Source organism: Leptospira gomenensis (assembly GCF_004770155.1).
Taxonomy (GTDB): domain Bacteria; phylum Spirochaetota; class Leptospiria; order Leptospirales; family Leptospiraceae; genus Leptospira; species Leptospira gomenensis.
In genome coordinates this window covers 12,501-70,171 of sequence record NZ_RQFA01000072.1, presented here as the reverse complement: position 1 = coordinate 70,171, position 57,671 = coordinate 12,501, and the positions used below count along the sequence as shown (strand labels likewise).

Below are 57,671 nucleotides of genomic sequence, written 5' to 3'. Positions count from 1 at the left end.
CGTTTCCGACTACGCTCCGATTTTCCCGCGGAATCGGATCCTGCCTTTCGGGGCGACCTTCCGCCTTTCCTTTTTGCGGAGATCCCCGCTTTTTTCGGTACGGCTTTTCCTATCGCCTTTTTCGGAACCGATCCCTTCGTTTTTCCGGAAACTCCCTTTTTTTCGGAGAAGGAATCGATTCCCGTTTTCATCAGCGTCTTTTCGTCGAACATCAATTTGGCGACCTCCTCGAACCGGCTGACCGGAAAGAAGGACATCCCTTTTTTTACGTATTCTGGGATCTCCTCCAAATGTTGAAGGTTGTCCTTGGGATATACGATCTTATGGATTCCCACACGTTTTGCGGCCACGATTTTTTCACGAAGTCCGCCTATGGCAAGAACTTCTCCCGTTAAGGTCAATTCTCCCGTCATTCCGAAACCGGGTTTCACCTTCGTATCGAGGGCGAGGGAAAGGATCGCCGTCGCCATAGTGATTCCAGCGGAAGGGCCGTCTTTGGGCGTAGCTCCGTCTGGAACGTGAAGATGAACCGTACGATCCGCGAAAAGAGTCTCATTATTTAATAAATTTCTAATATAACTCAGCGCGATGCTCGAGGATTCCTCCATCGTCTTACCGATCATTCCGGTGAGGAGAATTCCTCCCTTACCTTTTACGAACACCGCTTCGATCAGAAGAGTCGCTCCTCCTACGGAAGTCCACGCCAGACCAAGAGCGGTTCCGGGCACGGTGGCGCGCACCATACGTTCGTCCGTAAATTTAGGAACTCCCAAAAACTGTTCCAGATCCTTGTCCCGGATGATTTTTGGGAAGGGATTTTTTTTCACGATGCGAAGCGCGATCTTTCGGACGAGTTTATCCGTCATCTTCTCCAGACCTCGCACCCCGGATTCGCGGGAATAGGAATCGATGAGTGCTACCAATGCTTTTTTGTCGAATTCGATTCCGTACGACGCGACTCCGTTTTTTTGAAGTACCTTCTTCCAAAGATATTTCTGAAAGATCTGCACTTTTTCGTCCGTGATATATCCGGAAAGATTGATCACTTCCATTCGATCCATAAGGATCCTCGAAATGGAATCCAACGTGTTCGCGGTGGCGATGAAAAACACATTCGAAATATCGAATGGAAGATCGAGATAGTGATCTCGAAAATTCCTGTTCTGTTCCGGATCGAGAACCTCCAAAAGTGCGGAAGACGGATCGCCTTGGATTCCCACGGCGAGTTTGTCGATTTCATCCAAAAGGATGACCGGATCCCGTTCCTTCGTGATTCGAAGCGCGGTTACGATTTTTCCCGGCATGGATCCGATGTACGTCCTTCGGTGACCTTTGATTTCCGCCTCGTCTCGCATTCCTCCCAAGGAAAACCGGAAGAACTTTCTTCCCATCGCTTCCGCGATCGATTTCGCGATCGAGGTTTTACCCACGCCCGGAGGACCGACTAACAGCAGTATGGTGCCTTTTTCGTCCGACTTCAGTTTTTTTACGGCGAGAAATTCCAGGATTCTATCCTTTACGTCGTCGAGTTTGTAGTGATCTCGATCCAAGGTACGTTTGGCCTTGTCCAGATCGATGTCCCGATGAGGTGCAGGTTCCCAGGGAAGCGATTCGAGAATATCGAGATAATTCCGGATGACGTTGTAGTCTCCGGTGTTCGGATCCGCATACGAGAACTTATCCAACTCCCTCGCCACTTCTTCGATCACTTCCGGATCCGCGTTCAGCGATTTGAGACGTTCCAAAAACTTCTCGTATTTTTTTTCGAACTTATCGTCCTTGATTCCCAGTTCGTTTTGAATGGCCTTGAGTTGTTCGCGAAGAAAAAACTGTCTTTGTTGTTTGTCGATTTTGTCCTGGATCTGATCGGAGATTTCTCGTTGGATGGAAACGAGTTCGATCTCCTTTTTCAGAAACAAAAGCACCTTTTCGATGCGCTCCTTGAGAACGGTTGACTCTATTACGGATTGATAATCTTCTTTTTCTAGGTTGAGAATGGAACACACGAAATCGGCCATCTTCCCGGGCTCGTTCACGTTGAGCATCGTCAACTTCATTTCTTCGGTAAAAAGCGGATTATTCTGTGCGAGTTCGCGCGTCATCACGAGAAGGGTCCGCATCATCGCCTTAATCGTGTTCTTCGGAGCGCCGCCTTCCTCTTCCGGATAATTCACGCGGGCGATCAACGGATCCACGCTGGAGTAGGAATTGATCTTAAAACGTCGAACGGTGTTGATGAGTATGTTCACCGCTCCGTCGGGAAGATTGACTTTTTTTAATATTTTAGCGACTACGCCGTACTGATAGATGTTTTCGGACGTTTCTTTTTCGTTCTCTTCGTCCTTCAAAAGAACGAGTCCTAAAAAGGAATTTCCCTTGAGCGATTCTTCGACCGCCTTGGCGAATTTACCGCTCGGAACGATGAGCGGTGTGATGATTCCTGGAAAAACGGGTCTGGATTTGATGGGAATTAAAAATAACTCGGGCGGTAGAATCGAGTCCAGCGGGATAATCGGATTCTCGTCGATTCCGGAAAGATCCTCTATAGGTTCCAAACTCCCTCCTCTCTCAAAACGGTTTTTGGGAATACGAATTTTGTCCAGGTTCCCACGGAGGAAGGGATTCTCAAATACAATCCGATCGCTTTCTTCGCGAAAATCGTTCGAAAAGGAAGAAAATGAGTCGGAGGATACACAACGAAGACGCTCCTTTTTTGAGGTATCGGTTGACTTTCCGATGTATCAAACGTATAATTGCCCCGTTTTATACAAAGATTCGAACAGAGCAGAGAGGGCTTGTCATGAAACGATGGTTTTTCTGGTGTATTACGGTTTGTTTTCTTTTTTCCTTCTTGGATTGTAAAAAGAAGGAAGACGATCTCGACCAAACGATCTTAGGTTTGGTCGTCGCGGATTTTTTATCCAGTCCGTATGAGAAGATCACTCCGGAAGCGGGAACGATTACCGTCGCCGGCGCCGCTTACAACAATCGCGCGTATTCTCCGTCTTGTACGGGAATCGAAGGAAATACTACCTTCTCCTTGTATCGAAAGAGAGTGGCCGCTTCCAATAAAAAACTTTTGATCAACTTCATGGGAGGCGGCGCTTGTTGGAGCGGTTACAATTGTTTCGGCGACAATACGACCACTTATTTCGACATGCTCAATGCTGTTCCGGATCAGTTCGTAAAGATCGCATTTCAGGGTGTGATGAACGCCGGAAACGCCTCCAATCCGTTCAAAGACTACGACGTGGTTTTTATTCCGTATTGCACAGGAGATCTCCATATCGGTTCGAAGGATACGACCTACGTAAATCCGAATACCGGCTCGAACGTCGTCATCAAACATCATGGATACGATAACGTATTGGCGACGATGAAATTCATTCAGTCGGAATATCCCGGTGTCGAAACGGTTTTTGTCACCGGACAAAGCGCGGGCGGTTACGGTGCACTTTTGAATTATCCGATCGTTCGGGAAACCGTAACCGGTTTAAACGGCGGCGTTCGGGTAAATATGCTTTCGGACGCTTCCAACGGAATCGTGACGAACGGATTTTTTGCGAATTTGGATACACAATGGGGTGCGGATCCGAATATCCCCGCCTGGGTCGGAACTCTGGGACCTGGATATCTTGCGGGAACTCCATCGATCACGGACTACTTCACCCAAGTTGCGAACGAATACGCCGGCGCCGGTGATAAATTGGGACAATATACGGCTTTGTTCGACGGAAATCAGAGATTCTTTTACAAGGTGATGAATATCATCGACGCTGCTCCGACATACACGGACACGAAAACGCCGGATCCGTATGATTCTTCCAAATCCTATTCGACCTTGTTTGGAGATTCGGACGGAAGTGCGATTCCCGACGGAACTCCCGCTTCGATCGACGGCTCTTCCTGCGGTTGGTCGGAACAAGCCGTTACTTCTATGGTTACGATCGAGGCCGCTGCCCCGAATTACGCGTATTATATCGCTCCCGGTGACGTTCATACGATTACTACGTCGGAAAAGATGTATGACGTGAACTCCGGCGGAACAAACTTCGTTACCTGGTTGACGACCCTCGCTTCGGGCACACTTCCGGCGAACACAAAGTGTAACGCGAACGGTGGAAACTGTGCGAATTCCAACTTGATTCAGAGTAAAATCAATACGGCTCTGGGAGCGGCGACTTCCGACCAATCCTTTCCGTTGAATCGCAATTTGGTCACCGCCTGCGGAGCGTTCACGGATCTGTAGAGGATCCCGGAAAACGGGGAGTTCCTACGATTTTTTTGTTGTACGACAAAGTGTAGGATCTCCCTCATGGATTCTTCTTCCGAACGGGAAATATCTCGTTTTCCGAAACCGCCTTTTTCGACAAACCGGTATCAAATCCCAAATACCTCGCATCGACGCGGTAGTTCCCGCAGTTCCCCCCGAAAACGACGAAATCGCCGTTTCCTCCGGGAATTTTTTCCACCGGGGTGTTCCTACATTCTCGGAAAAACTAAATTTCTTTGAGAATCAAATCCACCGCACGGATAAAAACATTTCGAATATCCTCCCGCGCCTCCTCGGAAGGCAAAACCTTGTGATTCCAAATCTTCAGGCCGAATCGAATCAAAAAATTATCCAGAAATTCCGACTCCAAGTGGGTTCTTAGGAACGTCTTTCCGAGTTCCCGATTCCAAGAAAGAACGACCTTGGTTCCCTTATCCCCGTTTGCGCGGACGAGCGTATCGGTAAACTCACGAATGATGGATTCCAAATTCCCCGGAATCACGAAATCGATCGCCCAAGTCGGAATTACGTAAGAAAAACCGCCCGAGACGTCGAACGGATTCACCTTAAGAATCTTCAACGACAGAAAACCGTTGTCGGAAAAATTCACGAAAACACCCGACAAAAGTATTTCAGAATTTTCTAATAGAAGACCGTAAAGGTTCGCCTCCAGAGCGATTCGAATCTGAAAAGGAAACCGATTGAGAGAGGAAATCGCAAACGATTCTTCCGGAAATAAAGTCCCTTTGGAATCGTAAGGAAAAATTTTACCCTGTTTCGTGATAAATTTAAACGAAACGTCCGGTCTTTTGGAATCGAGTCGGAACTCCGCAAGAGTTCTGCCCTTCGGATTTTCGATCGTAACGTTTATCCAGCCTAGATATTTGATCGAATCGATATAATCGCCTAACTCCGCGTAGTCGTCCGAGAGGTTTTTAGAGAGAAAACCCTTGAAGTGGAACTTAGTAACCGCAACCTCTCCTCCGACTTTGCCCGTTTCCGAAAAAGTTAAAAGAGAATCCAAACCGAAGTAATAATTCAAAAATTTACCCAGATCCGGAAAGGATTTCGAAAAATCGTTTAGAACCTTTCTCGATTCGGGAGGGTTCACTTTTCTAAAGATCGCGGTAGCCGGCGCGTCTATCTTTTTCACGTTTTCAGAATCCAGATATTTAAGAAGGATCTCCAAAGCAGCTAACGCATGTTTGTTGGTAAAAGGACCGAGGTTGGTCGTCAGATCCAAATTGCCCGAATACGAATTTCCCCCGTAAAACGGTTTCGGATTGTGTTTGAGAAGAAAATCGGCGCTAAAATCCCCGAACGCCGGCGGAAAAGAATTCGATCGTTTCTCCTCCAACTTGACCGTATAACCTTCCCGGGAAAACGTTCCCCGATAAGCGATCCGATGAGTTCCGTCTTCCGACCTTTGAAGGAATTCCGACTGATACAATTTTTTCAGTTCGAACTTTTCCAGAGAGGTTTCGATGTATTTATGAAATTCGGACGCCCTTCCGTCGTACTGAATTTTTTTAGCGGCACCGCGCAAAAATCCGAAAAACTGCTTCGATATTTCCCGACCATCGTGCCCGATCGAGGCTGGGATGTCCTTGAGCGACAACGCTCCCGCTAAAGGAAACACGAGAAGAAGGGAGAATAAAATCGTTCCGAAAATTGCGGACCTGCACGTTCGATCTTTCACGAAAACCACCTTTGCGTAACAAACGATTGATAAGGAAGAAGAAACGTTTCCTAACTCATCGGAGTTCAGGCAAAAGGCAAGAGTTTTATAACGACCGCTACAACTTTGTCTCCCATTCTCCCCGAAAGAATCAACGATTGTACTGAAATTTAGGAGATCCTACAAATCTCCCGAAAGATCCGCGTAACAGTTCCTACACAACCTATACAAGAATACAATTCCTGTTACAAACTTCCAAAAACCAAGCCAAAATTCGCTACAATAACAGCGTCAAATTCAATTTAAAATTGATTAAATCCAATAAAACATAATAAATTCTATTATATTAAAACATGGAGACGACGCCTATGTCCACTTTGATCCGCGAAGTCGAATCTGCAAATGAGCAGTATTCAAACAGTTTTGGCAAGAAAGGAAATCTCGCCCTACCTCCCGCAAGAAGATTCGCAATCTTAACCTGTATGGATGCGCGATTGGATCCCGCAAAGTATGCAGGGCTTGCGGAAGGCGATGCACACGTCATCCGAAATGCGGGCGGTCGTGCTTCCGACGACGCGATCCGATCTTTAGTAATTTCTTATAAACTTCTCGGAACGAAGGAATGGTTCGTGATCCACCATACGGATTGTGGAATGGCCCTTTTTACCGACGCGATCCTCCGTCGTCTTTTGGCCAACAGTTTGGAAACGGCTCAACTCACGGAAGCTGGCTGGAAAGACGTCGGCAAAGGCCCCGGCTCCAAAGAAGCGGAGTTCATCGATTGGTTAACGTTTCCCGACGAGGTTTCCAGCGTAGTAGACGACGTAAAAAGAATCCGCAACCATCCGCTCGTTCCTAAAAACATACCGATCTACGGATACGTCTACGACGTCAAAACCGGAAAACTGATATCGGTTCCGGAAGCGACCGAAATCGGAAAAGCATTTGTGGAGGAATTCGCCTAACAGTAATTAGTTGCTATGCGCGGCGTATTTGCGCCGCGCGTCTTCGGTTCGACCAAAAACAAGAACCGATCTTTTATTCATTAAGGTTCTATAATAAACCGGATCGGATTTCCCTTTCTTTGGTCGAGGGCTTCCAGACAATCGTTCAACTCTTCCAGGGAGTGGTGGGATGTGATCGAGTGATTGAGATTGATCTTACCCTTAATATATAAATCCATCAACTCCGGAATCGCCCTACGATCCGAACCGTAGGAACCGTTCACCGAGATCATCTTTTCGATCAGAATGAAAGGGATCTGAAATTTTAAAGGTTGCCTACCGATTCCCACGAGCACGATCCTTCCACCCGGATTCATCGCACGCACCGATTCTTCGACGTTGGACATATAACCCGAAAAATCGGCGAGCAGGTCCACGCCCTTACTGATCTCCTTCAACGTTTTGCCCGGATTGCGGATATCCTTAAGATTGATCGTTTCGTCGGCTCCGTATTTGACGGCGTTTTCCAAAGGACCTTTGTCAACGTCTAAGGCGATCACCTTTCCGTTTGTCAAAGCCCTTGCGACCGCGACCGCGTGGATTCCCAAACCACCGCAACCGAAAATTGCGACCGTATCTCCGTCGCGGATATTTCCCCGATAACGAATCGCGTGATACGGAGTGGAAACCGCATCCGCCAAAATCGCACCTTGATCAAACGGAATCGCGTCCGGCAGAGCATACAAATAACGTTCTTCCACGACGTTGTATTCCGCGAAACTACCGTCCCGATCGAAACCGAAAACTCCCAACTCCTTGCATAAGTTTTCGTGTCCCGCCTTACAGTAGTTACACGCTCCGCAGGAAGTTCCGGCTGCGATAACCACTCTGTCCCCTTTTTTGAATTTGGCTACGTTATCGCCGACCTCTTCCACGATTCCGGACGATTCATGTCCCGGAATCCTCGGAAAATGTTTACACTTCAAGGTTCCATGAACGACGAGATGAACGTCCGACCCACAAATTCCGCAGGCTTTAATCCGTACCCGAACCTGATCCGGACGCAACGAAACGACTGCGACGTCTCTGATTTCCAACCTTCTTTTTCCCGATTCTAAAACTGCGGCCTTCATATTCGATTCTCCCTTTAGGAACGCGACGTACAGTAAGGAACCGATTCCGAGCGTCAAGGTGAATTGGTTCCCATAAGAATCGCACAAACGTATTCCCGAAAAAAAAACCGGACGTATCTCCGCGGAAGGATGTCGGTTTAGCACTTGAATCCCATCGATCGATTTTTTTCATGGAATAGAACGGAGAAAACGATGGAACCTGAAACGATCTTTCGAGAAATCAAAGCCAGCCAAAACGGACAGGACTGGCATCATAAAAATTGTTTCGGCTGCGGACCGGAAAATCCCAAAGGGATCCACGCAAGTTTTCCGTTTCACGAGGAAAGCGGCGAAGTACGTTTTCCGTTTAAAATCGAAAAGGCTTTCGAAGGCGCTCCTGGTTACGCCCACGGCGGAGTTCTTGCGACTCTTCTCGACGAAGCCCAGGGAGTTCTTTGTTTTCATCTCGGACATTTCGTGATGACGGATCAGCTTTATATGAGATATCACAAAGCGGTTCCTCTAGAGGAGGAGGTGGAAGTGAGATGTTGGGTCACGATGGTTCGACGTCGAAGACTGTACACCAAAGCTACCATACATCACAAAAAAACCGGCGAACTCCTCGTTTCTTCCAAAGCCCGCTGGTACGACATGTCCGAAAGGACGATGAGAAGAATGTTTCAGGGAACCGCTTTTCCTCTCGATACGCTCCTTCGCGTTTTAGAAGTGAATCAAAAACGTGGAAAGGAAATTAGAAAACGAATCAAATTAGAAAAATTGCAACTAGATTAAACGCGAACCTCTCCTTCTCCGCGTAAAGCGCGAAAAATTCGGCGGATCCATAACTCCAATCCGTCCAAACCGGGTTTTTTATGTTTGAGGAGCATTCTGAAATAAAGACCTCCGTACAATAAATCTATCAATCCCTCGATCTCCGAGTCGGTCGAATCGGGGAATTCTCCGTTGATCATCGCCCGTTTGATATAGTCGGCGGCGATTTTTCTTCTCGGCTTAAGATATTCGTCGCGAACCGCCTTCGCCAACTCCGGATCGTCCTGAGCAGCTCCGATGACCGATGATATTACGTTTCCGTAATCTCCCTGAAAAACACCGGCCAGCCCCTTCATCTGTTTCACAATCCCGTCTTCCAACGGAACCTCATCCGGAAAATCAAGATACGGACTAATCAGAGTCAGGATCGTATTCATCGCGAGGTTTGCCTTACTGGGCCACCGCCTATAGATCGTCGTCCTCGCGACGCCGGTTTTTTCGACTATGTCTTCGATGGAAAATCCGTAAAAACCTTTCGTCGCAAGAAGATCGAACGTCGCTTTCAAAATCGAATCCTCGTAATCGGAAGACCTAGGCCTCCCCCGAAGAACGGTCTTCGCCTTCGTTTTTTTAGAACCTTTCTTTTTAATCATAAACCACATTGAACGAAAAAAACTTGACGGTCAAGCCAATTACGATACTACTGGTTTCGATATACGAAACTATAAGTATCGTAATTTATCAAGGAGAATCGAAATGCGTATCGCACTTTCAACGCTGATACTTTCCGTGTTGTTCCCGTTCGTGTTGAATGGAGAAACGAAACACAACAATCCCATAGCGGTGGTAAACGGATTTTTTGCCGCTTTCGGAAAAGGTGATTTGGCCGCAGTAGTCGCGAGTTTTCACGAGAACGCCTCCATCATCGCGGTAAGAGACGTCGCCAGAAAAACGGGAGAACTCTACGGTTCCTATTCCGGCAAAAAAGGGGCTGAGGAATTCGTAACCAATCTCGGCAAAACGTTTGATACCAAGGAATTCGTCGTGGAAACCGTGATCGGAAACAAGAACGTCGTGTTCGCAAACGGACGTTTTAAACACGAACTCAAGTCAACGGGTAAAATCTATGAAAGCGACTGGGCTTTAAAATGTGTCATCAAAAACGACAAGATCATCGAATATCGTTTTTACGAGGACACATCCCGATTCGAAGCCGCAAATCGCTGATTGAGAAAAAACCGTCGTTTCCTTTCGGAGAGATCGACCTCCGGACGGGAACGATCGATCTCGATCTTCGGTTTACTCCGTAACGAGAAACTTAAGACCGAAAACGGAAAGGATCAGCGTGGACAGAAAAAATCCTCTCCAAAAATCGATCGGTTCTCCGTGTAATAAAATCCCGATGATTACCGTTCCGACCGCACCCAAACCGGTCCAAATCGCGTAAGCGGTTCCCATCGGAATCGTCTGAACGGCCTTGTTCAAAAAAACGAGACTCAAAACCGCGGAAACCGCAAACCCGGAAGTCCACATCGGTTTCGTAAAATTATCGGACAATTTTAAACAGGTGGTAAATCCGATCTCGAACAAGGAGGCAATCGCCAAATAAATCCAAGCCATAATTACATATTTCTAAACGCGAATTCGGTTTAAAGAATTATTCTTCTGATTAGGCTCCGTATTCGATAAAATTCTTAAATATAAGAATATAATAATATAATCAATAATAATGAACGAGCAACCACGTTTCAGGAAACGTGTTGTGTTTCCTCGCGGTCTCCGGCGGGTAAAGTGACGAAAAACGTGGTCCCTTGCTCCGAAGTCTGAAACGTGATCCTTCCGCTGTGATCCTCCACGATTCTTCTGCAAATGTCCAAACCCAAACCCGTTCCGGCCCCGGAAGGTTTGGTCGTAAAAAACGGTTCGAAAATTCTATCTCGGATCGAATCTTCGATTCCCGTTCCGCTGTCCTGGACGGCGATCTCCCACGAACGATCTTTTTGTTTGCAGGAGATTTTTATTCTGCCTTTATAGTTCATCGCGTAAAGTGCGTTCCCAATAAGATTGGTCCATACCTGAGTCAACGCCTCCGCGTTTCCCCAAACGAACGAAGAGTCAGGCATATCCCGAACGATCTCGACGTCCGTTTTATACTTGGAGTAATAAAGGGTTAAGACGGTCTCTAATTGTTTACGAACGTCCACCGGTGCCATCGCGGTTCCGCTCCGATCCTTGTAGGCGTATTCCTTCAACGCCTGAATTACGAGCGAAGCCCTTTCGGCTGCTTTCTCGATCGTAAGACTCGCACGTGCAAGACCGGAAAGTGAAAGCGCGTTTTGGGCTATCGGAAGCAGCTTCCGTTTGTCCTCAGCGGAAAGTGCGATTTCGGAAACCTCGTCCGATTCGAAACCCAGATCGGTCAATATATCGGCCAAACGCATCGACTCCGGCACGCCGACTTCGTTTAACAAAATAGAGATCCTTTTACGTTTGGCGCGTTCCTCTTTCGTATCGAAAAATTCTCGGGGAGAAATTCCTTTTTTAAAAAAACGCTCCCAAATCCTCTTTTCCTTTTCGCTAAAGCCGGAATAATCCCGCAAAAGATTTTCCCAGGAGTTGGACAATACCGAACGAATTCCTTCGTTGGAGGACACGATGGCGCCTAACGGAGTATTGAGTTCGTGCGCGATGCCCGCCACTAGTTGACCCAGTACCGCCATTTTTTCGGATCGTATGAGTTGTTTCTGTGCGCTTCTTAACTCGTCGATTGCCGTAAGAACCTGCTCGTTTTTAGTTACGAGATATCGGTTAACGGTTTGTAGTTCTCCGGTTCGTTTCGCGACGATTCCTTCCAGATCCTCGTTGATCAGTCGGATACGATGTTCCGTCTCCCTCATCTCGCTGACCAGAAACGTCTGACGGAAACTCGCGATCACGATCACGATCGCCGTTCCGGTCCAAGTGACGATCCGAACTCCTTCGGGGATTCCGGGTAACGTGGCGGCAAGAACGACCGTGACGGAACTCGCCACGACTTCGAACAACGGCAACAAACGAAGTATCGCCTCGAAACGATTTTCCCACAACGGATTCGTATTAAATTCGGGAAACCAGGTTAAGGTTCCGTATCCCAGGATCAGAGCGGCGACCGAAAAACCGGCGTTTAAGATCGTGCCGTCCGGAGGAATTTCGACGATAAAATGTGCGTTCCATAAAAGCCAACAAAGTCCGGTTCCTCCCATTCCCAATAGGAACACGAACCAGGAAAAGTCGGGTCGTAACTTCAACAAAGGAATCAACAAAATTCCCAACGCGGCGGCGGTCAAAAACGCGACCGGATGGTTGATCAACGGAAGCAACTGAAAAACGCCCACACCTTCCCTCTGCGGAAGATAAAAAGCCAGGGAAAAGGCGAGAATAGCCGTGACCAAACCGGCCGCATCCAACAAAGCAAAACGAATTCGCACTTTATTATATTCTATAACTATAATATAAAATCCGACCACGAAACAGGGAGGCACGAGAGGAAAAAGAAAATCGCTGGGAGTAGGAATGACGTAATAATCGAGATAAACCTGGATCGCCCAGGAAAGCTGACCGAGAGCGTTGAGAGTCAAACCGAGCGCAAACCAACGCCTAAAACGGCGGATCCCACCTTCCGCCGAAAAAAAACCGATCCAAGCGAGTGCGGCCGCGCAGACGTAAGAGATCGTCCAATGGATGTTGTCCAAAAGTCGATCCGTAATTTTATCCTCGAAACGATAGTTTCCGAAAAATGCGAGCGCCGTGAGGATCGAACCGATTCCAAGGATCCAAAGGCCGGACTTCGATAAGACTGGTTGCGATTGAGTTATCTGCTTTGACATCCGAAACTCTTAAACGACGAACAGTATAGACGTTAGACGAGGATCGCGTCGATCCATTTTCTCTACGGAAAAAAAGATAAAGGAAAATTCCTATTCTTTAAAAGAGAATGGAACGAGGAAACAAGTTAGGAAGCCCTTTCAAAAAAGGGTTCTGTCTTTTTTTTCGGGAAGATGCGGCACGGAGTTGATCGTAACGGGAACGTATTTTCCCCTCACGCGTCTAAAAACGCTCGTGGACGTGTTCCAAATCCAGGGCATCCAGGCGAAACCGTCCCCGCTCTGATTCAAAAGCGAATTCAAGACCACGGATATCGGCGTGCCCGAAGTGAATACGAACGTACGATCCTGTTCCACGGAGGAGAATAATACATTAGAAGAGTTGAATACTCTTTCCTCGAAACCGAGATACGTTTCTACCCCGTCCGGAGTTTCTTCTCCGGACTTCCAAAAACGGAGGATTTCCTCGGTAAGTTTATAAAACAAAGCCGCGGAACGGATTCCTCCTTTGGAGCGGATCGTACCGAATTGACGCAGACTTTTTTCGAACTCTGGTTTTTTCCCCGCGAGAAGTTTGGAATAGGAACTCCACAATTCCGGAGAGAATTCGTTCCATCCCGCATCGCGGATCGTCTTCGGTTCCGAAAGAATTTCCGAACCTTCCGAAGCAGAACGGATCCCGTCCCAAAAGGATTCCGCGGTTTCCCGATGCCTTCTCATCGTCCCGGTGACGATACGATCGGGAATTTCCGCGTTAGACGCCATGTATCTTCCCAACTCGAACGCTTGTCGTTTTCCGTGCGGAGTCAAACGGTCGTAATCGGTTCCCTGCGAATCCGCCTGCCCGTGACGTACGATGTAAACCGCGGACATGGTTCAGTTTTCCGTCGTAAATCGGGGATTAGTGACCTCCACTTTTTCGCGGACGGTTTCCTTTACGTGATTCCAGTAATCCCGATTCTCGAAGGAAAGTTTTTCCTTGCGGATACGATCCCTCAATTCTAAATTCCACCGGGAAACCAGCGTTTTTTTTCCGTTTAACGTCGAAGGGATGTCGTCTTCCTTTTTTAAAAGAGAAGACAAACGTCCCAACTCTCCTTCCAGAAGTCCCTCTTCGGAGCGGATTTCCCTCGATACGACTCCGAGCATATTCCAACTTACTAATGTTTTATAGGCTAAGAGATCTTTATCCTTGAATTGAGGAAGAACTTCCTTAATTAGAAAATCCTGAATCGCTTCCAATAGATCGTTAGACGTCGGTTTATCCTGCATTTTCAATGATCCTCATCGCTTCGTATTCCATCTCGCAAGCCCTTCTTCCGATCGCAGCGAGTTCGATCCCTTTGTCCTTGCCGGACAAATGACGTTCCGCTTGACCGATACAACCGATCGCCCAACGCAGATTTCCCATCACTTCCCAATACGTGATCATAGCCGGATCAAGAACGGCGCCCGATGCTTTTTCATACGCCTCATAGAAATCGGAACGTTCCGCAAAACCGCCCGCTTCCTTATTCAACTTGCCGAATCTCCAATCCCTCATACACAACCAAGTGAGGTCTTCGTGACGATCTCCCCAGTGCGCGAATTCCCAATCTACGATCCCTTGAAGACCTTCCGGAGTTACCATAAAATTTCCCGTTCTAAAATCCCCGTGAACGAGAACCGCTTCGTCGGAAGGTTTCGCTTTTTTTTCCAGCCAATTGAGTATCATCTCCATAGCGGGATAAGGTTCGCTCATACGTTCCAACTCGAGACGAAGCGAACGGATCGATCCGGTCGCGACGGTTTTGTCGAACGGATCCTGACCCATCCAAAGAGTTTGCCTGAGAGCCTCGTCCTCACAATCCTCCGGTTTAACCGAATGGATCCTGGCGAGATTCTCGGCGAGCTCCGAAGTAAGAGTTTTCCTGATTTTGTTAAGCGAAGGATCTTTGACGATGAATCTTCCCGTCGCCTTACCGGAAATTTTCTGCATGAAATAGAACGGACTTCCCGTAACGGACCGGTCTGTCTCGAGCCAAAACGGACGCGGTGTTTTAACACCCGCACGATACGCGAGATCGCATACTCCGAATTCGTCCTCGCGACGCAAGGACGCCAAAAGAGCCGCACCCTTATCCGTGCGGAAAACGGTGTCGTACGAACCAGTTTCCGGTCCTTCCAGAACCTGGATCTGCGCGGAGAAATTCTCCTGACACGCGCCTCCGCTCAACGAAACCATAGAATGGATTTCGGTTCTACCCTTCAATCTTACGGAAAGATAACCTTCCAAAACGTTCTTTAATTCTGCGTCGTTCATAGTTTTGTAAATTCTAATATTCTAAAATTCGCTCTTGCCGCTGACCAGATTTCTTCCGATGACCATCTTGTGAACCTCGCTCGGACCGTCCGCAATCCTGGCCGCCCGGGCGTCCCGGTAAAAAAGTTCCAGTTTCATGTCTCGGCCGTAACCGTGGGAACCGCAGATCTGGATCGCTCGGTCGATGACCCTGCACAAAGTTTCGGACACGCTCCACTTCGCCATCGATATGATCTGTCTCGCGTCTTCGCCGGCCCGAAGAGTATGTGCCGCCTTTAACGTGAGCATATAACCGGATTCGATTTCGAGCGCGGACTCGGCGAACATCCATTGGATTCCCTGATGATCCGCGACCCTTTGACCGAAAACCTCGCGTTTTAGGGCGTATTCCCTCGCCAGCTCCATGGACCTTCGAGCGAGTCCGATCCATCGCATACAGTGTGTTAGGCGGGCTGGACCGAGGCGTTCCTGGGACCATTTAAACCCTTCTCCTACTCTCCCCAAAATCGCGGACTCCGGAACGCGGACGTTTTCGAACTTCAATTCGCAATGACCGCCCGGCCCGTGCGAACCCATCACTCCGATTTCGCGGACCATTTTGTAACCCGGGGAATCCGTCGGCACGAGGAACATCGTCGTTCTGCGGAAGGAATCGGCGACCTTGGACATGACGATCAAAAACGCGGCGCCGTTCGCACCCGTACAATACCACTTCTCTCCGTTGATGACGTAATCGTTACCGTCCTTGACCGCGTTGGTGGCGAGAGATTGCGGGTCAGCCCCGGCTCCGGGAGGAGGTTCCGTCATCGCAAACGCGGAACGAATTTTACCTTGTATTAGAGGATAATAATATTTCTTTTTTTGATCGTCGTTGGCCGCGATGTGAAGAAGGTGCATGTTTCCTTCGTCAGGAGCGTCGCAGTTACAGAGATACGGCGCAATCGGAGAACGTCCCAACTCGGAGAATACGATCGCCGTTCCGACCATATCGAGACCGAGACCTCCTTCCGATTTGGGAAGATGCGGAGTCCAAAGACCGAGCTCCTTCGATTTATTTCTAAGTTCATCGGTCACCGCTTCCGGCATTCTTCCGTGATCGTAGTCGTAGTGCGTCTCGGCGGGAATCGCGTATTTTTCCACGAAATCCCTCGCCTTTTCCCTGACGTCCTCCACTTCCTTCGGTATCGTAAAATCCATATAACCCCTCCGGACTTTCTTACGACTCGCGTTTAATTCCTAATCGAAACGCAAGCTCTAATATATTTATATGTTCACACGCATCGACGTATCGCGAATGTTTCAGGATTCCAAAAATTTTACAACCTCTTTTAAGGTTTCAACGATTAATCCCTTGTCCACGGAGTAATAGATTTCCTTGCCATCCTTTCTGGAACTTACGAGATTCAACATTCTCATCCTGTTCAAATGATGCGAAATGGTCGTTCTGGAAACGTCGAATTCCTTGGCGATATCCCCCGCTTTAACTTCGCGATGACAGGAGAGGATTTTCGCGATCTTGAGTTTGACCGGATCCGATATCGCGGAAAGAAGCTCCAACGTCTTCTGTGTTTCGAACGGAAATTTCTTTTTTTTCTTCATTCTTGTGCGAACCTAAAACCGGCCTTTCACGGATTCAACCCGAATTTCCCGATGCGGTCTCATCGAGGTTTCCGGGATAAAAACCCTATCTCGAATTTCTCTGAGTTTTACGATCGGATTTTTTGTTGATTCCCCTTCCTTGCGGGTTGAAGCTGGTGTTGTTCTTTTCTTCGAGCGACGAACCGTTCGAAAGGATCCGAGGAAAACGATTCTCTTTTCGAAAACGTAGACTTCGATCGATGGAATGCGAAATAGTTCGCGGTCAGAAAGATGAAAATATCCGAATCCATGGTCCACAAACTCGGCGTCGAATACAAGGAATCCGACGTGATCTTCGAAGAGAATCAGGACGCGGACGTAATGTATCTCATCGTCAAAGGAAAAGTAGGAATTCATAAAAAAATAAAAGAAGCGTATAAACTTTTAGTGGAACTCAAAGAGGGGGATATGTTCGGCGAGATGGCGCTGATCGACAAAACTCCTCGAAGCGCGAGAGCCGTCGCCAGAACGGACGTATCCTTAATCGCGATCAACGAAGGCGCATTTTTCAATCTGATCCGCACCAATGCCGGCTTTTCCATGAAGGTCGTGAAAATACTCTCCTCTCGGTTGAGGGAGACCAACAAAACGATCGCTTCGCTTCTCAAAGCCGATAAGAAAAATCTTGTGACCTCCGCGTTGATCAACTTCTCCCAAACCAACGGAGAAAAGGACGGAAGCGTATATCGAATCCAACTCGGTCATTTCATAAAGTGGGCCATCCTTCGAGTCGGTCTGGAACATCAGGATCTCGTGAGTTCCATCAGTTTATTAATAAAAGATAAAATGGTGGAACAACCGAAAGAGGATCCTTCCCTTCTGATCATCCGCGACTCACTATTCAAATATACGGTGGATGCTTGAGCGCAAGGCGAATTTCAGAAAAACAACAAAGCGGCAAAAAGAGACTTTTCTACCTCGATAATCTGCGTTCGTTCGCACTTCTGCTTGGACTCGTGTTCCACGTCGCGATCGTTTACGCCGCGGAGATCAAATATCCTCTTCGCAACGAGGAACGTTCCGAGGTATTCGACGTTTTCGGAGAATGGGTCCACGTGTTCCGTATGCCCTTGTTCTTCTTTTTATCGGGATATTTTACGGAAGCGGTATTCCGATCCAAAACGTTGATCGATTTTCTCAGGATGCGTCTTTTTAGGATATTCATTCCTACGGTCGCGGGAATCCTGTTATTCGCGCCGATGCAGTCCTACGTTTCCCTCCTGCAATCTGGCGAAAGTCCTTCCTACTTCGATTTTTATATTAGAATATTCTTAAATGGGAATATTCGACCCTCGCACATTTGGTTTCTTTATTTTTTGATCCTGTTCACCGTGTTACACCTTTTCATACGGAAGCTCACTCTCGGATTCGGAATTCCTCTACGAAACGAATCGCCGCGCGCCGGATTCGCTGCCGAATTCGGAACCGTCCTGTATTTCACTCTGATCAGTTTCGCAGGAACGTGTGCGATCAATCTCTTTTATATGAAGGACGATTCCTGGTATGCGATCGAACCGGTGAACTTCGTCTACAACTACACTTTTTTTCTTTGCGGAAGTTTATTGATCTCCAAAGAAACTCTGCTTTTAGAACCCTTGTCCGATAAGATCGCCGTTTGGGCGGCGCTCGCATTCGCCGCGTTCTGGGGATTTTATGAAATCAGCAGAATCGATCCTTTTTGGTCCTACTTCGGATATACCGGAGCCTGGAGAAGAATCCTTCACATCTTCCTGAAATGCTCCGCCGGTTGGTTGATGATACGTCTTTTGATCGGGGTGTTCCGGAGATATTACAATTTTCAGGACGGCAAAACGGAATACGTGAGAACAGGGAGCCTTCCGATCTACCTCGTCCATCATCCGGTTTCCCTTTTGGTGGGATATTTAACGGTGCACACCCCTCTCGGGTTATGGGAAAAATTCCCGCTGCACCTGACTCTCGTGTTCGCAATTACATTAGCAATTTATCATTTACTAATACGCCCTTTCCGATGGGTCAATTTGATCCTGGGGAATCAGGTCGCTCCGAAAAACAATTTCGGAAAGGAGAATCCAAAATGAATAGAAGAAAAAACCGACTTCCTTCGAAGGTATCGTTACTCGTCCCGATCTTTCTGTTTTTGGTATGTTGTGAAAGCGGAAATTCCTCCCTGATTTCCGAATCGAAACGGGAAAAAACGGGAACGACTTCCGTAAAGTTCAGCCTTCATCCGTATAAGGGAACCGTAATAAAGACCGGCTCGGAAAGTATACCGTATAAGGTATTGGAAACCGACAAAAACGTTGCGCTCGTTCAGATGGAAATACCTGTTTACTCCGATTCCAAGGGTATCCGACTCGAACTTTCCTCTCCCGGTTTTCAAAATTCAGTCATCGATGTAAAGAGCGCCTCCGAACTATCGGAAAGACTACTTGCTCTCGACAAGGAAGGGGTAACCCATCGATTTACGGCGCGTTACAAAACGGGAATCCAACCGAAGAGCGTACGTTTTATCGACAACACGAGACTTGCCATTCCTCTTTTGGAGGACGAAGGGATGGACATTCTCGACATACGCAACGGGGAAACCGTACGAATCTCTCCTCCCGAAAAGTACAGAAAAAAACTTGGCTTCGTAGAAACGATCTCGATTCCCGAACACAACGAACTCTGGGTCAGCCAAATGCAGGCCAACGCGGTCCACGTATTCGATTTAAAAACTTTATCGTATAAAGCGACAGTGGACCTCACCGGAAAATGGTCCAAGATTCTGCTCTACGATTCCATTAGGGATCTCGTATATTGTTCCAATTGGATCAGCGAGGACATCTCCGTCATCGATCGGAGTACCAAAAAGGAAATCCGCAAAACGGAAAAAATCGGCCTACCCCGCGGACTCCTTTTGTCCAAGGACGGAAAGGAATTGTATATCGCGCAATTCTCCGCGAGCAACCAGGAAACCGGAGGAGGAAGACTCGGAATTTATTCCATGGACAAGGAAAAACTCACGGATACGATCGGACCACCCGGCAACAAACGTCATATCGTTCCCGGTCCGATCGAAAACAAAATCTACGTTTCCGACATGTGTTGCAGCAAAGTGGAAGTGTACGATCTCAAGGAAAAGAAGGTTCAAAAGACGATCCCCGTATTCGACAAACCGAACACGATCGCACTTTCTCCGGACGGAAAATATCTCTACGTATCTTGCAGAGGACCGAACAACCCTAGCGAAGGATATCTCAAAAAAGGATTGGTGCTCGGAAGAGTCTATGTCATCGACACGACGACGGACACGGTAAAGGAATTTTGGGAAGCGGGCAATCAACCCACGGGATTGGACGTTTCACCGGACAACCGTTATCTCGTGATTTCGGACTTTCTGGACGATCAAATTCGTGTGTATCGCCGAGACGGTTTTTGAAAAAGAGTCGAACGTTTTTGCTAAAAAAACTGTTGCATTTGGAGATTCTCTCAAAATCATGTCTTTACCGGGCCTGTAGCTCAGCTGGTTAGAGCACACGCTTGATAAGCGTGGGGTCATGTGTTCAAATCACATCAGGCCCAGCCGGTATTCGACAATGGGGCTTTAGCTCAGCTGGGAGAGCATCTGATTTGCATTCAGAAGGTCGTCGGTTCGATCCCGACAAGCTCCAAACCGAATTTCCCCGATTCGGAACTTGATCTCCTTTTTTAAACTACTACAAAAAATCTCCCGAACCGACCAAGGTCCGTTTCGTATCCTATATTAAAATTTCTTCATATACTTAGATTCGCGAAACATCGGAATGCGGAACATACAACGTTCCGTTTGACCGGAACGAAGACGGAAACCCTGCCCGCAAACGTGCCGGCTGAGACACCCGCGGGGCGTTTCGCCGATCCGCCAAAATATCATAAAAATAGAATATTCAAAAAACAAGTTCAACCTAAAAACGTGGCAAACTCGACCTGATTCGAGAATTCTACGACTGCGCGAATTCCCTGTTTTTCGGATTCGATCCGGAAATTTCCCTTTAACTGTTTCGTCATCACGCAGACCAGAGTAAAACCGGTCGTTTTCGGATCGGACCAAACGGAATCCGTTTCGATGGCCGGGCCAGGACCGCTGACCGAAAATACGTATTTTCCTTCCGTAAACTTCAACTCGACCAGGATCGGAATGTCGTCGGATTCGAACGAACCGTGCAGAATTGCGTTATTCAACAGTTCGTAGGCGATCATCGCGAACGGAACCGAGATTTCGATGTTCAAAGGAGAAGTTGTTTCGCCCGTTATCAGGCGGATCCGCTCTTTCGATCCGACTCGGGAACTCAAGTTTACGATCTCACGGAGAATCGCGTTGAGATCGACTTCGTAGTCGGTTTCCATTTTGTAGATCGCGTCGTGAACCCGTGACAACATCAAAATTCTATCGCTGAAATCGTTGATTCGTCCTGTTTCCCGCAATCCGCCCGAATCTCGCTGAAGAATCGCAAATCCGCTTAATATCTGCAGATTGTTTTTGACGCGATGATGAATTTCGCGTATGAAAATTTCCTTTTCTTTATTATGGGAATTTAATACTCTTACGGTGATGATTGCGATCGTACAAAAAAGGATGAATTTAAAAATCGTGTCGAAAACGAAAGCGGAGGATATTTCACCGTTTTCCGAATAAAGATACAAACGATACGACATTAAGATTCCCGTATATGCAGAAACCAGAATAGTCCGTTTAATATCGGAAAAATGCAGAAACAACACCAGGATCGTCGCCATCGAAAAATAAATATTCCCGTTCTGCATTCCGAAAAAAAGTCCGAACGTAAGGGCGACGAGACTGAGATAAAGGATCGTCTTTACGGCGGTCTCGAGTTTGTTGAAGAACATCAACGCGATGGAAATCAAGGCGGAAATACCGAAGATCAAAAATCCGACTCTAAGACCTTGGCGGATATAAACGAGGCAAGCCGCAATCGAAACGAAAAAAATGACCAGGTTCATCGCGTAGAGATGCCTCGCCCGGTTCCGCGTCAGATAATCCCTTCTTCCGTAAATACGATTGATTTTATCCCAAAAAAGGAAACGTTCCCATCTCACTTCCGATCCTCTCCCAAAAACGTGGGATATGTTCGGAACGAATCCGCAAAATACAAACGTTTTTCCTCGATTCCATCCCGTCACGAGAAGGAATGTTCAAGCAGTGCTACGACGGGCGGGAGTTTGTAGAATATGAGAGAAATCGAATATTCTTTATATCAGGCGTTTTCTTCCGAAAGAAGCGTCAATTGATCCAGAAAAGCGGTCGCAAAACTGCCCGTTCCCTTGGATTGTTGCCCCGCTCTAAAACCCGCGATCGCAAAAACCGCGGAAGCCGAAACGGCCGCGCGCAAAGGATCTTTTTGAATTCCTAAAAAGGAGGCCATCAACGCGCCGAGGGAACATCCGACCCCGGTGACCCTGGTCATAAGCGGATGCCCGCCGGGAACGCCGACGATATCCTTGCCGTCGGTGATATAATCGGTTTCACCGCTGACCGCTACGACGGCCCCGGTTCGGATCGCCAACTCCTTCGCCGCAGAGATCGCCTCCGAAGAACGGGCCGTGGAATCCACGCCCTTCCCTCCTCCGATCGCACCGCCTAACGCGAGTATTTCGGACGCGTTACCGCGGATGACGGAAGGTTTATAGTCTAAAAGTTCTTTCGCGAAGTCCGTACGAAACCGTAAGGCTCCCGCCGCAACCGGATCGATCACCCAAGGAGTTCCGGCTTTTTGAGCCGCAACGGCTGCCGCGCGCATCGCCTTTACGTCCGAACTCGTTAGCGTTCCGACGTTGATCAAGAGTCCGCTTGCGATCGCCGCGAAATCGGCGACCTCCTCTTCCGCGATCACCATAGCGGGAGAAGCCCCCGCCGCCAAAAGAATGTTAGCGGTCCAATTGGTTACGACGATATTCGTGATCACGTGCGTAAGCGGCGATTTAATCCTGAGTTCGGAGAAATCTTCCACGATCTCTTTTGCGGGCCATTGTTTTTCATGGATAGGAGTGGACATAAAATTAACTTTCATTTCTTAGGAACGCTTTGTTCTGTAAAGAATTTTCGTCTCTCACGATCCTTTCAAGGAGGATGACGAGGAAAATTTGAGCGCTTTTATACGAAAGAAATAGGATCCCGAATTCGATCGAGTCTAACATTCGATAATGCGAAATCGTCCTTCGAACGATCGTTGACCGTTTCGCAGTTCGAAAGCATCTAAAAAAATATGAGCAAACTCTCGGAAATAGAATTGTCCGTCTTGGATCTTTCCCCCGTCGTTCAAGGAAGCGACGTTTCCCAATCCTTCGAAAATAGTCTAACGCTTGCAAGGCGGGCGGAAGAACTCGGCTACAAACGTTTCTGGTTGGCGGAACATCACAATCTTCCCGGAATCGGAAGCTCTGCGACTTCGGTCCTGATCGGTTACATCGCCGGCGGCACGAAAAAAATCCGAGTCGGGTCGGGGGGAATCATGCTTCCCAACCACGCTCCGCTGATCGTCGCGGAACAATTCGGCACGTTGGAAACTTTGTATCCGGGGAGAATCGACCTCGGACTAGGAAGAGCTCCCGGAACGGATCCGGTGACCGCTCGAGCACTACGTAGGGAAACCAAAATCGGAGGAATGGAATTTCCGGAGTTATTGGAGGAATTGCGATTTTTTCTTTCGAAAGCGGAGCCCGGTCAAAGGGTTCGGGCCGTTCCAGGAAGCGGACTCGACATCCCGATCTGGCTTCTGGGTTCCAGTCTTTACAGCGCGGACCTGGCCGGACGGCTCGGACTTCCGTTTAGTTTTGCGGCCCATTTCGCACCGGATTACATGATGCACGCGATCGAAATATACAGAAAAGTATTTCAACCTTCTGGAATATTAGAAAAACCGTATGTCATGATAGGAGTCTCCGTTTTCGCCGCGGATACGGATGTGGAAGCGGAAAAATTATCCACGTCGCAAATACTCGGCTTTTTAAATCTGATCAAGGGAAATCCGTTACCCCTCGGTCCTCCCGTGGACGATCTTTCGAAACACGTAAGCGAAACGGAAAAAGCAGCGGTCGCGGAACGATTGCGCGCTTCTATGAGCGGCTCCCCTTCGACTCTTAAGGACAAACTGAACGGCTTCCTTTCTAAAACCGATGCGGACGAATTGATCGTAAATACGATGGTCTACGACTTCGGGGCCCGACTCCGGTCCTACGAGATATTGTCGGAACTCCGGAAATGAATTGACCCGAACCGACTCCGATTTACGATCGATTCTCTCGTCGCAAACCAAAGATCTCGGAATAGAATGAAACTAAGAACCGTACTATTTATCTTTTATCTGATCCAAATCGGATTCACTCTCACGATGAAATATCTTTCCTACGAAGGGGACGTATCTCCCGAACTCAAGGAACGGATCCTGAAGTTTTTCACCGAAGAAGATTTACGCAAAGGGATAGAATACTCAAGAAGCGGATTTTTCGCGTCGATTTTGTCCGATCTGATCGATTTCATAGTCGCGGGAATTTTCGTCTTCACGTCCGTATCGGCGCGTCTGGAGGAGAAGATTTCCGAAAAGACCGGAGGAAGATTCTATATTACGGTTTTATTATTCTTTTTCGGATTCAGCGCGATTCAATTCCTATTGGCGATTCCGTTCCAATACTATTTCGGATTCGTGCTCGAACACCGTTTCGGATTCTCAAAAATGACATTTGTGGAATGGCTCGTCTACACGGGGAAATCGCTCGGATTAGGAATCGTCGGCGGCGCGCTGGGAGTTTTGTGTGTGGCGTTTCTTCTAAAGAAGTTCGAAAACGCTTGGAAATTTTTGGTGCCGATCGCCTCTCTGGTTTTCGGATTGTTGTTCTCCGTATTATTTCCGATCCTGATCACGCCCTTATTTTACGATTACAAACCGATCGCGGAAGGGAGTCTCAAAAAGAAAATCAACACGTTATGCGAAACGGCGAACATACGTGTGGAAAACGTCTATGTCATCGACGAAAGCAGGTATTCCGGTCATACGAACGCGTACTTCACCGGCTGGGGAGAAAACAGAAAAATCTTTCTTTACGACACTCTGATTCAAAATCACACAGAGGAGGAAATAGTGAGCGTATTGGGTCATGAAATCGGACACTGGACCCATAATCATCAGATCAAGGACATCGCACTCAATACATTGGAAATCTTTCTACTTTGTTTTCTTCTCGGATATCTGTTCCTGCGATTCAAAAAAGAAGGTTCAGTTCGACTGAAGGAATTCTATTCGCCTTCGACCCTACCGTTTTTATTTCTGTTACTGTCCCTTTTCGGTTCGTTGACGAGACCCGCGTGGAGTGCGATCAGTCGTTTTCAGGAAACACAAGCGGACGAGGAAGCTCTGAACCTCACCGGAGGGGACAAAAAATCCTTCATCGACACGGAAGTAAAACTCGCCAAGGACAACCGTTCCCGTTTGAACCCTAACCGTGCGGAAGTGATTTATTACCACTCGCATCCGACGACGTTGGAAAGAATCGAGTTCGCCCAACGGTGGAAAAAATAGAAACGGACGAAGTCGCCGGATTTATCCGGATCGATCGAAAGAGGAGCGAACTTAAATTCCTTTATTTGAATGTTTCGGCGGATGACAGGATTACGGCTGCGTCCATCGACCTGGTAACGGAACCTCGGAAGAATTGACGCGAGGCTTGGAAAGCCTCGGCGGCGTTTCGTTTTATCAAAGCTATTGTTTTAAGACTGATACAACTAAAACGATACTTTGTTTATTAGTATAACAACAACCTAAATATCTAAAACCCAAGACCGCCGGTTTAGGAACGATTTCGAGCTGGTCGGTTTCTTTATCTAGTTTTAAGGGGCGATCTTCATTCAAAAAAGCGAAAACCTTATTATGAACCGGGAGCCAGTATTTTTTATCGTTCTCCGTCACTTCGATTTCTCTTTCGAAATTGGTTATCCAGGTTCGATAAAAACTAATATTGTCTAAATCATTAATTATTTCTAATGCTTCGTCCGAAACATTGCGACTATTGCCAGTATATTCGATCGAAGATGAAAATCTTGTCGGATAACCCATAACGGGTTTTCCGTCAACCAATTCAAGTTCACTAATACAATAACTGACCTCTTTTCCCGAAATCGCCCTTTTCCAAGAAATTACGTTACAATCAGGTTTGATAAAGGAGATATATTCGCTAACGAGCGAATTAGTATATTCCTTAATTCGGGGACTTTCGAACTCCCATTTATTCTTTTTAGATTCGGTTTGTATTTGAATCGCAGAAGCTAAAATTAAGGAAATCGTTAAAATGAGTTTAAACGATTTTGATATCATATTTTCTCCGAATATTATTCTTAAAAATAAACGTTGCGAAATGACGCTTAATATCGATCATACGCCTTCAACGACCCCGAATCCGGAAATCCGCATAACAGCGAGAATGCGAAAACCCGCGGTCCGTATTATCTCGAAAGATTTTCGGAAGTCGTCGCGTTCTCGTCGAAAAAAAGATACGCCGCGGATTTTCGGAGGATCATGTTCGACGAAGGAATCGATCACGGTTTTTTAGCGATTCCTAGATAAGCCTCGGAGGAAAGGGATACGGGAAGATCGGAAAGATTTTTCCTGAGATGCGAAAGCATGATTTCCTTTTTTTCGATCCAGGTCGTTTCGTCCATGTTGCGTTTCATCCATTGTAACGGAGCGTTGCCTTCGATCATAGTTTCCAAAAATTCCTCCGCTCCTATCACCTCCATCGAATGGGAGAAAGGAACGATTTCGATTTCCGTAAAACCGGCAAGGACGAATTGTTCCCGAAAGAAATCCGGATTTTCCAGACTGGCGGGATTGGTTTGTGGCGGCGGAATCTCCGGATTGGCGGCTCGCAAAGCTCCGAACAACAATTGCATCAAAGGAGAACGGGAAACGGGAGCCCAACTGGATACGGCCGCGCGTTTGCCCGGTTTTAAAACGCGATATATCTCCGAAAATCCTTTCGCTTTATCGGGAAAAAACATTAAACCGAACATGGAAAACGCGGCGTCGAAACCGTTCTCGGGAAAACGCAGATTTTGTCCGTCCATCACTTCGGCGATCACATTGTGGGAATGTGTCTCAGAAATTGCGGCCTTCAAATGTTCGATCATCTTCTCCGAAAAATCGATCGCGTGGATCGTTTTGACGGATCGGCTCAGAGGAATCGCAAGGGTTCCGGGCCCGGCGGCCACGTCTAAGATTACGTCGTTGGGCCCAGGAGCGATTCGCCGCGCCGCTTCCAGAGAAAACTCCGACAAAAACTGTTGCGTATTTTTCGCGTAACCTTCCGCGACTAAGGACCAAGGTTCCACCGAAGACATTGGATTGGACATAATTCAAAGGTCACAGCGACCCGGATGATTTCCAGCAGAATCTTCCAACAAACGGCAAAATCGAATTGGTGTGGACAACCTCTCTTTTCGAGAATATTCTCCTGTGGTTTCCAATCCTACCATCCCTCAAGGAACTTTTTATAACAAAGAGCTTGACGCTTGGATTCGGGTTTCATAATTTAACCAAAAGGTTAATTAACCACATGGTTCAACAAGAAGCTACTACGGATCCGCTCAGCCTAACATTTGCGGCCTTAGCAGATCCGACTCGGCGCAAAATTTTGGCTACCTTACGGTACGGAGAAGTTACCGTAAAACAACTGGCGGAGCCGTTCTCCATGAGTCTTCCGGCCATCACCAAACATCTGAAAGTTTTGGAAAAGGCCGGCCTGATATCGCGAGGGAAGGAAGCGCAGTGGAGGCCTTCGCGCCTGGAAGCGGGTCCGTTGAAAGAAGTGGCGGATTGGTTGGACGATTACCGACAAATCTGGGAAGCCCGGTTCGACCGGTTGGACGAGTATTTGCGGGAACTGCAGCAAAAAACAAAACAAGAAAGGAACGTCGATCATGAATCAGGACAAAATTAAGAATATCGTATATTGGATCGCCACAGTGCTTACGGCGCTCAACTACGCGTTCGCAGGATTTTCCTACATCCACCAAGGCCCCGAAGTGGTGGCAGGAATGTCGCAGTTGGGATATCCCCTCTACTTCGTGGCGCTTTTGGGATTTTGGAAATTTCTAGGAGCGATCGCAATCGTCGCGCCACGTCTCGCCTTGGTCAAAGAATGGGCGTACGCGGGAATGTTCATCAACCTAACCGCCGCTTCCTATTCCTGCGCAGTCAGCGGACTCGAAACGTTCCACATAATCATGCCGTTGATCGGATTGATTTTTGTGGGTCTTTCTTATGCGTTGAGACCGGCAAGCAGAAGACTCGAAGGCGTCTGGCATCTATAAAAAATATTATATTAAATTATTAGAATATAATAGAATAAAATAAAACTAAAAACCGTGGAGCAACGTATGGATAAAACGAACGGAATCAAAAACGAGATGGTGATTGTCAGAATCTTCGACGCTCCTCGGGAATTGGTTTTTAAAGCCTGGACCGAGCCGGAAAGACTGATGAGCTGGTGGGGACCGAAAGACTTTTCCTCTCCCGGTTGCAAATTGGAACCTCGAGTAGGCGGAAAGTATCACTTCGGAATGCGTTCCCCCGAAGGACAGGAATTCTGGAGTAGCGGAAAGTTTTTGGAATTCGTCCCGCCCGAAAAAATCGTATTCACCGATCATTTCGCGGATAAGGACGGAAACCCGGTCCCCGCTTCGTATTACGGAATGCCGGACTTCCCCGAAGAATTGATCGTGTCCGTCCATTTCGAAGAACTCGACGGTAAAACCAAAATGACCGTAAGACACGCCGGTTTACCAGCGGGCGAAATGTCCGAGATGACCGAAGCCGGATGGAACCAATCCTTCGACAAACTGGCGGCGGCCCTTTCGGGAAAATAAATATTAAAATTATAAAATATTAGGAGATCATAATGAATATTGCGAACAACTCTTCGAGCACCGCGGATCGCGAAATCGTCGCGGTCCGCACATTCGGCGCTCCGAGGAGCCTTGTGTTTCAGATGTGGACCGATCCGGCGCACGTCGGCAACTGGTGGGGACCGAACGGATTTACGAACACGATCGAAACGATGGAGGTAAAACCGGGAGGCGTTTGGAAATTCGTCATGCACGGACCCGACGGAATCGATTATCCGAATCTGATCACCTATCTCGAAGTCGTTCAACCGGAAAAACTCGTGTATAAACACGGTTCCGATAAAGAGGACCATCCCGGAGATTTCGAAGTGACCGTCCTGTTTACGGAAGAAAACGGGAACACGAAAATCGAGATGAGAATGTTGTTCAAAACTGCGGAACAAAAAAACGAGGTCGTAGACAAATACGGCGCAGTGGAAGGACTCAACCAGACGATGGGACGCCTCCGCGAATACCTCGAAAAACTTTAATCCGACACAAGGGAGAATTTTATGTCCAAACTCAAAACCGTTCTCGGCTCCGTAGCGGGCCTTTTGATCCTGATCGTTTTAGGAGCGTTCGTATACGCTTCCACCAAACCCGATACCTTTCGTTACCAACGTTCTATGAAAATCGACGCGCCCGCGGAAAAAATCTTCGCGCTCATCGTTGACTTTCGTTCCTGGGAAAAATGGTCTCCTTGGGAAAAATTGGATCCGAATATGCAACGTTCCTATTCTGGATCGCCTAACGGTGTTGGGACGATATACGAATGGTCGGGCAACAAAGATATTGGAAAAGGAAGAATGGAAATCACAACCGTAAACTCACCTACCAAGATCGTAATCAAGTTGGACTTTTTGGAACCGTTCGAAGCTCACAATACCGCGGAATTCACGCTTTCGCCGAAGGACGGAGGAAACGAAGTCACTTGGGCGATGTACGGACCCAACCAGTTTGTTTCGAAAATTTTCGGATTATTCTACGATATGGACGAAATGATCGGAAAGGATTTCGAAACCGGATTAAATTCGATCAAAACGATCGTAGAAACGAGATAAAAAACGATAAGCAATTCGTAAGAATTACATATCGTTTTTTGAATATTCAAAAATAATGCAGAACCGATTCGGCGATCGGAAGCGGATCGGTTCGTTACGAAATAAGGAGAACGACATGAGTGACCCGAAAAACGAGGCGCCCGAATCGGACCGGGAAGCGGTCAGCGTTCGGATCGTAAACGCGTCCAAGGAAGCGGCCTTCCGGGCCTGGACCGATCCGAACCATCTGCGACGCTGGTGGGGCCCGAAGGGTTTTACGAATACCTTTTACGAATACGATCTCAAACCGGGGGGAAATTGGAAATTTACGATGCACGGACCCGACGGAACCGATTATCCGAACCACAGCGTATTCGTATCGATCGTCCCGTCGGAAGAACTCGTTTTCGACCATATTTCCGGACATCCGTTCCGTGTTACGACGACTTTCGAAGAGCAGTCCTCGGGAAAAACGAAAATCACCTTTCGCATGTTATTCGAGACCGCTGAAGAATTCGAACGATCCAAAAAATACGTCATCCCGGGAAACGAAGAAAACTTCGACAAACTGGAGGCGGAACTGGCCGAAATGGTAAATGACGTCTAACGTCGTCCGCGGTATTTCCGCGAAGTTTTAGGATGAATTCGGTAGATCGTTAACGGCCGTTTTGCCGAGTTGAAGGACCTATTCCCAAAGCCAAACGGAACTTAGATCGAACGATTTTTCGGATTTCGGAGACGTATAACCTAGAAAAATAGGTTTAATAAAACCGTATATTCGAAAACATTAAAATTTAGACGAAAAAAACCCGGAACGGATCGAAACAAAACGTAACCGGCAAAACGTTTCGATCCGACAACGTCTGCCGGAATATATAAAGAGTAAGAAGCAACAACAATGAAACAAACTACAACTACTCTCGCGGGAAGAAAGGAATGGATCGGCCTTGCGGTCATCGCGCTACCTTGTCTTCTTTATGCGATGGATTTGACGGTCCTATATTTGGCCGTCCCTAATTTAACCGAGGATTTGAAACCTACCGGTTCTCAACTTCTATGGATCGTGGACATATACGGATTTTTGGTGGCGGGGTTTTTAGTCACCATGGGCACGTTAGGCGATCGAATCGGAAGAAGAAAACTACTGATGATCGGCGCCGCCGCGTTCGGAGTCGCGTCCATATTGGCGGCGTTTTCAAAAACTGCGGAAATGTTGATCGCAACGAGGGCTTTATTGGGTATAACGGCCGCAACACTCGCACCTTCCACGTTATCCCTCATTCGAAACATGTTTCTGGACGCAAATCAAAGAACGGTTGCGATTGGAATCTGGGGAACCAGCTTTTCCATCGGCGGCGCCATAGGACCGTTAGTCGGCGGCGTTCTACTCCAACATTTCTGGTGGGGATCGGTGTTTCTTTTGAGCGTTCCGGTGATGATCCTGTTATTGATCGTGGGACCGAAACTTCTCCCTGAATTCAAGGACCCAAACGCGGGAAAGTTGGATCTGCCGAGCGCGTTTCTTTCCCTTGCTTCCGTTCTTACGATCATTTACGGTTTAAAACAGGTTGCGGAACACGGATGGGGGATTCTACCTTCCGTCTACGTTCTTATCGGACTCGGAGTAGGAATCTGGTTCGTACAAAGACAAAAGACGTTAGCCGATCCTTTGATCGACCTCAAGTTGTTCGAATCGCCGGCGTTTAACTCCGCGCTCATCGCCAACACTCTGACTATCTTTGTCGGATTAGGAAGTTTTCTTTTTATTGCGCAATACCTTCAGCTCGTCCTCGGGCTAACGCCTCTGGAAGCCGGGCTTTGGACCTTACCTTCGGCGGCGGGGAACGTCGTCGGTTCCTTGACCGTACCTATGATCGTCAGAAAAATACGTCCAGTATTCGTAGTCATCGGAGGTTTGATATTGACCGCGATCGGTTTTGTCTTCTATTCCCTCGTGACCGATCAAAACGGGCTCGCCTACATCGTGTTAGGTTCCGTCATTCTTTCTTTGGGAATCTGCGCCGTCGTAATCCTGGGAACGGACATCATCGTCGGAGCCGCGCCTCCCGAAAAAGCGGGAGCCGCAGCTTCGATTTCCGAGACCGGAGCCGAATTCGGCGGCGTGTTGGGAATTGCGGTATTGGGAAGTATAGGAACCGCCGTTTATAGAAGTCGAATGGAACTAATTTCCGCACAAGGAGTGGATCCTATCGTGGCCCAAACTGCGCAAGGAACGTTAGGCGCAGCCGTGTCCGTCGCAAAAACGGTTCCGGAACAAATCGGCTTAGCATTGTTAGGCGCCGCGAAAGAAGCCTTTACCGATTCGCTCCAGACGGTATCGATCATTTGTGTCGTAATTTCGGTGCTCTTAGCGGTTTCCGTGATCGTTATGCGCAAAAATCTCGAAAAAAAAGCCGGGGAATAAGATAGACCGACTCCTTCGATGTCACGGTGCTGGCCTCCGGGAGAATGGATCTAAATCGGAATCTTCGGGGGCTCGCACGTGGATCTATAAGGTTTAGACCGGCTTAAAGGACGTCTAACGTGTGAGTCCCGCGAAGGGGACGCCATCCGCAAACTTTGATGAAACCGAAAAATCTATCGACACAAAACCCTCTAAAAGAGGAACGAAATACCATCCGGGGGAAAGGAAAACTTCTCTTTCATCCCGCATATCCGAAAAATTTTTCGGATTCCTCAAAAACGAACACGAGAGAAAAGTCGCAAAAACGGAGAAAGGATTCTTCCGCGAAAAAAGAAGAACTCTCTACTCCCGAAGAATATTCAAAAATCAGAATAAAGGAGGATTATATTTATATGATACAATCCCTTCTATTCTGATTTTAGAAGGAAAAAAAATGAAACAAAAAATATTGGGAACACAGCCCTTAAACGTCGATATCGCCTCGCTTCTGTTACGATTGATCTTCGGATGTATGTTCGTTTATCACGGATCTCCGAAACTTTTCGGTTTTGAACAGATCTCCGCAGTATTTCCGGATCTTATCGGAATAGGAGCCAAAACATCGCTCGCGTTAGTCGTCTTCGCGGAATTTTTCTGCGGAATTGCCGTTGCGATCGGATTACTCAGCCGTCTTACGGTGATTCCGATATTCATCACGATGTCCGTCGCTTTTTTTATAGCGCACGCAAACGATCCGTTTCAGGTGAAAACGCTCCCCTTCGTTTACCTGCTTTTGTCGAGTGTGATTTTCTTTTTAGGAAGCGGTCGGTATTCCGTCGATAATCTCCTATTCAAGAAATAAATCCGCGATGACTCCTTCCCGAGTTCGGTCGATCGAGCCGATCATCGTGGAAGGAGATCCTACGATTCACGGAAGAGGACAACCGAAAAACAATCGTCGTAATTCCGATCCGACGTATCCCCCAAACAATCCCGCTCCTTCGATCGAACTCCGACCTCTACTCCGAACGAATTCGATTTTCTAAACTGCGGAAGCCTTCGATCCACGAGGCGAAAACGGCATCACCGAACGAAATCTTAAAACCGAAAAAATCACGACGTTACTCGGGAGTTTCGACATATATCACAATGATTGCATATGGAAAATCGAGCTCCGAAATAATCGTAGACAAACTCTCTTCGACAACGTTCCGATTTAAGATACAACATCATTTGATAAAGACGATTCAAACTCCGTTTTTTTTTGGTTTCGTTCTCTTCGGACGAAAGGAGTTCCGCAGGAGGGGCGCCGGTTAGAACGATTGAACTTTTTTCCAACTCTCCCGAAGTGACTCCGTATCGATCGAAAAGATTCAAAACCGTCTGTAATCTATGATCTCCGCGATTTTTATGAACGACCTGCGCCTGCAATTCCTCATACGACATGGAAGTAAGTTTTTCTCCGAGAGATTCCATAGTTCGGTAAACGCGCGTTATAAACTTAGGATCCGGATTCTGCCATTCTATAAAATCCATGAGAACAGTAAGATCGTCCTGATGGTAAAAAACGTGACAATCGGAACGAGCGCCGTCCCTTCCCGCTCTTCCGATTTCTTGATAATAACTTTCCAACGAAGACGGAAGTTCGGCGTGGATAACGGTTCGAATATCCGGCTTATCGACTCCCATACCGAACGCGTTCGTCGCTAAGAGAATCGTATCATCGGAAGTCAAAAAATTTTTCTGGACGTTTCTTCTTTGATCCGGATCCAATCTACCGTGATAAATTCGATGTCGGATTTTTTCGACATCCAAACGTTCGCCGAATTTTTTCAGATTTTGAATCAGATTAAAATATACGATCGTACTTCCTTTTTTTTCACGGAGAATCTTCACGATCGCATCCGTTTTGGAAGGTTCGTCCACAAAGGTTCTTACGTCTAAAAAAAGGTTCGGCCTGCAGATTCCTTCGTTAAAGATCCTGATTTCGTTTTCTTCCAAACCTAACTGACGGATGATATCCTTGCGAATCTCTTCGGTCGCAGTGGCGGTTAACGCGATCACCGGCGGCTTTTTCAGTATTTCCCGAAACTCCGCGATTTTGGAATAATCCGGTCTGAAATCGTGCCCCCATTGGCTGATACAATGCGCTTCGTCGATCGCGAGAAGGGAAATTTTCCTTTGCACAAGCGCGTCCAAAAAATCGCGTTTACGAAAACGCTCCGGAGAAACATAAAGAATTTTGTATCTTCCGTTGCGAAGATTTTCATATCGATTGATTCGTTCCTTTTTGGACAAGGAGGAATTGATAAACGAAGCGTCCACACCCAGACGCTCTAGTTTGAGAATCTGATCCTGCATCAAAGCGATCAACGGCGAGATTACGATCGTAAGGCCTTCGAATACCAGCGCTGGGATCTGAAAACAAACCGACTTACCGCTTCCGGTCGGCATCACGACTAAGGAATGATTCCCTGCGATCGTATGCTCAATGATCTCGTTCTGAGAAAAACGGAAGGACTCGATACCCAATAACTTTTTCGCATCCGCGAGAGAGGACATACGGATCAGGATTCAGCCGGCCCCGGGAATGACAAGGGATTTTACTTACGATTTCACGAACGGAATTACTTGCCAAGCCGAGCTTTTACGGGAATGCTCGTATAAGGAAAGTATTTAAGAGGAACCGTTTGTCGATCACACACGTAACAAGTCTATCCCTTCACGACATCGCACGGGAACTTTCAAAAAATATAATAGAAGAACAAAGACGCGCACCGCTCCGCGCTCCCATCGTCGTGATCCCGAGCACGAATATGAAACTCTGGCTCAATCTGAATCTGGCCCGAATAGGCGGATTGACCACGAATGTACGGTTTCTGTTTTTGGAAAAAGCTCTCGAAGAATATTATTGTCGAAGAGCCGAAATGGAATACGAACCCGCGGAAAGACCGTTTCCCAGTCACGAAGCGAACCAAAGGAAAATACTATCCTATCTTCTTCGAAATCGGAACGAAAGCGAATTCAAATTTTTGAATGTGTTTTTGCGGAGTATGCCGCGCGTCTTTTCCCTTTCCTCCGCGCTCATTTCCCTTTTTAAGGATTACGAACTCAATCGATCCGGATGGATAGAATCTTGGGCCGAAGAAAAAGGCGTTTTAATACCCAAAATATCCCGTCGATCGTCGCCGCTACCCCAGGACAAGGATTACTATCGTTTCGAAAAACGCGTTTACCAGGACGTTTTTTTGGATTCGAAGAAGCCGTCCACCCTCAACCAATTTTTGTTAAGCGAAGTTGCCAAAAAAGCAAAACGGATCCCGGAAACGTTTCATACGATCCATTTCTTCTGTTTGTCGAACCTATCGGACACTTATTTGGAAATCCTAAAGTCGATGTCCGAAAAGGACGGAACTTCGGTGCATCTTTACCAATTTTACTCGGGGTCAACCGAGACGACTGAATCGAAAGAAGAAGCAGGCCCCGTACGATGGGCGGATCCTCAGGCCCATATCGTTTCCAGAATTTCCGGAGCGATCGAATATAACTTAAAAAAAATAGAATCTTCTTATATACATCCCCCGAAATTAGAGTCGCTTCGCTGTCTTTTGCGGGGAAATCCGGCACGTTTCGAATCGGAAACGCCTACCTCCGATCACTCGGTGCGATTTTGGAACGCGCCTTCTCCGTATCGGGAAATGGAGGCGGTGGCGAACGATATCCTATATAAAATGGATCGAAATCCGAAACTCACGTATCTGGACTTCGCCGTATTGGTGACTGACATGAAAACGTATCGCGGTCCCGTAGAATGGGTGTTAGACGGAGGAATTCTTTTGCAAAAGGAGACGGGCGTGGGCGATCCGACTCCGATTCGGAAAAAAATTCCCTATTCGCTTACCGACATAAAGGCCGACGAAGCATCGTTGTTGTATCGCGGTCTGAACAATCTCTGGGATCTTTGTTCGGGCCCTTTTATGAAAAAGGAAGACCTACTTCGTCTTCTCCGCAATCCGCTACTTCATAAAAAATTACAACTCGACGGCGAATCGGTTTTGGAATTGGAAACTCTGGTCGAGGAATCCGGAATTCGATACGAAGAAACGGGCAGGGAAACGGACCCGTTCCAGATATCCAACGGCATCCGAAGAATCAGATTGTCCTCAGTCTTGAGTCGGGAAAACGCCTGGGAAAACCACAAAATCCCGCTCATAAATCGTATCTCCGACGAACACTCTGCCTCGACCGCGATATTCTGGGAGACGATAGTCGAAACCAAAAGAGCGATCCTAACCGCATTCTCCGGAAGCCGATCCGGAATCAGTTTAGAATATTTAGATATTCTAAAGAATGCTCTGGAAAATCTGTTCGAGTTGGATTCGGATCGAGAACAGGAAGCCAAACTTTTCCGCACCTGGTTACAAGCCCTGAACGAATGGATAGGCGTGGAATTCAATTCGGAACGGGAAGGAGTGGAACTTCTTCGTTTTATTACCGATCAGATTTTCGACCAGATCCCTTACAGAAAAGGCGCGTATTTAACGGGTGGAGTAACGATTTCTCTTCTCCAGCCCATGCGCCCGATTCCCTTTAAACACGTTTACATATTAGGATTAGGCGAGGGAAAATTTCCCGGATCCCAGGAACGATCGGGGCTCGACCTACGTAAAGACTTCAAAGAGGACTGGGATCTTTCCAAAAAGGAAATTCAGGAATCCTTATTATGGGAAACGATCCAATCCGCGCAGGATTCGTTAACTCTGAGTTATGTGGGCGAAAACCTACAAGAGGACAAGACCTTCGAACCGTGCTCTCATCTTTTAGAAATCATGGAACATTTCGAAGTAAAACAGGCGTTGAAAATTCCTCTCCACTCCTATAGCGCCCGATACGAACACTCACCGCAAACCATGGAAGAGGGATTGGTCAGTTACGACTTTGCGCGGATTTGGGTGAATGAAGATCGCAAAAATTCTAATATACTAAAACGCTTTCAGAATCCCGAAGAACTAAAACCCTCCTCGACCGAATTCGGTTTTTCTTCGTTGGACGTTCGCGAACTTTCGCAATTTTTGGCCGATCCGTTGGATTCTTATCTCAAAAAAAGATTGGGAATGTATTTCGAGGAAGAGGAAGCCGAAAAATCCGAAGAGGAACTTTTCGATTTGGACGCGGTCGCGGAAGCCGACATCCTTAGGGAAATACATAACCTGATGTTTCCCGCCCTGACTTCCCTCGGCGAATGGGATTGGGACGAAAATAAAATCAAGTCCAACCTCGCTCCGTTATTGGAGAAGCGGAAGGCTTCCGCAAAATTCCCGCAGTCCGTATTCGCGAATCTAAAGGAAGCGGATCTGGTCGGTTATCTCGGGGAAACCGTAGATATATTAAAAAATTGGAATACTATTCTGCGAGGCGGAAGATATCACCGTTATATCAGCCTCGGAGACACGGGCCTGCCCGATTCGGTTTGCAAAAAACTCCCCGAACTACGGGTAAGCTTAAAGGACGGAAGGACTTTGAACATCCGCGGAGAATGGGAACACGTTGTGGAAAAAGACGGAACGTATTATTGGATTTTATCCAAAACGCTCGAAGAAAAACCGGAAAACGATTATCACGCGCACAAGGACTACTGGAAAACGATGAGTTTCCCCTTTTTGAGTTCCGTAGTATTTTCTTCCATTCATGAGAATTTTAAAATATACTCATTCAAATCCAGACCTTCCGAAAATTCGAAAAGCAAGAATACGATGATCTTGGAATACGAAATCCCGGATCCTCAGACCTCTTTGGATTATTTAGGAAAAATCGTCTCCGATTACGTCAAGGAAGAACCCGTCTTTTTTCCGAGAAAGGCATTCTTAAAATATTATCTTTCCGAAATACAAGTCGGCGGTAAAACCGAAACCCCCGATCGAATCCAGAAATACGAGGACCAATCCGCTTGGGAGAACTTCCTAAAGGAGGAATTGAGCTCGGTCAAAGAGGGACTTTCCTCGCTCCTGAAAATTTATCCCGAAACGAAGGATCTCATTTTAAAATCGCGCATAACGTGGGCCCGTGATTTTTATAAACCCTTTCTGGATTGGAGAAAAAAATCGTGACCCACTTACCCAGACCCTTTCCGCTTAAATCCTGTTTTGTCGAAGCCTCTGCGGGGACCGGTAAAACATATACGATCATGGAAATAGTGGGCGATCTGATCCAGCATCATCGTATTCCGTTGAAGGAAATTTTAGTTCTCACCTACACCGAAAAGGCGGCGGGCGAGTTGAAGGAAAGACTCAGAAAAAAACTGATCCGCACCGGATTAAACAAGGAGGCTCGAGAACTCGATCAGGTGACGATCTCGACTATACACGGTTTTTGTAATATGATTCTGCGTGAATATCCCGTGGAAACGGGAACCTCCGATCGGTGGATCCTAACGGATGCAAGGGAAAGAATGGAAGCCGCCCTTTACGAAATTCAACACGGCGAATGGGACGGACTGATTCCTACGGATCGGCTGGAAATATTACTGAAAGGATCGGACTATTTTTCCCGAAAGGAAAAGATTCTCTCGGCCGGAACAAAACTGCTCGGCGGAAAGGAGTATCCGTATCGGGACGACGAATCTCCGTTCGATGAGAATAACTTTCTTCAAAAGACGACCTTGGCCGCGAAAAAATCCGTAGAGGCGGAATTCGAAACCGGCGAATGGATGACTTACGACCAGATGATATTCAAAACCGTAAAGGCACTGGAAAATCCGCACCTCAAACAGGCGTTATACGATCGTTATAAAGTGGGGATTCTCGACGAGTTCCAGGATACCGACTCGAATCAATATAAGATTTTTCTAACATTATTTTTGGAAAACCCCGTACCGGAGCGCGCGCTTTATTTGATCGGCGATCCGAAACAATCGATCTACGGATTCAGAGGCGCGGATATAGGGACTTATCTTCGCGCCAAATCGGATCTGAAAAAATTCGACGCGGAAAACGTTTCGTTAAACGTCAACTATAGGTCCGTACCGGAATTGATCGAAGCCTATAACGAAATCTTTTCCGGAAAATTCGGAGAAAAAAGTTTTTTCCCGATTTTCGAAATCGGTTTCGAAAACGAACCCATCGAATACTCCGAAGTGGATCCGCCTGAAAAAGACGCTAAAATTCTCCTGAGCGAATCCTATGCGGAAGGTCCCGTTCAAATCGTTGACTTTCAGGGAAAAGATTCCTGGAAAGCGGACGAATATAGAACCGCTTGGTCGAAATTCGTCGCGGAGGAAATATTGAAACTCTGCCAAGGCCCTTCCCCGTTTCGTTACCGGATCAAAAACGAGGATGGATCGGCAATACATGAGAAAATTATAAACTACGATGAGATCGCCGTTTTGGTAAAAAGTAAAGCGGAAGGAAAACTCGTCGAACAGACGTTAAAACTTTCCGGTATTCCCTGTTCCTTTTACAAGCAGGAAGGGATCTATCAGTCGTCGGAATCGATTCAAATCTCTAATATCCTCGAATGTCTTTCGGATCCGAACAAACCGTCCTCGTATCGTAAACTTCTTTTGGGGGATCTTTTCCGGGTTCATCCGGATCGTCTAACGTTCTTCGACGAACATTCGATCGATTCCTACGAGAAATCCGTTTTGGATCGATGGAAAAAACTCGCTTCGGAAAGAAGGTTTGCCGAGTTATTTCGATCCATCGAGGAGGATAGTCGAATTTTTCTTACCGAAGAGAATACCGATATCGACTGGGAAAGAAAAAGGACGAACTACAGACAGATTTTCAGAAAATTGCTCCAGTTTCAAATCGCGAATCAATCGGGGCTCGAAGAGGTTTTACAGGAATTAATACGACTTCAAACCGAAAGAAAAAACGAAGAAGAGTTGCCGTTGTTCGAAAGGGAAACGGAAAAAAAAGCCGTTCAGATTCTTACTTTGCACGCTTCCAAAGGTTTAGAATGGCCGATCGTATTCCTGTTTCATCTATCGGGCAACTTCATACCGGACGTATACGAATACCCGGCAACGGACGAATCCGGAAAAAGAATCTGGAAATTGAATCTCTGGGACGAAGACGAAGAGGCGAAAACGACTGGCAAAAACCTGTATTCGTTTAACAATCTTAACGAGAACAAACGTCTTCTTTACGTGGGAATCACTCGCCCAAAAGTAAGGCTTTATCTTCCATTCTTCAATCCGACCAACCATCCGAAAACAAGAGATTCAGCATATTATAAAATTCTTTATCCTAGATTGAAATCCATTTTGGACAACGACCCCGATCCTAAATTATTCCATAGAATATTATGGTACCCGAAATCAACGGATCGAATTCGCGAGCAAAACGAAGAGCAGACGACGACTTACGTGCGTCCTTCTCCCTTGTTTTTAAAACACGAAGACGGTAATAAAACCGTAGGTCTGCACAGTTATTCCTCGATCAAAACGAGAATGGACGGAGAGAACGATTCCCTAACCGCGCTCGAGGAATCTTCCTTTTTAAAATCGGACGAAGCGGAGGATTTTTTATCGACGTTCGAGGATCCGCTCCCTTCTTCGGCGGCCGCCGGTTCGTTTCTTCATCTACTTTTGGAGGAATCCGATTTCGCGTTTTTCGGGAATAAAGAACCGAAGGAAATTTTAAAGGATCAAAAAATCGCGACGCGGATCGACAAACATTTGGATTTTTATCGGCTTATACCGCATAACGCGCGTAATACGGATGCGGAGCTGGAAAAACGACGTAAACGTGCGGTAGAAATCGTATGGAACGCTTTAAACGCCCGTATTCCGTTAAACGACGGATCCAACTTTAAACTTTCGGAATTAAGCGAAGAACATCGTATCGCCGAAATGGACTTTCACTTCGATCTGGATCCGGACGGAAAAACCGCGGGAAATTTCCTGAAAGGTTCCATCGATCTTGTATTTAAAGTCGGCGAGCGTTTTTATCTCGCGGATTATAAATCCAATCTTCTCGAGGATTATTCTCCCGTTTCCTTAAAGGAGGCGGTGGAGGCTCAGGACGCTCGTTACGATCTGCAACGTGATATTTACGCGTTGATTCTTCACCGCTATCTGGTTAATCTTTTTGGAGAAGAGAAAGCGTTAGAAAAAACGGGAGGCGTGTTCTACCTATTTCTCCGCGGCATGAAAGCGGAGGAAAGTCGCGGAATCTATTCGGACTTCGATTGGTCCCCGCAAAGATTAAATCGTATTTTCGAGTCCGTCAAACAACTAACGGAAATTTGGTGGGAGACGAAAAGATGAACGATGAACGATATTCGCCCTTTGCGGAAAAATTAAAAGAAGATCTCCTCGGCTTAATCTCCGACAGGAAACGCGGCAAAAGCGCGGAAAACCTCAAGGAATTCGAACCCGTTCTTTTAGAAATGTTAAACGAACTCTTGAATACAGGACGTGAGGGCGGTCTTTGTGTTCGAGTTAAACCCGAGTGGAAGGAGTTTTTGAAAACGAAACCTCCCGGTTTGATCGTCAGCAAATTCGAAGGCGAAGAATGGGCTTATTTCGAAAAGACTTATCGGAACAAAACCGAACTCGAAAATCTTTTAAGGAATGAAATCAGGGACACACCCTCTTTCCAAATCGATTTAGAAAACGCGAATGCGATTTTAGCGGATCTTCAATCCGCAAGTTTTACTCTGAAAAAAGGGCAGATCGAAGCCGTTTTATCCTGTCTCGCCTCTCCGTTCCGAATCATAAGCGGCGGCCCGGGAACCGGAAAAACCACCGTAATAGCCTTCATCCTGGAAATCCTAAAACGATTGGATCAATTACCTTCACACGAAGAGATAGCGTTAGTCGCACCGACCGGTAGGGCAGCGCAAAGACTCACCGAATCCCTGCTGGAAAATCTGGCCAAACTTTCCGATTCGAAAACATATTCGTTTTTACGCGGAGGTACCGTTCACGGGCTGCTTTCTTACAAACAACGATTAGGCGATTTTTATTACGGGAAAGACCGACGTCTTCCTCATCGTTTGATCGTGGTTGACGAAGTGTCCATGATAGATCTCGATCTTATGGTATCTTTGTTCCGAGCGCTTCCCGAAAAACGAATCTCCGACTCGGGTTTGCCGTTTCGCCTAATTTTGATCGGAGATCCGAACCAACTCCCCTCGGTCGAAAAAGGGGCGGTATTAAGCGACTTTCTCAACGCGTTCGATTCATTCAAAGGCTCATTCGTTTCCAAACTCGAGGAAAGCAACCGCCAAAAACCGGGGGCTGACGGAAAACCTTCGAAAATCGTTTCTTTAGCCGAGGAAATATTAGAATATTCTAATGATAATTTGAATCTGGGCGCCAGAATAGACGAAACATTCCCGCGAACAGATCGGATCGGCGACGACGTAGCCTACCAAAGCGAAGTGGTTTGGCTCCGAGGTTCGTCCTCTAAACGGCCCGACTTTTCCTCGCGAGACGAAGTAATCGAACTACTATGGAAGGATATGTTTTATCCCCAAATCCGACGGATATCATCTTGGAGGATCGACGAGGAGACTTTAAACGACGATTCCTTTTATGAGACCTTCCTTAAAGAAATCGGCGGATTCCGTTGCCTAACCCTTTACCGCAAAGGACCGCGCGGAGTCGAAACGATACAAAACAAACTGATGGGTTTGGCGGCGCGCGATCTTTTCGGCAAACGAGAATTAGGCGACGTGCGCATCCAATCGATACGTCTCGCTCAAGGATTATATTTTTCGGGGCTTCCGATTCTCATTTCGCAGAACGATCCTAGTCGTAAACTTTTTAACGGGGACGTTGGAATCGTTTTAAAAACGCATACCACCGCCGAACTTCGCGCGGTGTTCCCGATCGATCGTAGGCTTTTTCCGTTCGCATTAGATACCCTGCCGAAACACGAGCCCGCCTTCGTAACGACCATACACAAAAGTCAAGGCTCGGAATATGATACAATTTTAATATATCTCCCCGAGTCCCTATCCTCCGAGGACGAAAAAACGAAGGACCGTCTATTAAACCGCAATATACTTTATACGGGGATCACACGCGCAAAAAAACAAGTGATACTCGCGGGCGATCCCGAGTCGTGGCAGCTCGGAATCGAAACTCGAAAGGAACGAAACACCGGTTTTAGAATTTGAAATAGGGCTTTAAAGAACGATTTTCATTCGAACATACGATTCGAATTTGGCGAAATTCCGAAATTGAGGCTGACCGAACGGAAGCGTTTCCCTACGTTTGATATTTCAAGATCGTATAAGATCGGAATAAATCCGTTATGAAAAACACAAAAACGAAATCGTCCATCGTATCGGTGGTCAATCTTTCCAAGTCATACGCGAACGGTTTTCAAGCGTTAAAAAACGTTTCTTTGGAAATCGAAAAAGGCGAGATCATCGCCTTGTTAGGACCGAACGGAGCTGGCAAAACCACTTTGATCTCCGTTATCTGCGGAATCGTGAATCCAAGCGGAGGAACGGTGGAAGTCGCGGGTAAAAACATCCTAAAAGACTACCGTTTTACCCGCTCGCAGATCGGGTTGGTTCCTCAGGAATTAAGCGTTCACGCGTTCGAATCCGTCTGGGTTTCGGTCTGCTTCACCCGAGGGCTTTATGGAAAAGCACCTAATCCGAGTTATATCGAAAAAATTCTGAAGTCGCTTTCCCTATGGGAGAAAAAGGATCAGATGATCATGACCCTCTCCGGCGGAATGAAACGAAGAGTCCTGATCGCCAAAGCGCTGGCGCACGAACCGAATATACTTTTTTTGGACGAACCGACTGCGGGAGTGGACGTCGAATTGCGCAAGGATATGTGGAACATAGTGCGTTCCTTACGCGAAAGCGGAGTAACGATCATCCTTACCACACATTATATCGAGGAGGCGGAGGAGATCGCCGACCGGATAGGGGTCATCAACAAAGGAGAATTGGTTCTCGTGGAAGAGAAGCGGGAATTGATGCGCAAACTCGGAAAAAAACAACTCATCCTCGAACTCAGCAAACCTTTGAAAAAAATTCCTTCCTCCTTAAAAACGAAAGGTTTAGAACTCGGCGAAAACGGAGAACAACTCGTTTATACCTACGATTCGAATAGGAAGCAGAACGGAATTTCCGCGATACTGCACGATCTTAAAAAAGAGAAGATAGAATTCAAAGATTTGAATACTACACAAAGTTCTCTCGAGGAAATTTTCGTTCAATTAGTAAAGGAATCACAATGAATTTTCACGCGATCAAATCCATCTATGTCTTCGAAATGTCCAGAACTTGGAGAACCTTGTTTCAAAGTATCGCTTCTCCGGTTATATCCACGTCCTTGTACTTCGTGGTATTCGGCTCCGCGATCGGCTCCAGAATCCAGGAAGTGAACGGAGTCGGCTACGGATCCTTTATCGTTCCCGGTCTGATCATGTTGTCGCTTCTGACGGAAAGTATTTCGAATTCTTCGTTCGGAATTTACTTCCCGAAATTCACGGGAACCATGTATGAAATTTTAGCCGCTCCCATTTCGATGGTCGAAATCGTGATCGGCTTCGTAGGAGCCGCGGCCACCAAGTCGATGATCCTCGGAACGATCATGTTAGCGACGGCCTCGTTGTTCGTTCCGGTCACGATCGCACATCCCGTGATTATGGTTCTGTTTCTTTTATTAACTTCCGTATCGTTCAGCCTTTTCGGATTCATCATCGGGATTTGGGCGGACAGTTTCGAAAAGTTGCAAATCATTCCGATGTTGGTCGTCACCCCGCTTGTGTTTTTGGGAGGAAGTTTTTACTCGGCTAATATGTTACCGCCCTTTTGGCAGAAGCTCACGATGTTCAATCCTGTACTTTATCTCGTGAGCGGGTTCCGCTGGAGCTTTTATGAAATCGCGGACGTAAGCATAGGAATCAGCCTGACGATGATCACTCTCTTCCTCACCGCCTGCCTCGTTTTGATTTGGTGGATTTTTAAAACCGGATATAGGATCAAAAAATAAACGGAAGTATGTCGGAATTTAATTCCAAGAAAGTATTTATTTCCGGCGGTTCCTCCGGGATCGGTAAAGGCCTGGCTCTTGCGTTCGCCGAAGCGGGAGCGAGCGTGTTCGTATCCGCAAGAGGCAAAGATGCTTTGGAACGGACCGTAAATGAACTTCGCGAGGTCGGAACTTCGAACGCCAGATTCGATTTCGGAGTCGCGGACGTTTCCGATTCCAATAGGGTAAACGACGTATCGCAAAAGGCTTTGGATATTCTCGGTGGATTGGATATATTGATCTGTAACAGCGGTTATGCGAAAACGGGGACCGTGATCGAAACCGAAGAATCGGATTTTCGTTCTTTAATGGACGTCAACTTCTTCGGCCACGTAAACGTAGTAAAAGCCTTTCAGGAACATTTCGTTTCGCAGAGACGTGGGGAAATCGTTCTTTTATCTTCTATGCTCGCTACGTTCTCGATCTACGGTTACGGAGCGTATGCCGCCAGCAAATTCGCGATTACCGGATTCGCACAATCACTGCGTCAAGAAATGATGACGTATAACGTGCGCGTAAAACTTTTTCTCCCCCCTACGACCGACACTCCCGGGCTGGAGAAGGAGAATTTCGACAAACCGGCTTTGTCAAAAGAGGTGGAAATGGGCTCGCTCCTGAACGCGACCCATTCGGTGGACTCCGTCGTTCAGGCTTTTTTGGAGTGGTTTCCCAAACGCAAATTCGTCGGATACGCCTCTTGGGATTCCTGGCTTCAATACTTCGTGATACGACATTTTCCGGAATTGGCGTTAACTATCGCGGACGGCGAATTGAGATCCGCGCAAAAACGGTTGGATAAAAAATCGAAATTATGAAACGAGACGGTTCCCTCGGAAATTTTTCGGGGAACCGATTTTACGATTCAATTTCGTCTAACGTGAAAACACGGATTTTTTATTCGAATTCGAAAAGTTCTTATAGAGTTTTTTGTTTCCTCCGGGAGGTTTGCCGATGTCCACCCCCGCCTTGAGAAGTTCCAATCTAAGCTCCTTCCGAAACGCGTGGTAATCAACTTCGACAGCGTGGCGTTGTCCGCCGCCGAAGGTGAAATGTGGATGATCGATTTCGTATTGGATAGCCGCCTTTAAATCCTTAGGTCTATGATATTTTCCTAATATTTCCAAACAGGCCAATTTTGCCTGATAATCGGCCATAGGCCAAATACAACCTACCGGCTGAAAAAGCCCTATAAAATAGAGATTTTGATAGTCTTCGTGCATCATCTTGCGGAAAAGGGGAATTTTTTCTGCGTGTTGAAAATCGATGAAGGACTTGTCGAAAAACGGAAACGTCGTCCAAAAGCCCGTACACGCGCAGATGATATCGAAGGATTCCGTTCTCCCGTCAACGAATTCTACCTTTTTTCCATGAAGGGCTTTGATCGCCGGACGAGGTTTGATTCTTCCATGACGTATAAAATCCAAAAGATCCGAATTCAAAGTCGGATGATGACTGAGCGCCAAATCGGTGTTAATAGGCAATCCGTAATCTTTATAAGAACCTTGTAATATATTCAGCAACTTAGTAAGCGCGAATTGTTTGACGATTGAGGGAATCCATCCGGGGGTTTTAGCCGCAAAAACATCCGAAGGCATACCGAAAAGAAATTTAGGAAAAAACCACTGAGGACTTCTCATGGATAATTTGACGCTGTTGGCCACTCTGGCGGACTCGACCGCAACGTCACAAGCGGAGTTTCCCGCTCCGATGACAAGAACGTCCTTTCCCTTCCATTCGTTCGTAACTCCCTTAAAGTCGTGCGAATGAAGAAACTTTCCGGAGAACTTACCCGGATACTCGGGAACTTTGGGATTCCAGTGATGACCGTTCGCAACCATAAGAACGTCGAAAAGATCCGTCTTTTTTTTCTTCGATGAATCGAGGTAATCTACTTTCCAATCACCGTCCGAAGTTCGAGTTATTTTTTGAATCGTATGATTGAATTTTATCTTATCGTAAACTCCGAAGTGTTTCGAATACGATTCGAAATAAGCCTGGAGCTGTTTGTGATTGGGATATTCTGGATAATCTTCCGGCATCGGAAAGTCCTCGTATTCGGACCAGGCTTTGGAACTGATGATATGGGTATTCTCGTAAACACTGGAATGTCCGGTTTTAGAATTGAACACCCAATTACCGCCGACCTTATCGTTCTTCTCGAAAACGACCACGTCTAATCCGTATTCCACGCAATTTTTACCGGCGGCGATACCGCTCGGCCCGGCTCCTACGACACAAACTCGTATATTCTGTTTCATCCAATTCACCTCGAGAACAAACATTCATTGACACGATTCAAAATCCAACAAATGTTACATTTTTCGGGAGATCCTATTTGCGGTGAAACGGAAAGCAAGTAGTTTTTGGAAGAATTAGAATTTCAGAATATGATTCCTTTTGAATCCCTATTTCCGGTTGAACGAAAATCGTATTTAGGAGGGTTTATAGATAAACGATGAAAGAATCTTTTTCCACGAGAAAACGCTCTAAAAACGGTCGGTCCGTCACGAATTTACGGCTACGAACCCCCTCGCAAGAGCGTTCTCAAAATCGTGTAGCTTTGGTTTTGGAGACAACCGAACTACTGTTAGTCGAATTAGGTCCCGAAGAAATTTCGATCCCGGAAATTTCCAAAAGATCGGGGATTCCGAGGGCCAGCATCTATCAGTTTTTTCCGGATAAATATTCTCTATTTACCCGTTTGGCCGAAAAACATCTCTCTCGAGTAGGGGAAATTCTCGAGGAAAAAAGCGCGAAAAGCGCCCGCTTAAGTTGGAAAAAATTGGTTCGTCTGCTCGTAAACGCCGCTTCGGATTATTACGATTCCAATCCCGTTGCCAGCATACTCGTGTTAGGCGGTCCGTTCAGCCGAAACGCTTATCTCGCTCAGGAAATTACGATCGATCACATAGGAGCAGCGGTAAGAATCCAACTTTCGGGTTTAAAAGAACCGCTTATAGTTCCCGAAAAACCCGACGTGGCTACTTTGGGCGTCGAAATCGCCTTCGCTTGTATGAAACGAGGCTACTATTCGGAAAATAGAATTTCGAAGACCATACGCGACCATGCCGCGGACGCGGTAATCTCCTACTTCGAAAGTCAAATTTAGCCGTTTCTTTTAGGAATATTTTTTAGATTTTAGTCCGCCTTACCATCGTTATACGATTTGCATGAACAATCGAGCGAACACGCGTGCGGTTTTTTTCTTTTTAAAAACCAGACAAACGCCAGAAGCACCGCAATGGAAAGACCGAAAATCCCTACCTTCTCCGACACTCCGAACCACCAAGACAAGGTCGAAAGACCGGTTAACGCGATCACCAGCGGTGCCAAACAGCATATCCCACAAAGACTGATTCCAAATACTGCAAAACGAGTCGCCCAAGTCAAAAGTGATTTTTTTTCTCGTATCATTAAATTCTCCTAAATAACGAATTTGTTCCAGTCTAAACCGTGGACCATACTCCACTGTCAAGATCCGGAACAAAAAAATATGCTGATACGAGACTTAGAAAAAAAAACCGGCCTTCCCCGTGATACGATTCGTTTTTATGAAAAAGAAGGTTTGTTAAAGGATTGTCTGATTTCTCGCAGGGAAAACAATTATAAGGAGTATTCAACGGATGTCGTTGAGAGATTGGTGTGGATTAAGACTTTACGAAGGTTTTCCTTTTCTTTGGAAGAGATAAAAAATCTGAGTTTGTCTGACGAAAGCGATCCAAAAAAATGCGAGCCCTTGATTCATTCCGTAAACGATAAGTTACAACGAATCGATGAGGAGATCCTACAATTGCAACACATCAAGTTACAACTTGACAAAGTAAAAAAGAACTGCGGACCCTCTTGCACCCTAGAGGGAAAAATTCCCACCTGTCTACGGTGTTAAATTATAAGAAATGGTTTGCCCGTGTAATCTCCGAACCGTGTAGGATCTCCTAACAAAGAGAACGCTTTCTTAGCCGTACACGGTAGATAGAAAATTCGTGGAGTTCCTACAAACGACGCCAAATCTTCCCTTGGACAAGGAAATTCCATCCGATCCATAGGAAACTCTTCCGCGAAACCCGAAACGGAAAATTCCCGACTTCCGACAAACGATACGAAGTTTCAAAATAACGAAAGATCCACTTCTTCTTTTTCAAGACTCGGTAAACTCCAAAAATTGCCGGCGATTGATTGTCACAAAACGCGACGATGTTCGTCTTCTTTTTATAAATAAGGGTGAAAATGAAACTTAGAATGAATTACGCCAAAGTGTATCCGGAGGCGTATCAAACGATGATTGCGCAGGAAGATTTCGCTAAACGAGGAGGAATCGATCCGATTCTTTACGAATTGATAAAAATACGCGTATCGCAGATCAACGGATGCGCATTTTGTATTCGAATGCATACGAAAGATTTACGCGCGCTCGGCGAAGAAGAAAAAAGAATTTATTTACTGAACGCATGGAAAGAGACCGAGTTTTATTCCGATAAGGAAAAAGCCGCGTTGGAATTAGCGGAAACCGTTACGAAAATATCCGACAAAGGAGTCCCTGACTCCGTGTATCAAAGAGTCAGGGAATATTTCGACGAGAAGGAGTTTGTCGCGTTAGTCGTCTTGATCAATACGATCAACTCTTGGAACAGAATCGCGATATCGACCGGCATGTATGCAACGTAACTTCGATTAACGAAAACGCTAAAACGAAATAATTTTGTTTCGGTTTAATACTCTTCGTCGGACCAACCTACGTCTTTCAAAAAATCGTCGTATGATCCGTCGAAAATACTGATCATATCTTTGTCAAATACGATCAGCTTAGTAGCGACCGCACGAAGGTGCATCTCATTGTGTGTGACCATAATGACCGAACCGTCGAATTCATCGATCGCCTCGATTAAGGAATCGCACGATTGCATATCGAGGTGATTCGTAGGTTCGTCCAAATAAAGAATGTGGCACGGAGTTACTAGAATTTTACCGAGGAGTACTCGGCTTTTTTCGCCCCCGGACAACACCTTGATCTTTTTCATCGATTGATCCTCGGAAAACATTAACCCGCCTGCTATCGTCCTCGCCTGATACTCTGTGCAGGACGGATCTGAGCTCATTATTTCTTCGGTAATCGTGAAATTTTCGTTTAACGCGAGTTTGTTGGTCTGACCGAAATAACCTTCTTTTAAAACGGGATGTTTTTTAACGGTGCCTTGCGAAGGTTCCAATTCGGCCGCAAGCATTTTCAAAAGAGTCGATTTTCCTTTTCCGTTTTTTCCGATGATACAAATTCGATCTCGATTTCCCACACTAATCGAAAAATTCCGAATAAGCGGGCTATCCTGCCCCGGATAAGAAAAAGACAAATCCTCTGCGGACAACATCTGACTCGCGGAGAAAGGAGCGCTATTAAAGAAAAGTTCCAGGTCTTGTATTTTCTCGAGCGCTTTCATCTCGCCCTGTTTCTCCAATTTTTTCACCCTTGACTGGGTACGACTCGCGAAACTCGCCTTCGCCTTAAATTTCGCGATGAATAATTCTTCCTGTTTTCTTTTCTTAGCTTCGTTCAAACGAGTTTTTTCGTAGATTTCCTCGGATTGATTGATCTGATTATAAAGTTTATCCGTATCGCCCTGTACCTTGATCGCCTTCGTCCGATGAATCGCAACGGTATGAGTCACGACTTCGTCCATAAAACTTCTATCATGAGTTACTAATATGATTTCGCCTTCCCACTCGCGCAAAAATTCCTCAAGCCAACGGATCGTAACGATATCGAGATAATTGTTCGGCTCGTCTAACATAAGCATATCCGGACCGGAGACGAGAAGTTTCGCGAGGTTCATTCTTATCTGATAACCTCCGGAAAATTCGTTCGGATTTCGTTCCATGTCCTTCTCCGAAAAACCCAGACCGGAAAGAACTTTCTCGACTTGCCAAGTTTCGTATTCTTCCCCCTCCGGAAGACCCAAAGCGCATTCTTCTAAAACCGTAGGTTTCGTGAAATGAAGATGTTGTTGAAGATGCCCGATGCGATAGCCTTTCGGAACGGAGATGGAGCCGGAGTCGGCTTCGGCATTTCCCAAAATCATCTGAAACAACGTCGATTTACCGTGTCCGTTGCGGCCCACAAGACCGACCTTTTCCCCTCGATTGATGCTCAAATTCAAATCTTCGAACAGAACCTTGGAGTTGTACGCTTTGTATAGATTGGAAATTTTAATCATCGTCTAAATACTTGTTCCTTAAAAACCAAATTCGGGGAGGGACGCAGAAAGACCATTCTAAATATGCCTTTAGCGGCCGAAAACCGAATCGTAGTCTTATAGTTTTTTCAAAGAAAGAGAAATATAAAATGCAAAACCGCGCCTATCGAATATAATCATACCGATATGATCCGCGCGCTTGAATATTGTATGGAATACCCGCATAACGTGTTCGAACATGTTCCCGAAGATTTCGAAACGATAAGGAGCAAGCTGCCGCATTGGAGACGAAAAGAAATCGCTCGTTACTTCGGGTTCGACCCCGGTTCGATTCGCGCACTGGAAAAAATAACGGAACAAGCCCTACTCGCCGGACATCTCACTTCCTTCCAAAGGTTGTATTCTGATTCGATTTACCGGAATGTGTTTCACCACGTTCCGATATTGAACGAATTCCTATTCGAATTCCTGCTTTGTGCGTATCGGAAGGGATGGAATCGGAAGTGGGACATACTTTTGTTAAACGACATCGTTTTAAAATTTCCCGACGACAAAAAAGCCGAAGAAGAACCGGCCGCGGTGTTCTCGATTTACGAAGAGCTAAAACGAAAAAAACCGGAAAAAAGAATTCGTTCGGTGGAATCCCTTTATCGAGCCGAACGGAAACTGATACAAGACATCTCGGAAAAAGGATTTACGGGCATCGATCGGACCTATCCTCCTCCGCCGATCGGGGCCGAAGAGTGGATGAATCCGATCGAAACGAGGAAAGAGCTATTTTTGGAGTCGGTATCGCAACACAACTGCGTGTTCGATTACGATTCGGATATTATCGAAGGAAAATATTATATTTATAGAATATTCTTTCCGGAAAGATGTACGTTGTCTCTGTTTCAAGTCAACGGAGATTGGTATGTGGATCAGGTCGCCGGAAATTTCAACGGACAGGTGCACGTCGAAACTAGAAAAAAGATAGAAAACTGGCGCTTACAAAACGGGATATTCAGCTTCGGAGACGTTTTTCGTATGGGTATTCCGCCCGCTTGGATTTATGATCGGTAGTCGTTCTATAAAATTTCGTAAGGCGGGCGTTCCCCGCGCACTTTTTTCGCATTAAAGTATAAAATGTTAATACGAAATTTTTCTGATCCAGTGCGCGGGTCGGGCTGCTACGGACTTCGCTCCGCTCCGGACGCCGCGATATGCGACGAAAAAGGAAAACGCCAACTAAAGACGCGGGGTCCGCTCCGCGTCCTCCACATCCCTAACGCGGTTGCTACCGTTTACGAATAAAGTCCGCGCTTCGTCGGTATCCGATTGAAGACTAAACGAAACGGGATCGAATCGGCAAATAACAAACGATTCAATCCGCGTCGCGGACGAACCAAGCCCATGCGATGAAAACCAGTTGAAACGGAAGACGAACAAATAAACCCCAAAGAGGAACACCGAAATTTTCGCCGGAAAGAGCCGCTTGGAGCATATACACGTTCGCGGGAAAAACGAGGATCAACAGAAGAATGACGCCATAACTTGCAAGTTTCCGGGCGGAAGGAAATAACAAGGCCGCGCCTAAAACGATCTCCGCGCATCCGCTGATCCAGTTCAACCAATTATGAGCCGGCAGATACGGAGGCATCATCCTAAGATAAAAGGACGGATTTAGAAAGTGATTGATTCCGGCGAAAACGTAGAACGCGGACATGATATAAAGGAGAAATTTTTTCACGAGTTGCGAACCTTCCTTTTCGAAAAGAAAAACCTATCTTTGAAAAAAGGAAATCTTTTTTCGTAAAGAACGTTCGAAGGTCCGCGATAAACGCGGACCGAAACGTTATAACGTCTCTTTCAACTCTTAAGGAACTTTTCCGCCGTCCCCGAAACAGAACATACGGAAATAGTACGCTTTCGCGGAGCGAAGCGCCTCCGTATGATTCCTCCCCGCAAAACAATCGGCAGGTGGATATTTTTTTTCCATAGGACCGTCGTCCGGAAAAACGGTCACTTCGCAAATCAAACCTTTAGATATCGGAGGACAGACCAACGGATCAAAGGCTTGGCAAGTGGTGAAACATTCGGCCAACGGAATATTCGTAGTCGAATCAACGACCCTATCGCGCACTTTTTCGGATGTTTTACCGATTTGGACAACCTTAGAATCTTCAATCCCGCTTTTCTTATCGGGATTTACGGTTTCGTTCGGCGCGATCAAAGTCAAAATCGTCTTAGCGTTTCCCTCCGTCTTTTCCGTGTTCATCGACGTCGAATCGCATCGAACGAAAACCAAAGAAACAACGATCAAAATCGAAGGCAGCCCCCATTTATATCCAGTCATAAAACACCCCTTGTTATATAAATTTAATCTAAATTAGTACGTTATAACTTACTAACTTTTTACCAGAGATAATCCTCTAAAATCATAGAAAAACCCGTTTCGACCAAAAGCGCCAAGGAAGCGTCTTCTTCAAAACGGTTAAAATTTAAAATTCATCCGCCGATGATCATTCGGAAGCAGACCGAAAGATAAAGAGACCTCGCCCGATCCTCTTAACAACCTTGGATTAGATACGAGCTTCGTAGACGATATTAAAGGGAGATTCCGCCGCTCGACGAAAGCGTGTGAATCCGCCTTGGGTAACTACGTCGCGCATACGGGCTTCTCCGGCTTGTGCCCCGAGTCCCAGACCGACTTCCTGACTCAAGGAACTGGGCGTACAAAACATCGTCGAAGCCGAATAATAGATGCGACCTATCGGGTTTAGATTCTCCTCGAGATGGTCGTGTGCAAACGGCTCGACGATGATTACGCTGCCGTCTCCTTTGAGTGATTCGCGTGCATGAGCCGTGGCACCGACTGGATCTCCCATGTCATGAAGACAATCGAACATGGCTACCAGATCGAAATTCTTCTCCGAATAATCTTTAGCCGAAGCGACTTCGAAAGTTACGTTTTTCAATCCGGCTTGCTGTGCCGCATAACGCGCTTTTTCGATGGAAGGAGGATGTGCGTCATAACCGTAAAAATGAGAATTGGGAAATTCTTTAGCTAGAATAATGGTGGAAGTCCCGAAGCCGCAGCCTACGTCCGCAACCTTTCCCCCTTTTTTTAATTTATCGACCATACCTCCCTCGAGCGCTGGAATCCAAGATTGAATCAATTGAGAAAGATAGGTCGGACGAAAGAACTTGGCGGTGGCACAAAAAATATGTTCGTGTTGTTCACCCCAAGGAACACCTTTGCCGGATTTAAAGGCGTCGATCAGTTTGGGCACAGCCGAAAAAGCGGCAGAAACCGCGTAAAAACCGCCCATCAAATACGCGGGGCTATCTTCGTTGTTGAAAATCATATCCTGTTCAGGCGATAAGGAAAATTTTTTACCGGCAGGATCGTATTGAAGGTAATCCGCGGCGGCTTGAGCGGACAACCATTCCCGTGCATAACGTTCCGACGTGTTCGTTTTTTCTGCGAGTTCGGATGAAGTAAGAGGTCCTTTCGCAAGTTCTTTATAATAACCCAACATGTCGCCTATCAAAACCAAGGCACCGCTGTAGCCGGCCGAAATTTCTCCGAACAACCTACCAACAAGCTGCTCCATTTTCTGCGAATCAATCGTCATACAAATCTCCAATTCGTCTTTTAGATTACAAAAATATGATTTAAACGTTCGGATATCTTTCCCACGTTTTTGACACGATTAGGGAAAAGAATGGAAAAGGTCGAACTAGTTTTATGCACGAATACCTTCACGGAACGAAACCCTTCCCCGGAAACATCAACGTATCAAGATTCATAATTCATGTTTCCACGGGGGATACTTATTCCGACTTTATAATGTTCTTATGAAGAATACTCTGTATTTACACTTCAGGATAAGTCCGTTTTACGCGGCATCGATCATTTTGTCCGTAAAAACGGGTACGAAAAATTTGACCCGGGGATCAATTTGCCACCGGAGGTCAGGACCGATTCCCTTTTACGATTAGAAATGGATCGAACGATCAAACGGACACAATGATCTATAGACGTGATTTTGCGTTTGCCGGCTTTAGGATCCGATCACTACAGGATGACGCCGTTTGCGTCGAATTTTCTAAAATTCATTTTGATGGAAATCGGCCCTGGAGAACCGAATAGCGCGTCCATTCCGCTTTCCGTCAATTGGATCCGTAACGAAGTATCGAAACCTTGCGGCGAAAATTTAGAAGCGGCATATCCGGTTGATCTCTGAAAACCAGTTTTACCTTGTAAAGAGGAAACGTTACCGATCATTCCCTGCTATTTTTTGAATGCGGCAAGGAGAAATAAGAAGCTAAACCGCGCCAAGATGATTCAAATACATTAAGTTTTTATAATATTATAAAGAAGATACATCCGTTTAAACTGCGAGTGTTTGTGTATCTAGAAAATCGCACTTCTCGCCCGATCCGCAATCGCATAACGGATGCGAGAACGAGTCAAATTTTTGACCTGCGCACGACGGAAGGAACGCTCTGTCGATTCCCTGACTGGATCCCGTCACTAGGATGAATTTATTTATATCTTTCCGTTTCATCTTTTTCCGATCTTCCTGGACGGGCGACGCGCTCGGCGTTTTCTCCGGGTTACGAAAACGACACTCGAAACCCAAAATCAAGTTTAAGTTTTTATCGAACTTTACGACCTGATCCGGCGTTCATCGCCGTAGGTTATAATAGCTTACAAACCTTTTAAGGCAGAACACGAGTGTTTCGTGCGTTCGGAAGCTGGTAAACCGTTGGAAGTGGTCCAAACGCAAAAACTTGGAGTCGCGCATTCCAGCCCTTCGATCAAAATAGAAAAGCAAAAAGATTCCTTTTTATATAAAGCGAAATCAGTTACAAATAAGCGCAAAAATGCGGAGATAGAACGATCGGCCAAAACGATCCTCGAATTCATCCCATTCGGCGGCATTCATTCGTTTATTATAATATAGAAACGAGACAATGGAGAATCATAAGCAAGACCCGCCTTAGCAAGTTGTTAAATCGATGAGCGGCCCTTCTTAAATTAAAACGATTTACCCAGATAATCCCGGCCTTAGGAATCGACGAATGAATCCCCGGGAAAAAGATTTCGAAGCTCTGCTCTAAATTCAATTCTCGAATTCAAGAATATTAGAAATCGGAACTTGATCAAAACAGTTCCGTGATCGGAGATGGAATCGATGCGACTTTTCATTGTATTGTCTGTATACGGCTTTATTGGCTGTGCAAGTTTGAATTATAGTACGAAATTCGAAAAACCCGGTCGTGTGGTGGATACAACCGACGTCTCTGAAAAAGCGGAGAATATGAAATGGTCCGAAGCGTCGGATGTCGAAGCATACATCAGTCAGTATCCAGCAGGAATCTCTATCGATAGTCACAACCAAACTCTCAACGTAGACGATAAAAAATGGGAAATCATAGGGCACGTGAGCGCGGATTACAAAACACCTCCTCTAGCGGGAATATTCTGGTTTTATGATTATCCCGAAGACCAATCCTGGAGAAAAGCTCTCTGTTATTGGCAAGTGCCCATAAATTGGGTTACGCTGAGTTTCTGGGCTTTCCTTTCGCCCGCATACTGGCCCTGTATCGTTTTAGACAACAGTAACGACGCAGATCAAATAGGGAAAAGAAAAATGAGAGTCGTAAATAATCTAAAGAAAATTACGAAAGCAGTAGACGGGGACACGATCGTGATCACCTCTTTAGGAAACGTAAACGTGGTCAACGCTTACTCGGGGCAAACGATTGCAGGTGTCAGTTTAATCAACGGAGAGGGTTGGGCGTTGAGACGCAAGAAGGCAATCTCGAACCCCGTGAAAAATAAAAAATAAAACGGAAAGACCGCGCCGGCAATGTAAGACTCAAGATCGAAAGAATCAAAGACAGAGCGTCCGATTTACGTCCAACTCTTGAGTATGTCGAACATAGGCGGTAGTCATTCAAGTTTGTAAGCGGATTCTACTTGTCTTGGTGATCAGTTTCCCAATGAATTTCAAACGAGATCGCCAAAGTAAATTGAATACAAATTTGAAATTTCTATAATTTTAAACTATATTCGAAAAACCAATTTCAAGGCAACTCCGGTTTCCCTAACGCTTTCAAAAACTGGTTATGGTTCTTTTTTGCCGTTTGTAGTTTCTCTTCCAATGGAAACAGTTCCAGATTTACTTTCTCCAGATCTACCTCTTTATCCGCAATAGCCGTGCTGATATAACGAGAAATATTCAGATTAAAAGTGTTCTTCTCGATCTCTTCAAAGTCGACTCTTCGAGAGTAGCGCTCTTCTTCTTTTCGATACTGATATGTCGAAACGATCTTCTCGATATGTTCGGGAAGAAGTTGGTTTTGGCGTTTTCCTTTTTCAAAAGATTCGCTTGCATTGATAAATAGTATATCATCGAACTTCTTACATTTCTTCAATACAAGGATACAAACTGGAATTCCCGTAGAATAAAATAAGTTCGGCGGTAAACCGATGACGGTATCAATGTGAGAATCTTGAATGAGTTTGGTTCGTATCTTTTCTTCCGCCCCACCCCGAAAGAGAACT

The 57,671-nt window shown here is 46.4% G+C and carries 53 protein-coding genes and 2 tRNA genes (2 of these 55 cut by a window edge); 31 read left to right on the top strand and 24 right to left on the bottom strand.

Annotated features, from left to right (window positions below):
- Window positions 1-2,555, bottom strand: partial view of an endopeptidase La gene (lon, locus tag EHQ17_RS15935; protein ID WP_246057589.1) — the 5' portion only. Its footprint begins 4 nt before the window's first position; the window shows 2,555 of its 2,559 coding nt (coding positions 1-2,555); its start codon is at window positions 2,553-2,555; the stop codon falls past the left edge of the window.
- 245 nt (window positions 2,556-2,800) lie between these two features.
- Between lon and EHQ17_RS15930 the strand changes: the two genes are divergently transcribed.
- Window positions 2,801-4,249, top strand: a complete 1,449-nt coding sequence (locus tag EHQ17_RS15930; RefSeq protein ID WP_135591659.1) for a pectin acetylesterase-family hydrolase — start codon at window positions 2,801-2,803, stop codon at window positions 4,247-4,249.
- Between the two features lie 250 nt (window positions 4,250-4,499).
- Here EHQ17_RS15930 and EHQ17_RS15925 read toward each other — a convergent pair whose 3' ends face one another.
- A complete protein-coding gene (locus tag EHQ17_RS15925) occupies window positions 4,500-5,972 on the bottom strand; it encodes a hypothetical protein (protein ID WP_246057588.1) in 1,473 nt (490 codons plus the stop codon).
- Window positions 5,973-6,319: 347 nt separating this feature from the next.
- Here EHQ17_RS15925 and EHQ17_RS15920 point away from each other — a divergent pair, with 347 nt between their 5' ends.
- Window positions 6,320-6,916, top strand: a complete 597-nt coding sequence (locus EHQ17_RS15920; protein ID WP_135591661.1) for a beta-class carbonic anhydrase — start codon at window positions 6,320-6,322, stop codon at window positions 6,914-6,916.
- A gap of 80 nt (window positions 6,917-6,996) precedes the next feature.
- Here EHQ17_RS15920 and EHQ17_RS15915 read toward each other — a convergent pair whose 3' ends face one another.
- Complete coding sequence (locus EHQ17_RS15915) at window positions 6,997-8,028, bottom strand: zinc-binding dehydrogenase (protein ID WP_135591768.1); 1,032 nt, start codon at window positions 8,026-8,028, stop codon at window positions 6,997-6,999.
- Between the two features lie 192 nt (window positions 8,029-8,220).
- Here EHQ17_RS15915 and EHQ17_RS15910 point away from each other — a divergent pair, with 192 nt between their 5' ends.
- Entirely contained in the window at window positions 8,221-8,799 is a 579-nt protein-coding gene (locus tag EHQ17_RS15910) for a PaaI family thioesterase (protein WP_135591663.1), read from the top strand.
- Here the strand turns inward: EHQ17_RS15910 and EHQ17_RS15905 are convergent.
- Window positions 8,796-9,431 (bottom strand): TetR/AcrR family transcriptional regulator, encoded by a 636-nt coding sequence (locus tag EHQ17_RS15905; RefSeq protein WP_135591665.1) that lies wholly within the window; start codon window positions 9,429-9,431, stop codon window positions 8,796-8,798. The two genes, EHQ17_RS15910 and EHQ17_RS15905, sit on opposite strands and share 4 nt — an antisense overlap.
- Before the next feature lie 103 nt (window positions 9,432-9,534).
- Here EHQ17_RS15905 and EHQ17_RS15900 point away from each other — a divergent pair, with 103 nt between their 5' ends.
- Complete coding sequence (locus tag EHQ17_RS15900) at window positions 9,535-10,005, top strand: nuclear transport factor 2 family protein (RefSeq protein WP_135591667.1); 471 nt, start codon at window positions 9,535-9,537, stop codon at window positions 10,003-10,005.
- A 72-nt stretch (window positions 10,006-10,077) separates the two neighbouring features.
- On the opposite strand, the gene EHQ17_RS15895 is transcribed toward EHQ17_RS15900, so the two are convergent.
- The 7 genes from EHQ17_RS15895 to EHQ17_RS15865 form a co-directional block, all read right to left on the bottom strand.
- Window positions 10,078-10,398, bottom strand: a complete 321-nt coding sequence (locus EHQ17_RS15895) for a DMT family transporter (RefSeq protein WP_135591669.1) — start codon at window positions 10,396-10,398, stop codon at window positions 10,078-10,080.
- 128 nt (window positions 10,399-10,526) lie between these two features.
- Complete coding sequence (locus tag EHQ17_RS15890; RefSeq protein ID WP_135591671.1) at window positions 10,527-12,644, bottom strand: sensor histidine kinase; 2,118 nt, start codon at window positions 12,642-12,644, stop codon at window positions 10,527-10,529.
- A 138-nt stretch (window positions 12,645-12,782) separates the two neighbouring features.
- Window positions 12,783-13,514, bottom strand: a complete 732-nt coding sequence (locus tag EHQ17_RS15885; RefSeq protein WP_135591673.1) for a histidine phosphatase family protein — start codon at window positions 13,512-13,514, stop codon at window positions 12,783-12,785.
- A 3-nt stretch (window positions 13,515-13,517) separates the two neighbouring features.
- Window positions 13,518-13,913 (bottom strand): DUF6285 domain-containing protein, encoded by a 396-nt coding sequence (locus EHQ17_RS15880; RefSeq protein WP_135591675.1) that lies wholly within the window; start codon window positions 13,911-13,913, stop codon window positions 13,518-13,520.
- Window positions 13,903-14,943: a phosphotransferase family protein gene (locus EHQ17_RS15875; protein WP_135591677.1), complete on the bottom strand. Its 1,041-nt coding sequence runs from the start codon at window positions 14,941-14,943 to the stop codon at window positions 13,903-13,905. The genes EHQ17_RS15880 and EHQ17_RS15875 overlap by 11 nt, the downstream gene beginning before the upstream one ends.
- Window positions 14,944-14,964: 21 nt before the next feature.
- Window positions 14,965-16,140, bottom strand: a complete 1,176-nt coding sequence (locus EHQ17_RS15870; RefSeq protein ID WP_135591679.1) for an acyl-CoA dehydrogenase family protein — start codon at window positions 16,138-16,140, stop codon at window positions 14,965-14,967.
- 102 nt (window positions 16,141-16,242) lie between these two features.
- On the bottom strand, window positions 16,243-16,542 hold the full coding sequence (locus EHQ17_RS15865; protein ID WP_135591681.1) for an ArsR/SmtB family transcription factor: 300 nt from the start codon (window positions 16,540-16,542) through the stop codon (window positions 16,243-16,245).
- 288 nt (window positions 16,543-16,830) lie between these two features.
- Between EHQ17_RS15865 and EHQ17_RS15860 the strand changes: the two genes are divergently transcribed.
- The 5 genes from EHQ17_RS15860 to EHQ17_RS15840 all read left to right on the top strand — a co-directional run bounded on the left by EHQ17_RS15860 (window position 16,831) and on the right by EHQ17_RS15840 (window position 20,216).
- On the top strand, window positions 16,831-17,445 hold the full coding sequence (locus tag EHQ17_RS15860; protein WP_167881234.1) for a cyclic nucleotide-binding domain-containing protein: 615 nt from the start codon (window positions 16,831-16,833) through the stop codon (window positions 17,443-17,445).
- 11 nt (window positions 17,446-17,456) lie between these two features.
- On the top strand, window positions 17,457-18,641 hold the full coding sequence (locus EHQ17_RS15855) for an acyltransferase family protein (RefSeq protein WP_135591770.1): 1,185 nt from the start codon (window positions 17,457-17,459) through the stop codon (window positions 18,639-18,641).
- Complete coding sequence (locus EHQ17_RS15850) at window positions 18,638-19,984, top strand: YncE family protein (protein WP_135591685.1); 1,347 nt, start codon at window positions 18,638-18,640, stop codon at window positions 19,982-19,984. Before EHQ17_RS15855 ends, EHQ17_RS15850 begins: the two co-directional genes overlap by 4 nt.
- Window positions 19,985-20,053: 69 nt before the next feature.
- Window positions 20,054-20,127 (top strand) — tRNA-Ile (locus EHQ17_RS15845).
- A 16-nt stretch (window positions 20,128-20,143) separates the two neighbouring features.
- A tRNA-Ala gene (locus EHQ17_RS15840) sits at window positions 20,144-20,216 on the top strand.
- Between the two features lie 268 nt (window positions 20,217-20,484).
- Here EHQ17_RS15840 and EHQ17_RS15835 read toward each other — a convergent pair.
- Window positions 20,485-21,642 carry a sensor histidine kinase gene (locus EHQ17_RS15835; RefSeq protein WP_135591687.1) on the bottom strand — a complete coding sequence of 386 codons (1,158 nt, stop codon included), beginning with the start codon at window positions 21,640-21,642 and terminating at the stop codon, window positions 20,485-20,487.
- Window positions 21,643-21,800: 158 nt separating this feature from the next.
- Window positions 21,801-22,598: a hydroxyethylthiazole kinase gene (thiM, locus tag EHQ17_RS15830; RefSeq protein ID WP_135591772.1), complete on the bottom strand. Its 798-nt coding sequence runs from the start codon at window positions 22,596-22,598 to the stop codon at window positions 21,801-21,803.
- Window positions 22,599-22,808: 210 nt separating this feature from the next.
- On the opposite strand from thiM, the gene EHQ17_RS15825 reads away from it, so the two are divergent.
- Window positions 22,809-23,807, top strand: coding sequence for an LLM class flavin-dependent oxidoreductase (locus EHQ17_RS15825; RefSeq protein ID WP_135591689.1), 999 nt, complete (start codon window positions 22,809-22,811; stop codon window positions 23,805-23,807).
- Window positions 23,808-23,873: 66 nt separating this feature from the next.
- Window positions 23,874-25,118, top strand: coding sequence for a M48 family metallopeptidase (locus tag EHQ17_RS15820; RefSeq protein ID WP_135591692.1), 1,245 nt, complete (start codon window positions 23,874-23,876; stop codon window positions 25,116-25,118).
- 180 nt (window positions 25,119-25,298) lie between these two features.
- On the opposite strand, the gene EHQ17_RS15815 is transcribed toward EHQ17_RS15820, so the two are convergent.
- Entirely contained in the window at window positions 25,299-25,910 is a 612-nt protein-coding gene (locus tag EHQ17_RS15815; protein WP_167881233.1) for a hypothetical protein, read from the bottom strand.
- Between the two features lie 221 nt (window positions 25,911-26,131).
- Window positions 26,132-26,944 (bottom strand): class I SAM-dependent methyltransferase, encoded by an 813-nt coding sequence (locus EHQ17_RS15810; protein WP_135591694.1) that lies wholly within the window; start codon window positions 26,942-26,944, stop codon window positions 26,132-26,134.
- 203 nt (window positions 26,945-27,147) lie between these two features.
- Here EHQ17_RS15810 and EHQ17_RS15805 point away from each other — a divergent pair, with 203 nt between their 5' ends.
- The 9 genes from EHQ17_RS15805 (at window position 27,148) to EHQ17_RS15765 (ending at window position 32,783) form a co-directional block, all read left to right on the top strand.
- Entirely contained in the window at window positions 27,148-27,531 is a 384-nt protein-coding gene (locus EHQ17_RS15805; RefSeq protein WP_135591696.1) for an ArsR/SmtB family transcription factor, read from the top strand.
- Window positions 27,512-27,904 carry a DoxX family protein gene (locus EHQ17_RS15800; protein WP_135591698.1) on the top strand — a complete coding sequence of 131 codons (393 nt, stop codon included), beginning with the start codon at window positions 27,512-27,514 and terminating at the stop codon, window positions 27,902-27,904. Before EHQ17_RS15805 ends, EHQ17_RS15800 begins: the two co-directional genes overlap by 20 nt.
- 66 nt (window positions 27,905-27,970) lie before the next feature.
- Window positions 27,971-28,459, top strand: coding sequence for an SRPBCC family protein (locus tag EHQ17_RS15795; protein WP_135591700.1), 489 nt, complete (start codon window positions 27,971-27,973; stop codon window positions 28,457-28,459).
- 32 nt (window positions 28,460-28,491) lie between these two features.
- Window positions 28,492-28,968, top strand: coding sequence for an SRPBCC family protein (locus tag EHQ17_RS15790; protein WP_135591702.1), 477 nt, complete (start codon window positions 28,492-28,494; stop codon window positions 28,966-28,968).
- A gap of 21 nt (window positions 28,969-28,989) precedes the next feature.
- Entirely contained in the window at window positions 28,990-29,538 is a 549-nt protein-coding gene (locus tag EHQ17_RS15785; protein ID WP_135591704.1) for an SRPBCC family protein, read from the top strand.
- Between the two features lie 115 nt (window positions 29,539-29,653).
- Complete coding sequence (locus EHQ17_RS15780) at window positions 29,654-30,124, top strand: SRPBCC family protein (protein ID WP_135591706.1); 471 nt, start codon at window positions 29,654-29,656, stop codon at window positions 30,122-30,124.
- A 291-nt stretch (window positions 30,125-30,415) separates the two neighbouring features.
- Window positions 30,416-31,942, top strand: coding sequence for an MFS transporter (locus tag EHQ17_RS15775; RefSeq protein WP_135591708.1), 1,527 nt, complete (start codon window positions 30,416-30,418; stop codon window positions 31,940-31,942).
- A 158-nt stretch (window positions 31,943-32,100) separates the two neighbouring features.
- Complete coding sequence (locus EHQ17_RS15770) at window positions 32,101-32,358, top strand: hypothetical protein (protein ID WP_135591710.1); 258 nt, start codon at window positions 32,101-32,103, stop codon at window positions 32,356-32,358.
- Between the two features lie 17 nt (window positions 32,359-32,375).
- Window positions 32,376-32,783: a DoxX family protein gene (locus EHQ17_RS15765; protein WP_135591712.1), complete on the top strand. Its 408-nt coding sequence runs from the start codon at window positions 32,376-32,378 to the stop codon at window positions 32,781-32,783.
- 251 nt (window positions 32,784-33,034) lie between these two features.
- On the opposite strand, the gene EHQ17_RS15760 is transcribed toward EHQ17_RS15765, so the two are convergent.
- A complete protein-coding gene (locus EHQ17_RS15760) occupies window positions 33,035-34,483 on the bottom strand; it encodes a RecQ family ATP-dependent DNA helicase (protein WP_135591714.1) in 1,449 nt (482 codons plus the stop codon).
- Window positions 34,484-34,611: 128 nt separating this feature from the next.
- On the opposite strand from EHQ17_RS15760, the gene EHQ17_RS15755 reads away from it, so the two are divergent.
- The 6 genes from EHQ17_RS15755 (at window position 34,612) to EHQ17_RS15730 (ending at window position 45,742) form a co-directional block, all read left to right on the top strand.
- On the top strand, window positions 34,612-38,028 hold the full coding sequence (locus EHQ17_RS15755) for an exodeoxyribonuclease V subunit gamma (protein WP_135591716.1): 3,417 nt from the start codon (window positions 34,612-34,614) through the stop codon (window positions 38,026-38,028).
- The gene (locus EHQ17_RS15750; RefSeq protein WP_246057587.1) at window positions 38,025-41,189 is read left to right on the top strand and encodes a UvrD-helicase domain-containing protein; all 3,165 of its coding nucleotides are present in this window, start codon (window positions 38,025-38,027) and stop codon (window positions 41,187-41,189) included. Before EHQ17_RS15755 ends, EHQ17_RS15750 begins: the two co-directional genes overlap by 4 nt.
- Window positions 41,186-43,048, top strand: coding sequence for an ATP-dependent DNA helicase (locus EHQ17_RS15745; RefSeq protein ID WP_135591718.1), 1,863 nt, complete (start codon window positions 41,186-41,188; stop codon window positions 43,046-43,048). The genes EHQ17_RS15750 and EHQ17_RS15745 overlap by 4 nt, the downstream gene beginning before the upstream one ends.
- A gap of 137 nt (window positions 43,049-43,185) precedes the next feature.
- Window positions 43,186-44,130 (top strand): ABC transporter ATP-binding protein, encoded by a 945-nt coding sequence (locus EHQ17_RS15740; RefSeq protein WP_135591720.1) that lies wholly within the window; start codon window positions 43,186-43,188, stop codon window positions 44,128-44,130.
- A complete protein-coding gene (locus EHQ17_RS15735; RefSeq protein WP_135591722.1) occupies window positions 44,127-44,888 on the top strand; it encodes an ABC transporter permease in 762 nt (253 codons plus the stop codon). Before EHQ17_RS15740 ends, EHQ17_RS15735 begins: the two co-directional genes overlap by 4 nt.
- A gap of 8 nt (window positions 44,889-44,896) precedes the next feature.
- Complete coding sequence (locus EHQ17_RS15730) at window positions 44,897-45,742, top strand: SDR family NAD(P)-dependent oxidoreductase (RefSeq protein ID WP_135591724.1); 846 nt, start codon at window positions 44,897-44,899, stop codon at window positions 45,740-45,742.
- Window positions 45,743-45,799: 57 nt separating this feature from the next.
- Here EHQ17_RS15730 and EHQ17_RS15725 read toward each other — a convergent pair whose 3' ends face one another.
- On the bottom strand, window positions 45,800-47,185 hold the full coding sequence (locus tag EHQ17_RS15725) for a flavin-containing monooxygenase (RefSeq protein ID WP_135591726.1): 1,386 nt from the start codon (window positions 47,183-47,185) through the stop codon (window positions 45,800-45,802).
- Window positions 47,186-47,382: 197 nt separating this feature from the next.
- On the opposite strand from EHQ17_RS15725, the gene EHQ17_RS15720 reads away from it, so the two are divergent.
- Complete coding sequence (locus tag EHQ17_RS15720) at window positions 47,383-48,036, top strand: TetR/AcrR family transcriptional regulator (RefSeq protein ID WP_135591728.1); 654 nt, start codon at window positions 47,383-47,385, stop codon at window positions 48,034-48,036.
- Between the two features lie 29 nt (window positions 48,037-48,065).
- On the opposite strand, the gene EHQ17_RS15715 is transcribed toward EHQ17_RS15720, so the two are convergent.
- Complete coding sequence (locus EHQ17_RS15715; protein WP_135591730.1) at window positions 48,066-48,341, bottom strand: hypothetical protein; 276 nt, start codon at window positions 48,339-48,341, stop codon at window positions 48,066-48,068.
- 79 nt (window positions 48,342-48,420) lie between these two features.
- Here EHQ17_RS15715 and EHQ17_RS15710 point away from each other — a divergent pair, with 79 nt between their 5' ends.
- On the top strand, window positions 48,421-48,813 hold the full coding sequence (locus EHQ17_RS15710) for a MerR family transcriptional regulator (protein ID WP_135591732.1): 393 nt from the start codon (window positions 48,421-48,423) through the stop codon (window positions 48,811-48,813).
- A gap of 341 nt (window positions 48,814-49,154) precedes the next feature.
- Complete coding sequence (locus EHQ17_RS15705) at window positions 49,155-49,592, top strand: carboxymuconolactone decarboxylase family protein (RefSeq protein WP_135591734.1); 438 nt, start codon at window positions 49,155-49,157, stop codon at window positions 49,590-49,592.
- Window positions 49,593-49,636: 44 nt separating this feature from the next.
- Here the strand turns inward: EHQ17_RS15705 and EHQ17_RS15700 are convergent, their stop codons facing one another.
- Complete coding sequence (locus tag EHQ17_RS15700) at window positions 49,637-51,133, bottom strand: ABC-F family ATP-binding cassette domain-containing protein (RefSeq protein WP_135591736.1); 1,497 nt, start codon at window positions 51,131-51,133, stop codon at window positions 49,637-49,639.
- Window positions 51,134-51,298: 165 nt separating this feature from the next.
- Here EHQ17_RS15700 and EHQ17_RS15695 point away from each other — a divergent pair, with 165 nt between their 5' ends.
- On the top strand, window positions 51,299-52,174 hold the full coding sequence (locus EHQ17_RS15695) for a PcfJ domain-containing protein (protein WP_135591738.1): 876 nt from the start codon (window positions 51,299-51,301) through the stop codon (window positions 52,172-52,174).
- A gap of 301 nt (window positions 52,175-52,475) precedes the next feature.
- On the opposite strand, the gene EHQ17_RS15690 is transcribed toward EHQ17_RS15695, so the two are convergent.
- The 4 genes from EHQ17_RS15690 to EHQ17_RS15675 all read right to left on the bottom strand — a co-directional run bounded on the left by EHQ17_RS15690 (window position 52,476) and on the right by EHQ17_RS15675 (window position 55,382).
- Window positions 52,476-52,841 carry a DoxX family protein gene (locus EHQ17_RS15690; protein WP_246057586.1) on the bottom strand — a complete coding sequence of 122 codons (366 nt, stop codon included), beginning with the start codon at window positions 52,839-52,841 and terminating at the stop codon, window positions 52,476-52,478.
- A 126-nt stretch (window positions 52,842-52,967) separates the two neighbouring features.
- Complete coding sequence (locus EHQ17_RS15685) at window positions 52,968-53,447, bottom strand: hypothetical protein (RefSeq protein WP_135591740.1); 480 nt, start codon at window positions 53,445-53,447, stop codon at window positions 52,968-52,970.
- A gap of 226 nt (window positions 53,448-53,673) precedes the next feature.
- Window positions 53,674-54,729 (bottom strand): class I SAM-dependent methyltransferase, encoded by a 1,056-nt coding sequence (locus EHQ17_RS15680; protein WP_135591742.1) that lies wholly within the window; start codon window positions 54,727-54,729, stop codon window positions 53,674-53,676.
- 443 nt (window positions 54,730-55,172) lie between these two features.
- Window positions 55,173-55,382 carry an SDR family NAD(P)-dependent oxidoreductase gene (locus EHQ17_RS15675; protein WP_135591744.1) on the bottom strand — a complete coding sequence of 70 codons (210 nt, stop codon included), beginning with the start codon at window positions 55,380-55,382 and terminating at the stop codon, window positions 55,173-55,175.
- A gap of 913 nt (window positions 55,383-56,295) precedes the next feature.
- Between EHQ17_RS15675 and EHQ17_RS15670 the strand changes: the two genes are divergently transcribed.
- A complete protein-coding gene (locus EHQ17_RS15670) occupies window positions 56,296-56,952 on the top strand; it encodes a hypothetical protein (RefSeq protein ID WP_135736210.1) in 657 nt (218 codons plus the stop codon).
- A 238-nt stretch (window positions 56,953-57,190) separates the two neighbouring features.
- On the opposite strand, the gene EHQ17_RS15665 is transcribed toward EHQ17_RS15670, so the two are convergent.
- Window positions 57,191-57,671, bottom strand: the 3' end of a protein-coding gene (locus EHQ17_RS15665; RefSeq protein ID WP_246057585.1) for a type I restriction-modification system subunit M. It continues 851 nt past the right edge of the window; only the last 481 of its 1,332 coding nucleotides appear in the window; its start codon lies off the right edge, out of view — the gene reads right to left on this strand; its stop codon occupies window positions 57,191-57,193.

Coding starts and splice junctions, on each gene's coding strand:
- EHQ17_RS15825 (WP_135591689.1), top strand. CDS start 22,809: ATGAGCAAACTCTCGGAAATAGAATTGTCCGTCTTGGATCTTTCCCCC.
- EHQ17_RS15790 (WP_135591702.1), top strand. CDS start 28,492: ATGAATATTGCGAACAACTCTTCGAGCACCGCGGATCGCGAAATCGTC.
- EHQ17_RS15720 (WP_135591728.1), top strand. CDS start 47,383: ATGAAAGAATCTTTTTCCACGAGAAAACGCTCTAAAAACGGTCGGTCC.
- EHQ17_RS15780 (WP_135591706.1), top strand. CDS start 29,654: ATGAGTGACCCGAAAAACGAGGCGCCCGAATCGGACCGGGAAGCGGTC.
- EHQ17_RS15900 (WP_135591667.1), top strand. CDS start 9,535: ATGCGTATCGCACTTTCAACGCTGATACTTTCCGTGTTGTTCCCGTTC.
- EHQ17_RS15730 (WP_135591724.1), top strand. CDS start 44,897: ATGTCGGAATTTAATTCCAAGAAAGTATTTATTTCCGGCGGTTCCTCC.
- EHQ17_RS15915 (WP_135591768.1), bottom strand. CDS start 8,028: ATGAAGGCCGCAGTTTTAGAATCGGGAAAAAGAAGGTTGGAAATCAGA.
- EHQ17_RS15680 (WP_135591742.1), bottom strand. CDS start 54,729: ATGACGATTGATTCGCAGAAAATGGAGCAGCTTGTTGGTAGGTTGTTC.
- EHQ17_RS15805 (WP_135591696.1), top strand. CDS start 27,148: ATGGTTCAACAAGAAGCTACTACGGATCCGCTCAGCCTAACATTTGCG.
- EHQ17_RS15880 (WP_135591675.1), bottom strand. CDS start 13,913: ATGCAGGATAAACCGACGTCTAACGATCTATTGGAAGCGATTCAGGAT.
- EHQ17_RS15895 (WP_135591669.1), bottom strand. CDS start 10,398: ATGGCTTGGATTTATTTGGCGATTGCCTCCTTGTTCGAGATCGGATTT.
- EHQ17_RS15885 (WP_135591673.1), bottom strand. CDS start 13,514: ATGTCCGCGGTTTACATCGTACGTCACGGGCAGGCGGATTCGCAGGGA.
- EHQ17_RS15870 (WP_135591679.1), bottom strand. CDS start 16,140: ATGGATTTTACGATACCGAAGGAAGTGGAGGACGTCAGGGAAAAGGCG.
- EHQ17_RS15810 (WP_135591694.1), bottom strand. CDS start 26,944: ATGTCCAATCCAATGTCTTCGGTGGAACCTTGGTCCTTAGTCGCGGAA.
- EHQ17_RS15795 (WP_135591700.1), top strand. CDS start 27,971: ATGGATAAAACGAACGGAATCAAAAACGAGATGGTGATTGTCAGAATC.
- EHQ17_RS15875 (WP_135591677.1), bottom strand. CDS start 14,943: ATGAACGACGCAGAATTAAAGAACGTTTTGGAAGGTTATCTTTCCGTA.
- EHQ17_RS15930 (WP_135591659.1), top strand. CDS start 2,801: ATGAAACGATGGTTTTTCTGGTGTATTACGGTTTGTTTTCTTTTTTCC.
- EHQ17_RS15675 (WP_135591744.1), bottom strand. CDS start 55,382: ATGATCGGTAACGTTTCCTCTTTACAAGGTAAAACTGGTTTTCAGAGA.
- EHQ17_RS15920 (WP_135591661.1), top strand. CDS start 6,320: ATGTCCACTTTGATCCGCGAAGTCGAATCTGCAAATGAGCAGTATTCA.
- EHQ17_RS15745 (WP_135591718.1), top strand. CDS start 41,186: ATGAACGATGAACGATATTCGCCCTTTGCGGAAAAATTAAAAGAAGAT.
- EHQ17_RS15860 (WP_167881234.1), top strand. CDS start 16,831: ATGGTCCACAAACTCGGCGTCGAATACAAGGAATCCGACGTGATCTTC.
- EHQ17_RS15685 (WP_135591740.1), bottom strand. CDS start 53,447: ATGACTGGATATAAATGGGGGCTGCCTTCGATTTTGATCGTTGTTTCT.
- EHQ17_RS15905 (WP_135591665.1), bottom strand. CDS start 9,431: ATGATTAAAAAGAAAGGTTCTAAAAAAACGAAGGCGAAGACCGTTCTT.
- EHQ17_RS15770 (WP_135591710.1), top strand. CDS start 32,101: ATGAAACCGAAAAATCTATCGACACAAAACCCTCTAAAAGAGGAACGA.
- EHQ17_RS15695 (WP_135591738.1), top strand. CDS start 51,299: ATGATCCGCGCGCTTGAATATTGTATGGAATACCCGCATAACGTGTTC.
- thiM (WP_135591772.1), bottom strand. CDS start 22,598: ATGTCCACTCCTATCCATGAAAAACAATGGCCCGCAAAAGAGATCGTG.
- EHQ17_RS15705 (WP_135591734.1), top strand. CDS start 49,155: ATGAAACTTAGAATGAATTACGCCAAAGTGTATCCGGAGGCGTATCAA.
- EHQ17_RS15765 (WP_135591712.1), top strand. CDS start 32,376: ATGAAACAAAAAATATTGGGAACACAGCCCTTAAACGTCGATATCGCC.
- EHQ17_RS15910 (WP_135591663.1), top strand. CDS start 8,221: ATGGAACCTGAAACGATCTTTCGAGAAATCAAAGCCAGCCAAAACGGA.
- EHQ17_RS15800 (WP_135591698.1), top strand. CDS start 27,512: ATGAATCAGGACAAAATTAAGAATATCGTATATTGGATCGCCACAGTG.
- EHQ17_RS15850 (WP_135591685.1), top strand. CDS start 18,638: ATGAATAGAAGAAAAAACCGACTTCCTTCGAAGGTATCGTTACTCGTC.
- EHQ17_RS15815 (WP_167881233.1), bottom strand. CDS start 25,910: ATGATATCAAAATCGTTTAAACTCATTTTAACGATTTCCTTAATTTTA.
- EHQ17_RS15785 (WP_135591704.1), top strand. CDS start 28,990: ATGTCCAAACTCAAAACCGTTCTCGGCTCCGTAGCGGGCCTTTTGATC.
- EHQ17_RS15735 (WP_135591722.1), top strand. CDS start 44,127: ATGAATTTTCACGCGATCAAATCCATCTATGTCTTCGAAATGTCCAGA.
- EHQ17_RS15890 (WP_135591671.1), bottom strand. CDS start 12,644: ATGTCAAAGCAGATAACTCAATCGCAACCAGTCTTATCGAAGTCCGGC.
- EHQ17_RS15700 (WP_135591736.1), bottom strand. CDS start 51,133: ATGATTAAAATTTCCAATCTATACAAAGCGTACAACTCCAAGGTTCTG.
- EHQ17_RS15670 (WP_135736210.1), top strand. CDS start 56,296: ATGCGACTTTTCATTGTATTGTCTGTATACGGCTTTATTGGCTGTGCA.
- EHQ17_RS15725 (WP_135591726.1), bottom strand. CDS start 47,185: ATGAAACAGAATATACGAGTTTGTGTCGTAGGAGCCGGGCCGAGCGGT.
- EHQ17_RS15760 (WP_135591714.1), bottom strand. CDS start 34,483: ATGTCCTCTCTCGCGGATGCGAAAAAGTTATTGGGTATCGAGTCCTTC.
- EHQ17_RS15710 (WP_135591732.1), top strand. CDS start 48,421: ATGCTGATACGAGACTTAGAAAAAAAAACCGGCCTTCCCCGTGATACG.
- EHQ17_RS15820 (WP_135591692.1), top strand. CDS start 23,874: ATGAAACTAAGAACCGTACTATTTATCTTTTATCTGATCCAAATCGGA.
- EHQ17_RS15740 (WP_135591720.1), top strand. CDS start 43,186: ATGAAAAACACAAAAACGAAATCGTCCATCGTATCGGTGGTCAATCTT.
- EHQ17_RS15775 (WP_135591708.1), top strand. CDS start 30,416: ATGAAACAAACTACAACTACTCTCGCGGGAAGAAAGGAATGGATCGGC.
- EHQ17_RS15865 (WP_135591681.1), bottom strand. CDS start 16,542: ATGAAGAAAAAAAAGAAATTTCCGTTCGAAACACAGAAGACGTTGGAG.
- EHQ17_RS15715 (WP_135591730.1), bottom strand. CDS start 48,341: ATGATACGAGAAAAAAAATCACTTTTGACTTGGGCGACTCGTTTTGCA.